The organism is Coleofasciculus sp. LEGE 07092, from assembly GCF_015207375.1.
In the GTDB taxonomy this organism is placed as follows: domain Bacteria; phylum Cyanobacteriota; class Cyanobacteriia; order Cyanobacteriales; family Coleofasciculaceae; genus LEGE-07092.
This window is the reverse complement of record NZ_JADEWY010000025.1, coordinates 1-57,671: the sequence shown is the minus strand read 5'-3', so window position 1 is coordinate 57,671 and position 57,671 is coordinate 1. Positions and strand designations below refer to the sequence as shown.

Here is a 57,671-nt window from a genome sequence, read left to right as displayed (position 1 = left end):
GAGTAATTTCGGCTTTGGCGCTTGGTACGGCTTGCTCACTTTCTCTCGGTGTTGCTGTAGTTCAACCAGCTTTTGCAGTATCTGAGGTTGAACCTAATGACCCTTTTTTTAGCAGACAATTTCTCCCCTCTGATACCAATAGTGTAGAGGGTTTTCTAAACAGCGGTGATGTTGACTTTTTCACCCTCTCAGGTCTTAATGCCGGAAGTCTATTTACCGCAGAAATAACTTCCGGGTCATTTGATTCAATCCTGGGATTTCTAGATGACTTTGGGAATATTCTAGAAACAGACGATGACGGTGGATCTGGACTTCTCTCCCTACTTACTGGAACAGTACCAGCAAGTGGCAATTTGAATTTGGGAGTAACTGGCTTCGCTGATTTTGGTCTCACAGGTAACCACTTCCAATCTGGTTCCTATACACTGTCATTGGAAACCTTTACCGACGTACCTGTATCCAATTACACGGCTATGGAGGTTCCGTTCATCTTCGATGACATTTCAGATATGGGAACCCGCGTACTGGCAGGTGCTGACGACACCACCACCTCGGCGGATTTGGGCTTCACCTTCAACTTCTACGGCAATGATTACAATAGCGTTTCGTGGAGTCCGAACGGACTGATGACGTTCGGAGGCTCCAACAGTCAATTCAGTAATGTCAACCTAACCACAACCGCTCCTTTCAACAATCTTCCGAGTATCGCCGTTTTATGGGATGACTGGCAGTTCTTCTCACCAGGTACGGACGCAAGCTACTTCTACACAACGATGGGTACGGAGGGTAACCGACGCTTTATCACGCAGTGGAATTTTGCCGAGGGATTTTCTGATTCACCAAGCCCCGTCACTTTCCAGTCAGTTCTGTTTGAAGGGAGCAATAATATTTTATTTTCCTATCTGGACGTTAACTCTGGAGATTTCAGAGCTTTTGGTAACAGTGCGACAGTGGGAATTCGTGACGTTAATGGTCATTTGAATGGTAAAAATGTACAGTGGTCTTTCAATTCTCCAACCATTCGGAACCAGCAGTCAATTCTCTTTAAGCCAGCTTCCGTTCCCGAACCTGCTTCTACATTAGGTTTACTAGCCTTTGGTGCTTTCAGTGTCAGTTCTCTACTGAAGCGCAAACAGGAACAGAAAATGTAATATAACAGCCTCAGCAAATCGCAAACTCAATGAGTTCGCAACAGCTCTGTCTTGCATTGGGAGGCAGGGCTGTTTTGCTTGAGGTATGGAACGCCGATTCAGGGCATTTCCAAAATGCGATCGCCTAGCAAAAAATCAAGCAGGATGCTCTTTATTCATGTGAGCATCCCATTTGGATTGTTTCCCACCTTTCTCTCCCCCATCACCGCATCCACCAGCAAATCTGCCCCAAACCGAACTGCATCAGTACAAGGCAACCCCGTTTCTGCCTTGACTTGCTCGATCGCTTGCCGTGCTGCCCCATCATCTAGATGTCCCGTATTCAGGGCAATAGCGACTACCTGCACCGATGCAAACGCTCCCCCAGCACTGGCTACCATTTCATAAAGTCGAATCACATCAGGCAACGGCGGAATCGGTACATAGTCATAATTGCGGATGTGCTTCTGTCCGGCGCGATGTATCAACACCAAACCTGTTGGCTGAGTTCCTCGAATCAGGGGTAGGGTTGCCGTTGAACCCGGATGCAGTAAGGAACCCTGTCCTTCTACAATTAATAAGTCATGGTCGTTACCAAAACCCATGACCATCTGCTCTACAGCACCCGCCGCAAAATCTACCCGAATCGCATCTAAGGGAATACCATCTCCAGCAATCATTAAACCCGCTTGACCTGTGGCTAGGAACTTTGAGCGGATTCCCCTGCGGCAAGCAGCACGATGCAACTCGATACTGGCAGACATCTTACCCACACTCATATCCGTACCAACGGTTAAGATGCGTTTACAAGAGAGCGATCGCCCTTGACCGCTGCCTATAATTCCCAATCCCGATGGTTCCTGACGGATATCCCAAATATGCTGACCCGATTTGAGGAGCGATCGCAATTCCGGGTCAGATGCCATCGGGGTATGCAAACCATTGAACACTGAAAGCCCAGCCGCTACCCCCTGTTTCACCTCCTGCCACCAGGCATCCGGTAATACCCCTCCAGATGGAGCAATTCCAATTGCCAGAACATCCGGTTGATAAGTTAACGCTGACGCTACCGAATCCACAATCGGGGCATTGCAGGGAATTCCCGTTAATTCAGATAAGGATTCCCCAGCACACTGCTGGTCAATCACCGCCACAATCGTTGCTTCCCCATATCGTAAAAGCGTCAGCCCCGTTTTCCCGTGGGAGCCGCGAATTCCTTCATGGAGTAAAATAGCAACGCGCTGGTTATCAGTGAGACGCACGGCACTGCACCCCCAGTCCTGGTAAATTGTTCGGGATTAAACGCCCATCTTGCACCGTTGCCCCAGTAAAGGGGTCGTCTGCCAAGTTCAGGTGGCTGTCTAAATCCAAGTAATCAGCTAACGGTGAGAGTTGTGACGCGGCTGTATTCGCTAAGGTGCTATCGGAATAGCAACCGAACATCACCTGCAACCCACAAGCTCTAGCCGTGTGTACCATCCGCATCGCCTCTGATAGACCTCCTGATTTCATGAGTTTGATGTTAATACCATGAACGCGGTCTGCCAAGGAAAAGATATCGCGGCTGGTGAAGCAGCTTTCATCGACGAAAATAGGTAAAGGCGATCGCTCGTACAGCAACGGTAAATCATCCTCTTGCCCTGCTGCAATAGGCTGTTCTACATACTTTACCCCTTGACTGGCAAGCCAATCACACATCTTCACCGCTTCTTCCAAACTCCAACCCCCATTAGCATCAATGCTCAGTTGCGCTTCGGGTGCTTCTTCTCGAACTGCTAACAGCATTTCTTGATCCGCAGCAATCCCCTCTGGAGAACCCAGTTTAATTTTCAGCACACCCCCCCCTGTAAACGGTAGCCAGTCCCGCACTCGCTGCCTCGCCCCTTCTGGGGAATTAATGCCAATGGTGACAGAAATAGGTACAATCCGGCGGCGGTTCAACCCCCACAAACGCCACAGGGGAAGTCCCACCCGCCGTCCCAACCAGTCATGCAATGCCACATCAATCGATGCCCAAACTGCTGACGGTATTTCGGCATCTGCCAATATCCGCTCAATTTTCTGCCGTTCCCAAGGAGTAAATCGCTCTAGCATTGGCATAACAACTTCTATCGCCTCCCATAACATTTCAGTACTTTGCCGAACTTCACTACTGATGAGCGTTAAGGCGTCTTGCTTGGCGGCTGATTCCCCCTGGACTGCGATCGCAAAAGGAGAGGCTTCTCCCCAACCCTGAATACCTTCATGTTCGATTTGCAACCAGATATTAGTGCTTTGGGAGGTTGTGCCGCGACTTATGGTTAATGGGAATCGCTTGTGTACCGTAAAGGTTTCAACACTAATGCGCATAATTTTTGATGAATTTTGACGGTACTGTTTTACAAATACTTATAATTTTGTTAAATTATACTAGGTTTTTATAACTTCATTAAATATCTTCTAAATCTATTTCAAAAAAAGACCCTAACTCATCTGAATCAGGGATTTAATTTTACATCTAAAATGAAAATCTTATAGTAAATTGGGTGTTTCTACAGACTTCGTTCCCCAACTGACTCATGAGTTCTATCCAACCCTGGAAAACCCTTAGCTCACAGCTTGTCTTTGACAATCAATGGTGTAGAGTCAGACAAGATAAAGTGGAGTTACCGAGTGGTATTCTGATTGATGACTATTTTGTCAATGTCAGACCCGATATCGTTTTAATCCTTGCCGTCACTCCAGAGCGAGAAATTGTTTTCGTGCGTCAATATCGTCATGGGGTTGGTGAAATTTTATTAGAACTGCCAGGGGGTTCGTTTGATCCGCAACTTGAAGATAGTCTGAGCGCAGCGCGTCGAGAATTAGAAGAGGAAACTGGCTATGTTGCTGAGCAGATGATTCCTCTGGCAAGGTTATATGATAATCCTGTAAAAGATACGAACACGATTAATTTAATCCTTGCAGAGAATGCCCACCCCTCTGGCAAGCAACAGTTAGATCTTACAGAAGATGTTGAAATCGTACTGCTTTCAGAAGAAGAGACTTTAGCAAAAATCTCAACGGGTGAAATTTGCGTCTGTGGGACAGTTACAGCTTTATTTTTAGGCTTAAAAGTTCTGTCTCAATGCTAAAAAGGTCTTTCGGAAGTCTAATTTTGACCTTTGAATCGCTCAAGATTCCCTCGGTTCGTAATATCGGCAGTTCTCACAAGGACCCGACGGATTCACAGCACAGCGGATGTAAGCGGAACGGGCATTAAATCGACAGGTAATATCGCCGACTAAATAGCCAACTCCTTCAACATAATACTGGTCTGGAGGCAACTGATTTCTTTGCAAAACTCTAACTATTGGCATTTGCATCGAATCTCTCAGCCTTGCTTGCGCCCGTTCCTTGGCTTTTTGCATCACCCATATAGAAACCACCGGTGGTGTCAAACCTAAGACAAAAACCAATAGTGTCTCTAACACGCTCATTTCCTCCGGGGTGACTCTGTATGCTCGGCAATGGCTAAATTAGCACACCTGTTCTGATTACCAATTTAGGAGCTTCTCACCAAAAAGAGCAAGGTTTTTTGACCTTGCCCTTCATTGATAAATCCTCTCAGTTATCAAAAAAAGCCTTATCCAACCGCCTGATAAACGGCTCCTTCCATTAGTTCCGGAATTTCAACCGTTCTTTCAAAGCCACGGGGGATTTCTCGCATTCTCACCTGCTTGGCTTTCAGCGCTGTTTGTAAAAGCTTCATTGCCTCTTTCGGTTTACCGCTACCGCAGAAGAACAAATCGGCTGCAAAATACCCGTGTTCGGGCCAAGTATGGATAGCAATGTGAGACTCTGCCAGCGTCGCCGTTGCCGTCACTCCATGGGGACTAAACTGGTGTACACATAAATCTATGAGGGTTGCTTCTCCAGCGGAAATCGCATCAATCAAAGCGCGGCGAATTCCCTCAGGGTCATTCAGAAGGTCTTCAGGCGCTTCCCATGCGTCAACGACCAGATGAGTTCCCACTTGTTTCATTCTACTCGATTTACTCCACCCGATAAGATCTCAAAGACTTTATTTATAACACAGATTCAATGGAATTCTCAACCGCTCTGGAATTGGAAACGAATTGGCGATTTGCCAATATCAATATTAGCGATCGCTAGCGGTCAGGATTTCTATCTGTGGGCAGTCCTATTCTGAAGTGTTGATAGTCAACACCTGCGGCGGTGTCGAATCTGGAGGATAGAGGAAGTCTATCCGCACGAGTCGTTTTTATTTATCCGGCTGCCAGATTCAATTCTAACAGATGAGATTGCACGATTTCCTGAGGTGTGGTTTGGGCTACGGCGTGCATCCCTATTGTTTAGGAAGAATGCGAAATGCGATCGCATTCTTGCACTATAGGGACTGTGACACTTCAGGGGGCGGAATAGGGGTTAATGCATTCCCGTCAGAATAGTAGTAGAGTCCACCCAGGCGCTCGCTATCATACCTGTGCCACAAGTGCTATTTAAGAGGAGTAGGGAGCACCACTGCCAACGCTATTATGCTTTCCGAGAAATTTCGTCGCCAGTTGCGCCAAGAAGCAGAACAATGGCACGCTGAGGGATTAATCGATGCTGATGCATACGAACAATTAGCCCAGCGCTATCAATTCAGCGAACTGCAACGCGCTGCCCGCAATCGATTTATCGCCATCTTACTGGTGTTGGGCAGTATCTTCTTAGGTTTGGGAATTATTACCTTTGTAGTCGCCAACTGGCACGTTTGGTCGCGGGAGTTGAGGGTGACGTTGTTGCTGACGATGTTTGTTGGCTTCAACACCGCCGGCTTTTACCTATGGAAATACCCAGCTAAGGGATGGCAGCGCCGCTTGGGGCAGGGATTGCTACTGGTAGGGGCGTTGATGTTAGGGGTAAACATGGCGTTGATGGCGCAAATGTTTCACAAAAGCGGACCAATTTACCAGTTGTATCTGGTGTGGGGAGTGGGTGTCTTAGCTATGGCGTATAGCTTGCGGTTAACGACGTTGGGAATACTTTCTGCCCTCTTGATTGGTATAGGGTATTTGCGAGGACAGGTACAACCCGATTATTTGCTGCTGGGAGAATGGTCTTGGCTGCGGTTAATGGTGCTGTATATGCCCATTTTGGCAGGTGTGATGTTTATTCCCCTTGCTTACTGGTGCCGTTCCCGGTGGATTTTTGGCATTGGTGCGATCGCAGTGATTTACTCGTTAGAAGCAAACTTGCTCAATATCAACCTCTTACTTGCGCCACCTTGGGTTGCTGCGGTTGCCTGTGGCTTACCCCCAGCCTTGTTATGGGGATACAGTGATTCTCTCTGGGTAAAAGATCCATCAACTGCTAAGTCCTTCACTAGCATAGCCCGCACTTTGGCTGTTATTTTTCTGAGCCTTTTATTTTTTTTATTATCATTCTACAGCATCTGGAACAGCTCATTTGTACCATCAGCCAGGGACTCTTTTGACCTATCCTCTCATCTCCTAGTAAATATCTTAATGTTGGGAGGATTAACAATTTGGAAATGGCTACACTTGTTGCGTCACTTAAATTTAACTACCAGCATCATAGCTGTTATGATTGCCACCAGTGCAGTCGTAATCTATTGGCATCTGGCTACGACTAGACTGGAAATAGTTGCTTTATTAAGCTTTAACATCCTTTTATTCATATTAGCAATTGGTCTGATCCGCAAAGGATTAGCTCGAACTCAACGACGTTTATTTTGGGGGGGTATTGTACTGTTAAATTTGCAAATTTTAAGCCGGATGTTAGAGTACAATACCGAGTTATTGTTCAAATCTATTGTCTTACTGGTGTGTGGATTGGGCGTTATTGGGGCTGGACTCTGGTTTGAGCGCTACCTCCGAACCAAAGAAGTCTGAATTGTGGATTTTAAACTAACATGAGTGCTAATTTTAACCTTACCAATCCCATACTCTTGCAGCGATTTTGGATACCTATTTTGTTCCAAACTGCTTTGATTCTTGTCGTCCCAGCTCAAGCTATTTACACTCAAGTTACGGGCAAGAGTATCATTCTTCAAACAGCACCGATAGACTCTTACCAACTCTTGCGGGACTACTCCCAAACCATAAGATATGACATTTCCAGTCAAGACAATCTACGAAGTCTTCCAGGCTGGGAGCAATTGCCCAAGCAACAACCCTACGGCAACGAAGTAACTTTTATCAAATCAGGGACTCACTTTTATGTAATTTTGGCGGCACCAACTTCACCCAACTCCTCCGGCTTGCCACCCGCGTGGAAACCTGTTGCCCTCAGTGCCGAACCTCCTTCTCAACTTTCTAGCGATCGCATTGCTCTCAAAAGTCTTGCCCAAGGAGGTATTATCGAGTACGGATTGGAAACTTACTCTATACCAGCAGACCAATGGGAACAAGTTGACGATAATTTGCGTGCAGCCCAGAAAACGGAGCCAAGCCAACCCCAACAGTTACCCCCAGTCGTTGTGGAAATCAAGGTAGATTCTGAGGGTAACGCCGTGCCAATCAGTCTTTGGGCGCAAGTGGGTGAAGGTTCAGAAGCCCTGATTCGCAATTATCGATTCTAAGCATTCATTGCGGCAAGGAACTGCTCACAAACTGCTCTAACGACTCTACCGCTAGTGCCACCTCCACTAAATCTTGTAAGTGAGTGACATCAAATCCCTCTAAGTCAGTTTCTACCTCCTGCGGTACTTCTCCAAAGCGAACTGTGAGTAAACGTAGCAATTGCTGCAAAGCACCTTGTTGTAAGCCTTGTTGTAAGCCTTGTTGTAAACCTTGTTGTAAACCTTGTTCTTGTGCAGCTTCCTCTGGTAAAGGTATTAAATTGCCCTGATTATCATAAAAGCGCAGCCAGACGGCTTCTTCTCGGTCTATCGTTCCCTGCCAAGTTCCTAACCATAAACCTAACTGCTGGCACCACAGCCAGCCTTGCTCGTTGGGAGTAAGATCTTGATAGCCTTCATCCAAGTCTAAATGCCAGCCTTGTAAGGAGTTGGGGTCAAAAGGGTTGTAGACAAAATAGTTTGGAGTTCTGAATGTGCGCTCGTAGAGATCTTTCTTTGTTGTGATATCTACAGTAGCAGTACTTTCTGACATCAATTCCACAATGACATCTGGGTAGCGACCGGCTTCTTCCCACACAACCCAACCTTGCCGGGGGTAACTGCCATCGATATCTAAAACCACAAAGAAATCGGGTCCTCGAAAGTCTCGGTTCCTGGCTTGGGCGCTGCTGTAGTAGATAAACATATTGCCCCCAGCAAAGAAGTCATTACGGTCGAGGTAGGCTTGATTGACCGACTGAATCAAGGCATTCATGGCAATGCGGTGGCGGTTTGTTTCCAACGGTTCACCATCGTCAAAAATTAAGTCCGTCGGCGGCATGGGCGGTTTCCAGTCCGCAACAGTGCTAGTTGAGATTGTTTCTCCAATTGCTTCGGCTGACATCGCACGACTCCCCCGACTTGGGCGTTGATATTTTCAGGTTAGCGTAGCAGCTTTTACCCCTAACCAATGAAAGTTGCGGCTACACAAACACAGACACGCTAGCGGCAATCAATCTAGAGTGCGATCGCTTGATAAGAAATGTATCGGTAAGTCCTGTCCTAACTATTCCTATAGCGCTGAATTCTCGTTGACAGGTATAGTAATTAAAATGCTCTTGATTCAGTTATGGTTGCTCCAGTCCCAGAAGCCCCTGAAATCGAGCGTCACAGAGCCGCTATTGTCCGTACTGACCTTTCCAAGCCAGTGCGATTGGCAATAGAAAGCGCTACCCTAACTAAAGATACCACATTCTTCGATTACGGTTGTGGTCATGGTGGCGATATCCAGCGCCTTGGCAAACAGGGTTATAGCAGTACAGGTTGGGACCCACACTACCAGCCCGACAATTCCCGAATACCTGCCGATGTTGTCAACTTGGGTTACGTCATTAACGTTATTGAAGACCAAGCTGAACGTCGAGAAGCGTTGCTCAAAGCCTGGGAACTAACTCAGAATGTTCTAATTGTTGCCGCCCAAGTTTTAATTGACGATCGCGCTTCCGGTCAAATTGCCTATGGAGACGGCATCGTTACCCGCCGCAATACCTTTCAGAAATATTACGAACAAGAAGAACTCAAAGCTTATATTGACCAAGTTCTAAGCGTCGATGCCATTCCCGTTGACTTGGGAATTTACTTTGTCTTCCGCGACGAAACCCAAGCTGAAAGCTTCCGAGCATCCCGCTTCCGTTCTCGCACAACTACTCCCAGAATCCGCCTCAGCATCAAGCGGTTTGAGGACTACCAAGAACTCCTCGCTCCTTTAATAACATTCGTAACCGAACGCGGACGCCTCCCTAGCAAAACCGAACTGCCAAATACCCCCGAAATCCTTGAAGAATTCGGCACTCTGCGCCGCGCCTTTCAGGTCATTCTACAAGCTACCAACCAAGAGGAATGGGATGCGATCGCAGAAAAACGCTGCCAAGACCTTCTCGTTTACCTAGCACTGACTAAATTTAGCCACCGCCCCAAATTCAGCTATCTGGGAGAAACGGTGCGAAACGATATCAAAGCCCTTTTCGGCGGCTATCAGCAAGCTTGTGCGGCGGCAGACTTAATGCTGTTGAGTGTGGGAGATACCCGCGTGATTGCCCACTGCTGCCAGCACAGTTCCATCGGCAAACGCCTCCCCAACGCCCTCTACGTCCACATCTCAGCCATTGAAGCCCTCAATCCCCAACTGCGACTTTATGAAGGGTGTGCTAGTCGCACGATTGGTCACATGGAGGGCGCAACCTTAGTTAAATTTCACACTAAGCAGCCGAAAATCTCTTATCTATTCTATCCTGCCTTCGACACCGAACCCCATCCGGCACTGCACACCAGTATGCAAATCGACCTGCGGGACTTACAAGTTACCTACCGCGACTACGATACCGCAGAAAATCCCCCAATTTTGCACCGTAAAGAAACTTTTGTCACTCCAGACTATCCCTTCTATGAAAAGTTTGCCAAACTCACCCGCCAGGAAGAAAACTGGGGACTGCTGGATAATACCCGAACCATCGGCACCCGCAAAGGTTGGCAGCAATGCTTGCTGGAACATTGCGCCGAACTTCAAGGTCATCGCGTTATTTGGCGCAAAGATGCAGATCCTTACCGTATAAAATTATTGCAATCGGCTCGCCGCCAGCGCCGCCATTAGTGATTATTGAGAAATTTCTTCAGCAGATTTGGCTGCTACGGGATAATTATGAATGCGACTTGGTATCAGGTACAATCAAAAGTCCTGAGGAACTCAATCATGTCTTTCCACGAACAAAACATTAAAGCCTTTATTCAGGTTCTGCATAAAAAGCGATCGCTCTTTTCACCGCGAGATCGAGCTAGCCTAGAGCAGCTCGCTGCCAGTCTTCCCGATGATGAAGAGAAAATTTCAGAAGCAATAGCATCTTGGTACGAAAAACGTCCACCAATTCTTGATGCTCAGTTAGATATCCTCAATACCCTGCTGAGTGAGGAATTAAATGCAACGCGCTCCGTTGCAAGTGCTATTGCTAGAACTGAATTTGAAGCCAATCAAGATTACCGTCAAGAACTCCTTAGCGCTGTTGCGATAAATCATAATGCCTAAGGACATCCCGTAGAGACGTTGCAGGCAACGTCTCTACTACAAACCTACGCTTCGACTTTCACGCCTCTCCAGAAGGCAATATACCCCTCAATGTTTTTTGCCTTCTCCTTAGCTTCAGGGTAGTACCACGCTGCACCTTTGTTAACCTGTCCATCTACCTCAATATCGTAGTAGCTGGCAACACCTTTCCAAGGACAGGTGGTATGGGCGCTGCTTTCCTTAAAATACTCCTTGTGGAGCGAGTCGGGGGGAAAGTATTGATTGCCTTCCACGACTTCGCACTTGTCGCTCTCAGCGAGAACTGCACCGTTCCAGATTGCTTTCGGCATTGTTACGTTACTTCATAAACTCTCTAATTATTATTATGGGGTGCGGTAGAAAAAAATTGGACGGTTGGCATCTCATTGACGGTTGTTAAAATAATTCCGTCATCAGCGCTAAAGTATCCATTATGGTTCAGTTGCATTCCCTGGAGGAAGCACTCAAGCACTTCTTCGGTTACGACAGCTTCCGTCTAGGACAGGGGCAGATTATCGAAGAAGCGCTGCAAAATCGGGATTTACTGATTATTATGCCCACTGGGGGCGGTAAATCCCTGTGTTTCCAACTGCCAGCGCTGCTCAAATCGGGTTTAACGGTGGTAGTGTCGCCCCTAATTGCGCTGATGCAAGACCAAGTGGATGCTTTACAAGATAATGGCATTGGGGCAACGTTTCTCAACAGTACCCTGAGTCGGGACGAGGTGCGATCGCGGGAAACGGCCATCCTCAACGGTAAGATTAAACTGCTCTACGTTGCCCCAGAACGCTTGCTGGCAGAACGATTTAGTCCGTTTCTAGAGCAAGTGCGATCGCAAATTGGCATTTCTGCCTTTGCCATTGACGAAGCACACTGCGTCTCTGAATGGGGACACGACTTCCGTCCAGAATACCGACAAATCAAACAACTGCGCCAACGGTATCCAGATGTGCCTATCCTCGCCCTCACCGCCACAGCAACGAAGCGAGTGCAACAAGATATTATCCAACAACTTATACTCAGGCAACCGGGAATTCACGTTGCCAGCTTTAACCGCCCCAACCTTTACTACGATGTTCAGCGTAAAGAGCGTCAAAGCTACAATCAGCTAATCAAAAAAGTCCAATCCTATAAAGGTTCTGGTATTATCTACTGTCTCAGCCGCCGCACCGTCGAAGAAATTGCCTTCCGACTCCAGAAAGATGGGATTTCTGCCCTACCTTACCATGCCGGATTAACTGACGAAGTAAGGACAATTAATCAAAAGCGCTTTATCCGGGATGACGTGCAGGTAATGGTAGCAACGATTGCCTTTGGTATGGGAATTAACAAACCCGATGTCCGCTTTGTCATCCACTACGACTTACCCCGCAACTTAGAGGGTTACTATCAAGAATCGGGACGAGCCGGACGAGATGGGGAACCCGCATCCTGTACACTACTCTACAGTGCGGCTGATATTCCCAGACTTGATTATCTCATTGAGCAAAAACCTGACCCCAAAGAGCAGCGAGTTGCCCGTCAGCAGTTGCGTCAGGTTATCGACTACGCTGAGGGTACAGATTGCCGTCGTAAGATTCAGCTCAGGTATTTTGGTGAACAGTTTAAGGGGAATTGTGACACCTGCGATAACTGCTGCCATCCCAAACCTGTTGAAGATTGGACGATTGAAGCCCAAAAGTTCCTCTCCTGCGTGGCGCGGTGTCGGGAACGCTTCGGGATGATTCATATTATTGATGTGCTGCGGGGTTCGAGAAAGAAGAAGATTGAGCAGTACGGGCATCATCTACTATCGACTTATGGGATTGGCAAAGATAAAAGTATAGACGCTTGGAAAATGCTAGGGCGATCGCTCTTGCACCAGGGGTTAGTAGACGAAACAACCGATGGCTATCGGGTACTGAAGCTAAACAAACTCAGTTGGGAAGTTCTGCGTAAGCAGCGTTCTGTCTCTATTGCCGTAACTCAAACACCTGCGGCGAAGGCATTAGCGGATATTAACCCCAGAGCGGCTGAAATGGAACTGCTATTTGAGAGACTGCGGAAGTTGCGAAAACAGATAGCAGATGCTCAATCGGTTCCGCCTTATGTCGTGTTTGCCGATTCTAGCTTAAAGCTGATGGCGCAGGTACAACCCCAAACCCTAGAAGCCTTTGGAGAAATTTCTGGAGTGGGTGCCCATAAACTGACTCAGTATGGGGAGAGATTTGTTTCTGAAATCCGGGAATTTTGTCAGGAGCAAAAACTGCCAGTTCCCCTGCCTTCCAATACTCAGATGGTGACGCTGCAATTTTACCAGCAAGGGTTGAGCGTTGAGGAGATTGCCCAGAAACGGAGTTTGGCTCCTAGTACAGTCGTCTCTCATCTCAGCGAACTTATCGAGAAGAATCAGCCCGTCGATTTAAACCGACTCGTGCCACCAGAGCGCCAAACATTAATCATAAAAGCGATTCAAGTTGTGGGTGCTGAATCCCTCAAGAGCCTACGGGAACACCTGGGAGAAACTTTTTCCTATGAAGAAATTCGGCTGATGCGCTCACGGTGGCAGCGGGAAAAGATGTAGGGTTATTCTGAAAAGTTCTTTTTATAAGAGTTTCTCCGCCGACGCCGCGAGTGATAGGACGCTCGAAACCGACGAATCAGAGACAATCCTAGGAAGTAACTGCAAACTGCACAAACTAACCCTACCGTAAAGCAGCCGACAAACAGCGTCCCAATAATTTCGGAACCTAGCACTTTGACTTGCTGCCAGGATTGCAAACTCACATCTGTTAAGGTATTGTTATTAAGCAGCAATCGACCGACATGGAAGTTAAAGGCATAAATCGGCACATAAGTCAAGGGATTACTGACCCAAGTTCCAGCAACCGCCATAATTTTGTTTCCCCGCAAGGGAATAGCTAGCAGGACGCCAATAATGGTTTGAATACCAAAGAGAGGAAACAGTCCTGCGAATACACCACAAGCTAAACCCCGTGCGATTACTTCAGGTTTTCCGTGCAGGCGGAGTAAGCGCCAGTAAAAGTATTGCAAGCGGCGTCTGAAACTCTGCTTAGTCCTCCGCTTCTGGGAAGGGTATGAGTCAATAGATTTTGCCTCTGACGGTAAACGTGGGGGGCAAGTTGGCAGGGAATTTCTAGACATACGAGACAAAAAAAATCAGCAATTGCAGCTTACGTGAAGTCGGCTTCTACTAGTACTTACCGACCTAAGTTGCAGTTTTCCGGTTCCTTCTTTCTTTTACTTTACTAAAGAGCTGTTTAGATTGTCATCGGCGAATCGACATAGATGGTTGGTTCGTTCATTTTAAAGGCGATCCCGTAACCCATTAGCTTCTTCGATATTTTGTCGTTTGCCAGTTCCAGCAGCCGCTTGCGCAGTTGAATTGAATTGTCACTCGAACCGAGAATAAAAAATGTGATTCGAGCGCGGGTAGATTTTTCCTCAGGTGAGTTAATCAAAGTAATATTGGTACTTCCCGGATCAATGCCAAACAAGGAATCTGTACTTTCGACAATGATTTGCTGGACTAGAGCTTGTTCCCGTGCTTGAAGTACCTGATAAAAATCCAGGTAGAGGAGTACCATCACCTTTTTGCCACGGGTGACGTTTTCAATTTCCCAATCCGCCATTTTTGAATTGGGGACAATCAGCAGGGTACTTTTAGCGGCTGTGCGAATTTTGGTTGAACGCAAGCCAATGGATTCAACCCGACCAAACGAACCATCAGGCAGGCGAATATACTCACCGGGAATGAAGGGACGGTCTAGGTACAGAACAATTGTACCTAAAAGCTGCTGCAATGTTTGTTGGGCGGCAAAGGCGATCGCAATACCGCCAATTCCAAAACTGGCTAGTAATCCAACTAAGTTAACGTTCTGGCTTTGGGCAAAGGTGACAACAGCAATAAATCCAATGATCACATTGGCAATGGTTTCAAAGACAAGGAGCAATTCATCAACTTCTCGACCGAATCTCCGGATCAAGTCAATCCCGTACACTCGCACAAATTGGCGGAATAAGCGGGATGCTAACCAAGCAACACTTATTGTAACCGCTAAAGTCATAAAGGGACTCAGAAATTCATATAATCCTTGATAATCTTCTAGCCATGCTAGGGAAAAAGAAAGTAAGATTAAGGTGCCAGCAACCTTAAAATCTTTTTGAATGGGATCAATCAAATTGTCATAAATCGTCTTTCCCTGCTGGATTGAAAATCGATGAATGATAAATCGGGTAAGGCTGGGGGTATATCGTCCGATCAAGATAGATAAGAGAGCAAATATCAGGAATAGGACATAGTTGGGGACACTAGAAAAGTACAAGGATTGGTAAGCTTTACTGATTGTGTTGCTTAAATCTGAGGCATTCATCGGCTAAACAGTAATGGGCGAATCGACATTAATAGTTTGTTCTGCAATATCAAAGGCTATGCCATATTCCTTTAGTTGGTTGGTGATATTTTGTTTAGCGATATCCAGCACCTGACGGCGCAATTCCATAGAAAATTCTCCTGAACCCAGAATGAAAAAGTTAATTTGAGCTTGGGTGATGGGTTCAGTACTATCTTGAATGATATCTTTAAAGCTTACTTCTGTACTACGGGCGTCAATCCCGAAAATATCCATAGTACTTTCTACTATAACCTGGCGAATCAAGGATTTTTCTTGATCGGGGATAGCACGGTAAAAGACTAAAGAAATAATGGAAATGACTTTTTTACCGCCAGTAAAATTTTCAATACTGACTTGAGTCAGTTCGCTGTTGGGGACAATCATCAGAGTTCCCTTACCAGATGTGCGAATTTTTGTAGACCGCAATCCAATGGATTCAACTCTGCCGAAGGTGCCATCGGGCAAACCAATGTAATCATCGACAATAAAAGGGCGATCGATATAAATTACAATTCCACCCAATAGCTGTTCTAAAGTTTTTTGAGCAGCAAAGGCAACGGAAAGTCCTCCAATTCCCAAGCTGGCTACTAATCCCAAAATATTGATTTGATGGGTTTGAGCAAAGATAATGACCGTGACAACAATAATCAGTAAATTGACTACTAGTTTTGCCAGAATTAACAGCTCACTATTAACCTTGCGTCCCGCTTGAAGAGTAGCGTTCAATAGATACGCATCAAAAAAACGCTTAAAGAGTTGAGAACCCAGAAAACTAATGGTAATCGCTAAGGATAAACTAATAGGAAGTTCGATTAGCTTGAGGAACTCCGGTCTGGGATAAGCTAAGAGAATGACATCAGAAATAGTCAGAACGATAACCAGTGATAATAAGTTTTTGTCAGGTTCAATGACCTTGTGATAAAAGTCTTTGACTGAGGAAGAAGCAAAACGCTCGAGTAGGACATCCAGGAGTCGGGGCAGAAAAAAGCCGCCTGCGATCGCTAACATCCCAGCTAACCCCCCTAGAATCAAGAACAGCAACCTATTGAGACGCATTGTTTCTGGTAAAGCATCAGGCATCGGGAAACTCCAATTTTAAGACTCAAACATGGCACATTTATCGTATCGTGTAGCGCCCAGAATACCCCATCTGTCGAGATGGGAACTTATTGAGTGATTCATTCGTCCTCTGGAGTGGGGATTCCTATAATGTAGGACAGCGACTAGAATAGAGGCAGGGGTATGCCTGTATATAAGATTGCATCTCAACTTCTGCAAATAGACCTATGGAAATAACGGCAGAATGAGTGTTATGGAATTGAAGTTACCGCAGCTAAGTCAAAAACCCGGGTACAAAAGCTCTACCTTTCGCCTCAATCAAGCACCTGAATTCTGAGCCGGAGGCTAAGGTTAACCCATCTACAAAACAGTGCCTGTTGTCCTGAACCTAATTCATGAGTGCTTATGGAGTCTCCACAATCACAATATATAGAAGAGATAGATTTTCAAAAATATTGGCTCGTCCTGAAGCGGCGCTGGTTAGCTGTAGTGGGGGGAGTTGGTGTTGGCGTCGTCCTGGCTGGCTTAGTTGTGTCGCGGGAAGTCCCTGTCTATAAGGCAGGAGGTACACTTCTATTTAAAATGGATCGCTCAGATTCGCTGACGGGATTGACGAATGACCTAGGAGAGTTTGATAAATTAGCCCAGAAAAGCGATCCAATTGTGACAGAAGCTGAAGTGATTCAGTCCCGCCCCCTTGCTGAAAAGACTGTGGCAGCTCTTAACCTGCGAGATGAGGAAGGGAATCCACTGCCACCGGAGAAAATATTAGGGGGTCTTGACGTCAAACCTCTGCCTGGAACTGATGTCATGCAGATTTCCTATAAGTCTACAGATCCTGAGTTGGCAGCGGCAGTTGTTAACAAATTGATAGACGTTTACCTCGCTAACGACATCCTCATTAATCGAGCGAAAGCAACAGCCGCTCGGGAGTTTATTAGCAAACAACTGCCCCTTGTTAAAGAAAACGTCACGCGAGCGGATGCAGAGCTACGGCAGTTCAAAGAACAGAATAAGGTAGTAGATTTACAGCAGGAAGCTCAACAAACTGTAGAAGTGGCTTCAAGCTTAGAACAAAACATTGCTCAAACTCAAGCTCGACTTGCCGATAGCGCTGCCAGGTCGGAAGCCCTCCGGGACCAGGTTGGGCTCAATTCAGAAGCCGCCGTAGCGTTGAGTTCTCTCAGTCAGTCTGCTGGAGTGCAGCAGGTGCTTACAGAACTGCAGAAAGTTCAAACTCAGTTAGCGGTTGAGCGCAGCCGCTTCCAAGAGGAAGCTCCTACAATTAAGAATCTACGGGAGCAAGAAGAACGGCTCAAGAGTCTCCTGGAAGAGCGGATTGCTCCAACCCTTGGCAGCCAGCAGCAAGTTCCCACTGATAATTTACAGATTGGAAAAATCAGGGAAGACCTAGCTGAGAAGTTTGTATCTTCAGAGGTAGACCGTTCGGGCTTGGAGCAGCAGCTAAGGGTTCTAAGGAAGACTCTGACGGCATATAAACAGCGCTCTACTGTCTTGCCGAGGCTGGAAGAGAGCCAAAAGGAACTCGAACGGCGGGTAACAGCAGCTCAATCGACCTACGAACTGCTATTGCAAAAGTTGGAAGAAGCTCGGTTAGTCGAGAATCAGAATGTGGGGAATGTGCGGGTGATTTCCGAAGCTGTGGTTCCCAAAAAACCTGCTGCCTCAAAGAAAAAACTCATCCTCGCAGCGGGTGGCGTGGCGGGTTTTTTACTGGGTATTGCTGCCGCCTTCTTGCTAGACTTGATCGACACGTCGGTGAAAACGGTCAAAGAAGCGAAGGAACTGTTCGGATATACTCTGCTGGGAGTTATTCCTGCCTTTGGCAAGTCGGGAAGTCGCAGGTTTCCGTTTAGAGACTCAGAACCGACTCTTCCGAGGTTAGTGACTCGAGATTTACCTCGTTCCTCAATGGCTCAGGCGTATCAAATGCTGCGAGCGAATCTGAAATTCCTCAGTTCAGATAAACAAATTAAAGCTATTGTAGTAACAAGTTCGGTGCCTCAGGAAGGCAAGTCGGAAGTCTGTGCGAATTTAGCGATCGCTATGGCTCAAGTGGGACGGCGAGTTTTGCTAGTGGATGCGGATATGCGCTATCCCTCTCAGCACCATTTTTGGAATCTGACCAATGCTTTAGGGTTAAGTAACTTGCTGGTGGGTGAGACGGAATTTAATAGAGCTGTACAGGAGGTTATGCCTGGGTTAGATGTACTAACATCGGGAATCATTCCTCCTAATCCAGTAGCTATTCTTGACTCTAAGCGGATGGCGACACTCATGGAAACCTTCTCGAAGGACTATGATGCTGTAATTGTAGATACGCCGCCCCTGGCAGGAGTAGCGGATGCGCCGATATTGGGCAACATGGCTGATGGTATTTTACTGGTAGTACGACCTGGGGTGGTTGATTCGGCAAGTGCTAAGGCAGGAAAAGATTTTCTGACGCGATCGAGTCAGAATGTATTAGGATTAATAGCGAATGGCGTAATTGTTAAAAATGAGCCTGATAGCTACTTCTACTACACTAAGGATAATTATTACACCAAGTCAGATTCTGTTAAACCAGAATCAGCCAAAGCTGCTAGCTCTGGTAGTAAGAGTGGATGATTCTGAGCCGTTGCTGATGATTGGCTGGAAAGCGAGTAAAGGACTTCTAAGAGGTAAAAGCTCGAAACCCTTAGCTATCAACTAACTCAGTCTTGCGGCTATATTTTTGAACCTTATCTTTACATGGAGAAGTTCCTAAGCTGAAAATAGAACTAGGGACTATGGTGTATAAATTTTCGTTGATTCAGATCTTGCACCACCCCCCTAACCCCCCTTGCTAAGGGGGGAACAAGATTTAAAAGATTGCTTCTCCCCTTGATAAGGGGAGACTGTTAGCGCAGCCTAGTGCGGCGGTAAACGACAATTGAGAACATCAGGTACAATATGTAAGTTGAGTAATTGTGAAGAGTTAGTGAAGATTAAAGCGGTTAATCATAAATATTTCGTAAAAATGATGGAAAAAGCTAGAAATACTTCATAGAGTTATGTACAGTTTGTTTGTAAAGGTTAAGTAAAGACAGAACAGATGAACCTTCGTTAAAATACAACAGATTAAAGCTTTTATATCAACTCTCGTTGCTAAACGATAAAAGTCAATGATTGCCTATCTATCAAAAGTCTTATACGTCCTTACCGAAAGGAAAAAAAATCTTCTTTTACTCCTATTAATGTTCGCCTTGACATCTATCCTGGAAGCTCTAGGTATTGGATTGATAGGTCCATTCCTTAACATAGCGTCTAATCCGGACTCTATCCGTAAAATTGCTTTACTGGATTGGACTTATCAGGAATTAGGCTTGCAAAGTAGTAGGCAGTTAGTTCCTATTGTGGGTGGAGTAATTATTGGTGTATTTTGTGTTAAGTCAATTTTATATTTCTTTTCTAAATCTTATATTTTCAAATTCAGCTTCAACCAGAAAAGAATCCTGATGTCCAGGTTGCTAAATGCCTATTTAATCGTCCCTTATACGTTTCATTTAAGTCGAAATACAGCCACAATCATTAAAAATATTATTAGTGAAACGAATCAGTTTACTCAAAATTGTTTACTACCCCTTCTAAATGCTACGGCTAACTTTGTGGTTGTCGCTGTTCTCTTGATATTGCTGGCTAAGACTAACTTATTACTCCTAGTGCTGATTTTAGGTGTTTTAGTGCCAACATTTTTATTATTTCAGAAATTCGGAAAAAAGTTTTCTAAATGGGGCAAGATAAAATCAGAAACTCAGAAAGAAATGATTCGCGTGATTAATCATGGCTTAGGCGGATTGAAAGAGACGCGGGTTATCGGGTGTGAACCCTACTTTGAGAGTCAGATGGAGCAACAAACTCATAAATATGCCAGAGCCGCAACCTTATTTCAAAGTTCTCAGTTGTTACCCCGTATTCTAATCGAGACAACTCTGATTATATTTTTGGTTGGTTTTATCTCTCTGTCTATAGTATTCTCAGAACAAAACCTAGAGGACTTAACGGCAGTTATGGGGATTTTTGCTGTCGCGGCACTCCGTTTAATTCCAGCATCAAGTCAGTTCATGCAGGCGTTGGGTAGCCTGCGTAACTCTAGCTATGCTCTGGATATGCTTTATTTAGATTTGAAGGAAATAGAAAAAGAGGAGCTAAACAAGCGTTCAGAGTTTGTGTATAGTGCTAAGAGGGAAAAGTCAGTCAACTCTCACTCTGGGAAAAGTCAAGCCATGACTTTTTTTAATCAAATTGACTTGATTGATCTTACTTACCGTTACCCAGGAACTTCAGATCTTGCTCTTGAAGATATTTCTTTGACTATTAAAAAAGGTGAGTCGATTGCCCTTATTGGTAAATCTGGAGCAGGTAAAACAACATTAGTCGATGTAATTTTAGGACTGTTGGAGCCAGAAAGTGGTGACATCCGTGTTGATGAGGTATCTGTCTATAAAAATCTCCGTTACTGGCAGAACCTGATTGGCTACATTCCTCAGTCAATTTTTCTGCTAGATGAAACCATTGAAAGAAATATTGCGTTTGGTGTTCCCAGTAAGCTGATTGACTCGGAAAGATTAGACAAGGCTATCAAAGCCGCTCAACTTGAGGAGCTAGTAGAGCAGTTGCCGGATGGGATTAAAACAGGTGTTGGGGAGCGGGGGGTACGGTTGTCGGGAGGGCAGCGCCAGCGAATAGGAATTGCTCGTGCGATCTATCATGAGAGAGAGATTTTGGTGCTGGATGAGGCGACTTCGGCACTGGATAATGAGACAGAGCGTCTTGTTAGTGAGTCGATTCGCTCTCTGGCTGGGACAAAGACTTTGATTATTATTGCGCATCGTCTTTCTACGGTTGAGCATTGCGATCGGGTTTATTTGATGGAGAAGGGGTGTGTGGTTAAGTGGGGGAGTTATGAAGAGGTAGTTTTAGAAAAATAAAAGGTTTGTTTGTTATTAAGGGGTGATTGGTTTTAAGTAAAGAGATGAGTAGTTTTAACCATTTTGTTTTGACTAGATTTAACGTAAAATCAACAAAAAAAGACAGACCCAATCATTTAAACCTGGACGGTGATTGGCTAGAAAGTAGGCTAAAATTATTTGACAACTTTTGCTATCCATCAGTTCAGGGACAGTCCAATCAAAATTTTAAGTGGATAGTTTTCTTTAACATTGATACCTCTGACGCTTTTAAAGAAAAAATAAAAAAATATTCAAAGTGGAAAAATTTTATTCCTGCTTATATAAGTTGTGTTTTTAACGATATTGAAAAAATACCCGAAGAAGCTCTAGAAATAATCAGAGCTAATATGACAATGGAAAGTGAATATGTGATTACAACTCGCCTGGATACAGATGATGCCTTATGTAAGAACTTTGTGCAGATGGTTCAGGATAATTTTGTTGAACAAGATGGTGTATCTATAAACTTTATCTATGGCTATGTGCTTTACGATAATAAGCTCTACTTAAGAAGATATCCCCAGGGAAACCCTTTCATAAGCTTAATTGAAAAAACTGAGGCATTTAAAGGAGTATTTCGTCTATCCCATCAAAGGTTGTATGAGATCGGTTCAATGAAAAATATTAAGAATAGACAAACACCGGCTTGGCTGCAAATCCTTCATGAGGCTAATATAGCTCAAACTCGAAGTGGCTTCTTGAAAACTACGATGAATCAATCCGTGAGGCAATCTATAAAAAATCTCAGGAGTTCTTTTTTAATAAATGATGCTGGAATCCCCATTCAGGAGAAGAATTTGTTGAAATTTCGGGCAGAACAAGCCTTTTCTATTTTCCGATTTTTAAAAGCTCGGATTAATCTAAGAAGGCGTTTAAGATTTCTTCTAAAACTCTAGTTGGGTTTCATTAAATTAGGTGGCACAGTAGAGAAATGGCTGACTGGCAAATAAAGACTCCCGTTGTATTTATAATTTTTAAACGTCCAGATACTACTGAGAAAGTTTTTGAGGTGATTCGTCAAGCTAAACCTCCCAAGCTTCTAGTAATTGCAGATGGTGCTCGTGCAGATCGAGCAGGTGAAGCAGAAAAGTGTGCTGCGACTCGTGCGATTATTGAGCGTGTAGATTGGGACTGCGAAGTCCTGAAGAATTACTCTGATGTGAATATGGGCTGTAAGCAACGTTTATCAAGTGGATTAAATTGGGTATTTAATACCGTTGAAGAAGCAATTATTCTTGAGGATGACTGCTTGCCGCATCCTAGTTTTTTCAGATTTTGCGAGGAATTATTAGACAAGTATAGAAATGATAAACGTATTATGATGATTAGTGGTTCAAATATACTAGGGGAATGGAAATCCGATATCCAAAGCTATCATTTTGCTTATTACGGCTCCATTTGGGGATGGGCTTCTTGGCAGAGAGCATGGCATTACTACGATGTAAATATGAATCTTTGGTCAAGTGCTGAAGCTAGAAATAGAGTTAGGGATGTAATTTGTGACAAAAAACAGTATTTGAACCGAAGTGACATTTTTGAGAAGACGTACTTGGGTGAAATTGATACTTGGGATTATCAATGGGGATTTGCTCGTTTTTTACAGTCAGGTTTATCAATTATACCTTCTGGAAATTTGATTAGTAACCTTGGTTTTACAAAGGAGGGAACGAATACAAAAAAAGATACGAAGGGAGTTGCTAATTTACCAATCTCTTCAATATCGTTTCCCTTAAAAGAACCTTACGGAGTAGCTGTAGATCGAAATTATGATTATCTTCGTTATCAGAAAACGTGGAAGCAAAGTTTATTGCAACGAATTCGCCGAAAAATTAAAAAAATAATGACTGCTTCTTGACAAAGTGCTTCAATAAATCAAAGTGATTTTACGCATAGTAAAGGTATTAATTCTGTTAGTCAATGACAATATTTATTATTAATTATGAGTTCTAGAGAAATGATGCCTAATTTTTTGATTATTGGCGCAGCAAAATCAGGCACAACTGCATTTTATCAATACTTAAAGCAGCACCCACAAATCTACATGAGTCCTGTAAAAGAACCTCATTTTTTTGCCTTTGAAGGCGAAAATTTAAACTTTCGAGGCCCAAGGGTTACGATTAATCAAACTTCGATTACTAACATAGAAGCTTACCGTGACCTGTTTCAATCTGTTTCAAAGGAAGTAGCCGTTGGTGAGGCATCCGCTTTATATCTGTACCTTCCCAAAGCCCATGAGCGCATCAAGCATTATGTACCCAATGCCAAGCTTATTGCCATCCTTCGCCATCCAGTTGATCGAGCCTATGCAAGTTTTATGCAGTTAATCCGGGATGAGCGTGAACCCATTACTGACTTTGCGCAAGCACTCCAGGCGGAAGAGAAACGAATGCAAGAGAACTGGGGATTTCTTTGGCGTTATCAGGATCTGGGCTTTTACTCCATCCAACTAAAACGCTACTTTGAAGCCTTTGACCAACGTCAGATTAAAGTCTATCTGTATGAAGACTTCAGCACTGATCCAGTGGGCGTTCTACAGAACATTTTCCAGTTTCTTGGGGTAGATGATAAGTTTGTGCCAGATATGTCTATCCGACCCAATGTATCCGGTGTTCCTCAAAACAGACTTCTGCACAACTTCTTAAAAGAACCAAACCCGCTCAAGGATTTATTCAAGCCACTAGTGCCAAATAGACTGCGCAAACGTATTACTACTAATCTGACTATTCAAAATCTTACAAAACCTCAATTGTCTTCAGAGTTACGGAATCAACTACTTCAATTGTTCCGAGAAGACATCTTGAAACTTCAAGACCTCATTCAGCGGGATCTTTCAGCATGGCTATACTAAATTGTCAAGGATGCGTAGGCACAGAGGAAAGTGTATGACCCTGCCAAATTTCCTCATTATCGGCGCGGCTAAGGCTGGAACAACTGCCCTTCATGCTTCTCTGGAGCAGCATCCGCAAATCTACATGACTCCAGTAAAAGAACCCAACTTCTTTGCGTTGGAGGGTGAGAAGCTAGGTTTTCCCGCAGGCACGATTAGTGAGGGCTACCTGGCAAATTGTAAGACTACCCTTGAAGCTTACCGCGAACAATTTCAAGGAGTCGTGAAGGAAATAGCAATTGGTGAAGCCTCTCCTATCTATCTCTATCATCCCAAAGCTCCCGATCGAATCCAGCATTATATTCCTGATGCTAAGCTAATTGCTATCCTCCGTAATCCCGTTGAGAGAGCCTACTCTAACTTCCTACATCATATTCGAGAAGGCTTTGAAATCCATACTGATTTTGCTCGCGCTCTTCAGGAAGAAGAAAATCGTATCCGTGACAACTGGTGGTGGGGCTTCTATTATGTGCAGGGAGGATTTTACTCTACCCAATTGCAACGGTACTTTGACAGGTTTGACCGCAGTCAGATTAAAATCTATCTTTACGAGGACTTAAATACCCACCCTCTTAAAGTACTGCGGGATGCTTTTCAGTTCCTACAGGTGGATGAGACGTTTATCCCAGATACTTCTACTAGATACAATGTTAGTGGTATTCCTAAAAACAAACTATTTTATAGTTTTTTGACAAACCAAAACTTTATTAAAGAACCCTTCAAGCTGCTCGTTCCTTATAAGCTACGAAAGCGCCTTGTTCGCAACCTTACCAATCGAACTCTTGCTAAACCACAGCTATCTTCAGAGGTACGAAGCCAACTAATCCAGGTGTACCGCAACGATATCTTTAAACTTCAGGACTTGATTCACCGGGATCTTTCAACATGGCTGGAGTAAGTGAGAAATGAAGACTTTACTGGTTAGTACTGCGGATTTTCAAGGAGGTGCTGCCCGTGCTGCCTATCGATTACATCAGGGTTTACAGGAAATTGGTGTTGATTCCCAGATGTTAGTGCAGTATAAGTCTACCGACGATTTAACAGTGACTGCTCCTAGGACAAGGCTGGGGGAAAGCGTTGCCAGAACAAGGGTAGCTTTTGATGCTTTGCCCTTAAAATTTTATCCTCAACGGGAGGACACTATCTTTTCTCTTCAGTGGCTTCCAGAGAGAACTCTCCCCAAAATTGCGCAACTTAAGCCAGATATAATCAACCTTCATTGGACTGGCGAAGCCTTCCTCCAAATCGAAACAATTGCCAAATTAAAAACTCCTCTGGTTTGGACTCTCCACGATATGTGGGCGTTTACAGGAGGATGTCATTATAATCAAGACTGCGATCGCTACACTGATGCCTGTGGCAAATGTCCTCAACTTGGCAGCAGCAAAGATCGAGATTTGTCCCGTTGGGTGTGGCAGCGTAAAGCGAAGGCTTGGAGAAATCTTGACTTAACGATTGTGGCGCTTAGCTCATGGCTAGCCAAGTGTGTTAAATCGAGTTCCCTCTTTAAGGAACTGCGAGTCGAGCTAATTCCCAACGGTATTGATACTAACCTGTATAGACCCATCAATCCACAGATAGCAAGAGAATTGCTTAAGTTGCCTCAAGACAAGCACCTTGTTCTTTTTGGCTCTCTTAAAGCAACCAGTAATAATAGAAAGGGATTTCACCTATTGCAACCAGCGCTGCAAGACTTGAGTAAATCGGGATGGCAAGATAGAGTAGAGCTAGTTGTTTTTGGTAGCTCTCAGCCAGAGAATCCCCCGGAGTTTGGCTTGAAAACTCACTACTTAGGTACGTTTAGCGATGACCTCTCGCTAGCCCTGGTCTATTCAGCAGCAGATGTCTTTGTTTTACCCTCAGTTCAGGATAACTTACCCAATACGATCATGGAAGCGATCGCCTGTGGAACCCCCTGCGTTGCCTTCAATATTGGCGGTATGCCCGATATGATTGAACATCAAAAAAATGGTTATTTAGTCGAACCTTATAGAATTGAAGATTTGGCTCGGGGAATTGCCTGGGTGTTAGAGAATAGAGAGCGACATCAAAACCTGTCGCGCCGCGCTCGTGATAAAGTAGAGCAAGAATTTACTAGGGAACTCCAAGCCAGTCGTTACCTATCTCTTTTTACTGAAATTTTAGAGGGAGGCAATCGGTAAAAGAATAAGATTTGAAACTTTTACGTTAAGTTAACCTAATTTCTCTTCTACAACCTCAGGTAAAAAACCTAGCTAAAAACACGTTTAAGCAGCCTCATCTATTTTCAAGCACTAGAGGGTAAACATTGATTAGAGTCGAGCGCTTGAGGAAATTTGAATCAGGAATTGTTATTTTATTGCTTCTGTACTCCTGCGGAGTTGGTTTTCCTCAGCCATGGGGAGCTTTATGGCAAAAGGTGATGAAGCTTGCCGCTTATGCATTTATCCCTCTGTTCAGTATGTTGCAGTGGAAGAAATTTATATCTGTAGCGACAAAAGACATTCCTATACTGCTCCTGACAGCAACTGCTTTGGTATCTGTTTTTTGGTCTGCTTCTCCAGGAGATACCTTAAACTTCGGCAGAGCTTTATTGCGAACAACCCTGTTAGGGGTATACTTGGCTACACGCTATAGCCCTGAAGAGCAGATGCGTTTAATGGCTTGGGTAACAGGCATCAGCACGCTTCTCAGCTTAGGAGTTGCATTCGTCTTTCCATCTTACGGCATTCAGGACTATCATGGTGAACTAGCGTGGAAGGGTGCCTTTATCCAGAAAAACTCTCTAGCTCGCATGATGACTGTCACTATCATACTTTTTCTGCTCATCGCTATCAAAAGCCGTAGGCATCGCCGGACTGCATTGATTATGTCTGGTCTTTCTTTTATGCTTCTTTTGCTTTCTCAGGGAACAACTGCTTTTGTTCTCTTGGTGTTATCTTTGTCATTATTTCCCCTTTTTAATTTCTTAAAGCAGTATTATAAAATCCGGGTGTTTCTTTTAATTATTGCGATACTAACTATAAGTACTTTAGCTATAGTTATTTCAAACAATATAGAAACCATAGTAGTCGATATACTCGGAAAGTCTATGACACTAAGCGGACGTGATGAACTCTGGGCTGCTGTAATTGAGAAGGCTTCAGAGAGACCTTTACTAGGCTATGGGTATGCTGGGTTTTGGAAGGATACTGAGGTACAGTACTTTATCAGCAATCAGACGTGGGCTGATGGAGGAACTCATGCTCATAACGGTTTTCTTGACTTATTTGCCGACTTGGGATGGCTCGGAATTGCTTTGTTTGTAATTAGTTTTCTGACAGTTTATGGTAGAACCCTATATCTGCTGTTCTCACTTCAGGCGATAGAATATTTTTGGTTTTGGCAGTTTTTGACGGTTACAACTCTATTTAATTATAGTATAACGGGTACAATTTTAGACCAGGGTCATTTGTTTTGGATTATTTATATATCAATTGCTTTTTCAACGGCCCTCCAAAAGGAAAGGCTTAGTAAATCAAGCTCATCATTAAGAAATAAAGACATTAAAGCCAGCTCTAAGATGGCAACTTCTTAAAGTGCTTATAAGGTAAGGGAGTAAAGTTGAAGACTAAAAAATTAGAGTTACAGTATGTATAATAACTGGGTTGAAGTTGAAGGAGAATATTTATGAAAGTAGTAGTGACAGGTTCAAGTGGCTTAATCGGCTCTGAAGCGGTTGAATACTACGATCGCGAAGGTCATCAGGTCTTTGGCGTAGACAACAATATGCGAGCTGAGTTCTTTGGCTCTCCAGGGGATACAACATGGAACCGCAGCCGCTTACAGGAAATTACCAGCAATTTTGAACATCACAATATCGATATCCGCGATCGCGAAGGTGTTTTTGAACTCTTCAAAACCAATCCCTTTGATTTAATCATCCACTGCGCCGCTCAACCCTCCCACGATAAAGCTTGTCAAATTCCGCTATTGGACTTTGAAGTCAATGCCTTGGGTACGGTGAATCTCCTGGAAGCAACTCGCCAATTTTGTCCTGATGCCGTTTTCATTCACATGAGTACCAATAAGGTTTATGGTGATGCTCCTAATGAAGTTCCACGAGTTGAGTTAGAAAAACGCTACGACTACGCTAACCCGGAAGACTACAATGGTATTTCTGAAGAATGTCGAATTGACCGTTGCCTCCACTCCCTGTTTGGTGCTTCAAAAACTGCGGCTGATGTCGTGGCACAAGAGTATGGTCGCTACTTTGGTACGAAAGTAGGGATTTTCCGAGGGGGTTGCCTCACTGGACCTTCCCACTCTGGGGTTGAACTGCATGGGTTCCTTTCCTACTTGGTTAAAGTGGCTATCACTGGCGGAACCTACAAAGTTTTTGGTTACAAGGGCAAGCAGGTGCGGGATAATATCCATAGCTATGACGTAATTCAAGCGTTTGAAGCCTTTCGACGGAATCCTCAACCAGGGGAAGTATATAATTTGGGGGGAGGTCGTGAGAACAGTGTGTCTATCCTAGAAGCCTTCGATATCGTCGAAAGTCTGACAGGGAAGAAGATGAACTGGACTTATGTGGACAAAAACCGCATTGGCGATCACATCTGCTATATTTCAGATTTACGCAAGCTGAAAGCCCATTTTCCAGAATGGGGGATTACTCGCAACCTTACCCAGATCGTAGAGGAAATCGTTGCAGTAGAGCAGAAGCGGTACGCTAATGTCTAAGGAGATAAGGAATTAGACAATGCTAATAAAATAGCATCTGAAACTCATCCTCGTAATAACCTTCTACCAAGTGAAGCTATATTATCATGAAAATTCTTTTTCTGAGTAATGCCCCAATGGATGCTGCATGGCAAAAGTGGGAACAAGGTGACTATCCGGGGCATAGGCTGTTTGGAGCAACACATCTTCCTAAGTACGGTATTGATGTTGATGTGCTGCCCCACATAAAATATATGCGGCTGAAAGAAATAAGTGACCGAATTAAAGTTTTAGGAAATTTAGATCAGCAACTTAGAATACTTTTCAGGAATTCTCCTTACGACCTTGTTTATTCAGGAGATGATTTAAATACGTCAGTGCTTACACTTCTGCGGTATATAGGTCTCTATAAAAAACCAATAGCCGTTGTAGTACATCGGGCGTTTAAAAAAAATTTCTGGAATAAAGTTTATATTAATCTCTTTATGAAAGGTAAAGATAAGTTTTTATGTAGAAGTAGCGTAATTAGAGATAATTTGAGAAATGAATTTAGTATACCTGAAGAAAAACTTAGTGTTTTGGAATTAGGTGTAGACTTATCCTTTTATGAATCAAAAAAGAAGGGGGATGCAAGAGGGCAGAAAGACAATCCTACATTCATTTTAAGTTTAGGTAAAACTTATCGAGACTACAATACACTCGTAAAAGCCTTCTCTGAAATTCATTACCCATTAAAAATTTACTGTTCAGCCGACTCTGCTCCTACTGTTGATAACATACCTTCAAACGTCGAAGTTCACTACGATCCAGAGCATCCCAAAGGTTCAACTGTTCTCTCTTTTGAAGAGCTTATAGCCGAGTATGAAAAAGCTTATGCAATTGCTATTCCGTTAGACATTCCACCCGAGAGAAGGGATAGCGTAACTTTAACGGGCAATATGAGTCTGGGAGAAGCTATGGCTATGGGAAAAGCAGTTGTAATGACTAGAAACAAACAATTTAGTGTCGATATCGAGAAGGAGGGAATTGGTATTTATGTCGAACCTGAAGATATAAAGGGGTGGCAAAAAGCAATCTCCTATCTTCTAGAACATCCCCAAGAAACTAAAGAAATGGGAACTCGTGCTCGCAAGTTATGCGAAAGTAAATACAACTTGGAGTACTTTTCATCAAGGTTAGCTGAGGAATTAAAAAGTGTAGTAAAAGAAGGGAGTGTGCAGCAAACAACTCACACTTAGTAGCCGACTAGAGACTTGTTCGCAGCCGTAATTTTTTATATAAAGAAGTAGAGTTGCAACAAAATAACCAAGAGACACCCATGTCTAGCAAAACTAAAGATTTTCGGCTGAATAGCAGTAGAGCTAGTGGCGATCGCAAGCTTCTCTTATTCGATCTCTTTTTTACGGGTCATCACGCTGGCTACATCCTGCATTTAGTCAAATACTGGAGCGAACACAAACTTCCAGGAAGGCTAGATGTTCTCGTAACACCCAAATTTCTGGAGTTGCATCCTGATGTCATTGATATAGCTTTAAAGGATGCAGAGAATAACATTAATTTTGTGGCTATTTCTCCAGAAGAAGAAGCTCTTCTCAAATTTGAAGATTCTAGTTTGAACCGTATTGTCCGTTCCTTTCAAGAGTGGAATTTGTTCTACAAGTACGCTAAACAGCTAGGGTCTACTCAATGCTTGCTCATGTATTTTGATTCTATACTCTTGTCTCTAGCGTTGAGACGAAGACCCCCTTGTCCTTTTTCAGGTATCTATTTCAGACCTATCTTTCACTACAGTGAATTTGCAGAATTTATGCCTTCAGGACATGAACTAATCTTGCAACGAAGGGACAATTTTGTCCTTTCCCGCCTTCTCCGAAATTCCAATTTTCAGACCTTATTCTGTCTCGATCCTTTTGCAGCAGAGCGTATCAGGAAATTCAAGGGTAATGTCAAAGCTATATACTTACCAGACCCAGTTCAAATATACAATACTTCTGAGACTCAATCCCAAAAAATGAGACAAACTTTAGGAATTGATCCAGACAAAAAAGTTTTTTTAATGTTTGGGGTACTCCAGAAGCGGAAAGGGATTTATCAGCTCTTAGATGCTATTGAGCTTTTACCCTCTGAGCTTTGTCAACAACTTTGCCTTTTGTTAGTCGGACCAATAGGTTCTGAACCTCTTATAAAAACTCGAATCACAGAGCTTGCTGAAGCTTTACCTATACAGATTATTAGCCACGACCAATTTGTACCCGATCAAGAAATCCAGCCTTATTTCCAGGTAACAGATGTCATTTTAGCCCCCTACATACATCATATTGGTATGAGTGCAATTCTCGTTCGTGCTGCTGCGGCTCAAAAACCCGTACTAGCTTCAAATTATGGTTTGATGGGACAGATGGTTAAACAGCATAAACTTGGAATTACGGTTGATTCAAGCGTACCCTCAGAAATAGCCAAAGGATTGACTCAGTTTCTGGTTAGCCCTTCCACAGAATTTTGTGATTTTTCTAGTATGAAATCCTTTGCAAAACAAAATTCTGCTGAAAATTATGCTAAGACAATTTTTAAATATATATAGATAAAGCCTATAGCCGAGGTTTAGGGTTGAGGTTGAACTGAAAATTTTTTGTTTATTAGCCTAACAAATTTCACTCTTATGAAGATACTTTTTTTAACAACAATACTGGCTAGAAAGAAACAACTTGGGGGGGAGATTTCTACACAAGCTTTTATCGATGCTCTTACCAAAAGCGGACATGAAGTATCAGTTTTAGGGTATTCTCGAAAAGATGACCTGTCTTTTGAAAAAAGTCCCCAGGAAATAGTTATCGGTCAACGGTATATAGAGTCAAAAAGGACGAAGCTTTATTCAACTATATGGTTAATTTCAAGTCTTCTAAAAAACCTTCCCTACTCGGCTGGGAAATATTATTCTAGAGCTTATATAAATACTGTCAAAGAAAAGCTGTCAAAGGAAAATTATGATGTTGTTATCATAGACCACTCCCGCTTAGAATGGCTTAACCATTTTATTGAATCTAAATATAAAACGGCGTTAATTGCTCACAACATTGAACATGAAATTTATTTAGAAAGCTCCAAGAGCGCAGGCAACTTGGTTTCAAGTTGGATCTACAGACGAGAGGCTCGTTTGGTTAAAGACATGGAAGACAGATTAGCCGCCTCTCTCAATGAACTTTGGGCATACACGCCCCATGACGCTAAGTATTTTTCTAGTCTTGAGAACGTTGGTAAAGTCAGAGTATTTGGCATACCTCCCGGATTAGATAAGTTGAAACCAATCGCTTCAGTAAGCAAACAATGTGATATTGGAATTCTGGGTAGCTGGTCATGGAGGGCAAATGAGGAAGGACTGCAATGGTTTCTTCAATTAGTTTATCCTCACTTACCATCTAGCCTATCGATTCATATTGCTGGTAAGGGTGGAGATTGGCTAGTAGGAAAATACCCTAATATTAATTATCGAGGTTATGTACCAGATGCCCAAGAGTTCATGGCACAAGCGAAAGTGATGGCAATTCCTATCCTTAGCGGTAGTGGTATACAAATCAAAACATTAGATGCGATCGCTTCAGGTTCCTCCATCGTCGCAACTCCCATTGCTCTCCGGGGAATTTCTGACCCTCCCTCAACCGTTAAAATTGCCGAAAACCCAGAGGATTTTGCCAATCTTCTAGTTTCAGCCGTTAATTCTCCAGCTACACAGCAAGCTTCCGAGGAGGCATTAACTTGGGCTCAAACTCGCCAAGACAACTTCATCGCTGATGTAGCCCGCGCAATTAATGAAATGTGAAGGGCTACAGATTTGTTACACCCAAAGCATCATTTGCTTTGTTCATAAACTTTTTGGAGGACTTCAGTGAAAATTAGTATATTTGGTCTTGGATATGTTGGTGCAGTCACCGCCGCCTGCTTTGCTCGCGATGGACATGAGGTAATCGGCGTCGATGTCAGCCCTGAGAAAGTTGCCTTAGTTAATGCGGGTAAATCTCCTATTGTAGAGCCAGGGCTAGGTGAATTATTAACTGAAGGAGTTGCAACGAATCGTATCCGGGCTACCACAGATGCAGAAGAAGCCGTGCTTGCCTCAGACGCTTCCTTAATCAGTGTCGGTACACCCTCAACTGAGAGAGGAGAAACTGATCTCAGTTACGTTTTTGGTGTTTGTAAAGAAATTGGCGCAGCAATTCGTAAAAAGTCGGCACCTCATGGGATTGTGCTGAGGAGTACTGTACCTCCAGGTACTCTGGAGCAATGCCACACTATACTCGAGGATATTGTTGGAGCCGAATCTGTACACCTAGCCTTTAACCCCGAATTTTTACGCGAAGGTTCAGCTATCCGTGATTATGACGCCCCACCGTATACTATTATTGGCACTGAAGACCCAGTAGCAGAAGAGGTGGTGCGGCAGATGTATGCCAAGGTAGATGCGCCCATAATCGTGGCAAAACCCGCAGTGGCAGAAATGGTTAAATTTGTTGCCAACACCTGGCACGCTGCCAAAATATCGTTTGCCAATGAAATTGGACGAATTTCCAAAGGTTTTGGCATCGATGGACGGGATGTGATGAATATTATCGTGCAAGACACAAAACTCAACGTCTCGCCTGTCTATATGCGCCCTGGTTTTGCCTACGGGGGTTCTTGTCTGCCCAAAGACTTGAGAGCATTACTTTATTGTGCAAAGACGATGGATGTTCCAGTTCCCCTGCTGAACACAATCCCCACCACCAATAACCTGCAAATCGATTTAGCGGCAAAAGAGATACTTCGCTCTGGAGTTCGCCGAATAGCAGTCTTCGGTTTAGCGTTCAAATCCGGTACAGACGATCTCCGAGAAAGCCCTGCGGTACTGCTAGTGAAGCGTTTGATTGGAGAAGGCTGCGAGGTAAAAATTTACGACAAGGCAGTTCAGCAGGCTTGGCTTATGGGAACCAACCTAGCTTACATTCAACGTAACATCCCTCACTTTGAGACTCTTCTGGTTGCAGAACCTCAGCAGGCTCTGGAAGGGGCAGAATTGATAGTAGTCACCTATGCTAGCCCTGAGTTTCGTCAGGTGTTACTCGAAGCGCCTAAGGATACTAAGATTTTAGACCTTGCAGGTATTTTTATAGAACCCATTAAAGATTTGGATTACCAAGGTATTGCCTGGTAGAATAATCAAACAGCAATAGTATCCTGGTGAATAGTGTTTGTCAATTGGGAACTTTTTTATGATCATTAGTCATAAACATAGGTATCTTTTTATTCAGCTACCTCGTAGCGGCTCAACCAGCATAGGTAGGGAACTTTGTGAGCAGTATGATGGACAAAAAATATTAAGTAAGCATTCTCCGTATCATGAATTTTTAAAAATTGCTAATTCTGAGGAAAAAAAATACTTTGTTTTTTCATGTATCAGAAACCCCTTAGATGTAGTTGTTAGCCAATACGTGCAAATGAAAGATGATAATTGGGGAGTGTATACTAATCCCAAAAATTGGAAAAGTAATGGAGGATGGATATCAAAATATCAATTATCGCAATTCAATTTTATAAATAATAAAAATGCCGATTTTCCAGCTTTTTTTAAAAAATACTATAAATTTACCTATGATAACTGGAGTTGTTTAGCTCATAAAAAATATGACTTTGTGATTCGCTTTGAATATATACAAAATGATTTTGATCAAGCCCTTAAATTAATAGGAATAGAACAAAAGCGACCATTGCCTAATGTCAATAAGACAAAAAGCAAGGATAAAAACTGCTCTTTTAGTTTTTATACACCCGATATCCAAAATCATGCTAGGGAAGTTTTTAGTCCTTTTATGAAGAAGTGGGGTTATGAATTTCCTGTTGAGTGGGGAAACAACTCTTTCTCATGGTTCCGGCAGCTAGAATATGACTTTTTTAGTATTCCGAGAAAGTTTTATTGGAGGTACTTGAAGAGGTACAAATGATTGACTTGCTTGGGTTTTTGTTCAGAAATCTAGTAAGTCATAAAAAATTTGCAAAGATTATTCAGTAGCGACAACTTAATAACCCTTTAAACTGAACTTTAATTTCATCCTCAAGCTTTAGATTAATTCCTACAATTTTGCTTTTTAATTTTACATACAGTTAATGTAGCTTTGCGGATTAGACGTTCACCCTTAAAGTATTGTATGAAAGTTAATATCTGTGGTATTGACATCGACGGATATGCCTTTGACGAAGTTGTCGAAGCGATCGCACACTACGCACTTTCAGATGGTACACCAGAATATGTGGTAACACCAAATGCACAACACATTCTGACCCTACAGAAAGATGTCCAGTTTCGCGAGATCTATCGCAAAGCTTTTCTAGTAGTCCCAGACGGTGTTTCACTACTCTGGGCTGCCAAGTTTTTGCAAACCCCGCTTCAAGGTCGCGTCAACGGCACTGATCTATTTGAAAGACTCTGCGCGATCGCACCAGAAAAAGGACTAAAAATATTTTTGCTAGGCGGTCGCCCTGGCGCAGCCGAAAAAGTCAAAGAAACTCTCCAAACACGGCATCCAGGACTCCAAATTGTTGGCACTCACTGTCCACCCTATGGATTTGAGTCAAATCCCGAAGAACTAGCACTGATCAACTCCAAAATTAAAACGGCGTCACCCCATATTCTCTTTGTCGGACTGGGTGCTCCTAAACAAGAAAAATGGATCTACGCCAACTATAAAGAATTAGGAGTGCCAATTTCTATCGGGATTGGCGTTAGCTTCGAGCTGGTTGCTGATATGGTGAAGCGAGCACCAATCTGGATGCAGAAAACAGGTCTGGAGTGGTTTTTTCGCCTACTAGTAGAGCCAAACCGCTTGTGGCAGCGTTATATACTAGGCAATCCCCACTTTATTTGGTTGGTGCTGAGGCAGCGACTAGGATCGTCTAAAGTTGATTAGAGATTATTTTAGGGATATTAAGTTCTACTGATAACATCAAGGAGATAATTCTATGACAATGCCTAATTTTCTGGTTATCGGTGCAATGAAGTCTGGGACAACTACACTCCACAACTATCTAGCTCAACATCCACAAGTTTATATGAGTCCCCTAAAGGAACCACATTTTTTTTCCTACAAGGGTCAAGCAAATCGTAAAATCACCAATCTGGACGATTATCATGCCCTCTTTCAAGGAGTCTCTGACGAAATAGCCATTGGAGAATCATCGACTACCTACCTGGCATTTCCAAAAATTGCTTCTGAACGTATACACCATTACATACCCAACGCTAAGTTGATCGCTATTCTACGAAACCCCTCTGAGGCAGCCTATTCGCTTTATTTAATGATTCATCGTAGTAAATTAACAGGTAGTAGTAAACAGCAAATACTCGATGGGTTTGTTCAAACAATTCAAAACCGTTCTGGAAATATTAAAGGTCGATATTACTACGGTCAACTTAAGCAGTATTTTAGATTGTTTGACCGAGATCAGATAAAAATTTATCTTCATGAAGATCTCATAACCGAGCCAGATAGCTTATTACAGGATATTTTTAGATTTTTGGGTGTAGATGAGAAGTTCGTGATTGATAAATCTATTATTTCCAATAAAGGAGGAATTCCTAAAAATAAACTTCTTTATGATTTAATAAAGACTTTAAAAAATAATCGAACTCTCAAAACCCTTATCCCTCAAAGCTTAAGGGAGCCGATTTATCGTACCTATATTAGTATAAGAAACAGCAACTTAGAAAAATATCCCCAACTCCCTCCAGAAATCCGCCAGCAGCTCATTGAACTGTACCGAGAAGACATTTTAAAACTGCAAGATTTGCTCCAGCGAGATCTTTCAAAATGGCTAGATTAACACATCGCTGTGCTGAGTTAAGGATGGGGTAAGCTTGAAACCCCAATCCCCAATCCTCTAATAAGCCCCCTCCTTCCCAAACACCACCTTAACCGTCTGCAACAAAATCTGAAAATCCAGCGACAGCGACCAATTCTGAATATACGCCATATCCAACCGAAACACCTCCTCAGAATCCTCTACATTCGAGCGCCCCGAAATCTGCCATAACCCCGTTATCCCTGGCAACACCTCATGGCGAATCTGATGATGATCCTCAAACCGTTCCACATCTCGCATCGGCAAAGGACGCGGACCCACCAAACTCATTTTCCCCATTAAAACATTAATCAACTGCGGTAACTCATCCAAACTGTACTGCCGCAAAAATCTGCCAATACGGGTAATCCGGGGGTCATCCTTCAACTTAAACAATATCCCCCCCTTCATCTCATTCTTCGCCTCCAGTTCCTTCTGCAACTTATCCGCATTCACCACCATAGTGCGGAACTTCCACACCTTAAAGCGACGCCCCTTCAAACCCACCCGTTCTTGCTTGTAAAAGATAGGACCTGGAGAATCAAACTTGATCAAAATAGTGATCGCCAAAAGCAAAGGACTAATCAACAACACAATCGTCACTGAAGCCACCAAATCAAAGCCACGCTTTATCCAGAAATCACTCCCCACAATCGGCGGTGAGCGAAACCGAATCGTCGTAAACCCATCAATCATCTTAACTTCCGTCCACTGACTCGGCAACTCCAAACTCACCGGCAAAACCCGCAAATCAAGCCCAGCATTCTTCAATTCCCAAAACAGAAAAATTGGATCTTCAATCGAATCCCAGGAGCAAATAAAAACTTCATTAATCCCTGATTTCTGAATACTTTCGAGAGTGCGAGTCCACTCTTTAGAATTACTCCTGACCGCTAAGTCCGCCTCACCTTTAACATCAAACTGGGCAGATTTATCCAATCGCTTCCGGGCTTTCTCGATATCCCCTGGGTTGCCAATCAAAAAAACCGTTTGACGTAAACTTCCTTGTTGACGTAAGTTCACAATCACCGTATGCAGCAGGAACCGTTCTGCAAAGACAAACGCCAGAGACAGCAACCAAGCAATTAAGAAGGTTGAGCGGGCTATAACCAGGTTGGGTTCGTAGAAAAAAACAATATTGAGCAGCACAATCTGCCCCAATGTTAAGGCTTTGAACAGACTCAAGAAACTGCGGCGTCTATCATCCGTGCTGTAAAGTCCTGACGCAGCCAGAATTCCCAGGTAAATCATGACGATGGGTAGCAAAAAGCTCTCTGAGTGTTGAGTCGTACCCCCCAATAGCTGAAAAGAATTAACCGGTGTCCCCAGGGTATCCGCAATTATCCACGCCAAAGACAGCGTCAGGCTGTCCAAGATGACGAGAACTAATACCCGAAGCCAACCTAAACCTAACCCGCGACGAAGTTTAGCAATTAGTGGAGCGCGGAGATCGATCCTACTAACCGAATAATCTTGGGGCATTCCCTTACTCCGATAAGTTCAGTAGAGATTCTGCTGCGTGATGATTTCATTATCTGAATAGTTCTAAAAGGCTCCCATCGTTGATAGTCACAAAACAACGATCAATATGACACTCAGGGTTTTCTGAGCGGTGACGACACGTTGTGCTGCCGTAACAAGACATCCTTGGAGCTGTTTCAACTCTAAAACCTAAATCTGCTCATCAACAGGCATCATTGCTTCTGCCTTTCACCCCATATCCTATAGTAGTTTGTTCCAATTATATCGAATCAAAGATTACAAAAGCCCCTTCCAGCTTGAATTGCTGCCATTCCAGCTAGTAACGGACGTTCTCTTGCAAATTCTTGCTAGGATTCGGATCGAGTTGATTGTAATATTTCTTTATAATTATCCGAAAGAGAGTTATTTTACCTGTCGATATCCCTCTCGAATCACTGTTCTAAGGAGTAGAATTTTGCGATCGCTCCAGCAGAGCCTCAGCATTGTCCGCCCACTCAGCATTACCTTGGGCAGTGTAAAGCTCTCTGGCATATTCTAAAACTTGTTGGGCATCACTCAACCGATTCTGGTGCAAAAATACCAAACCCGCCCCATAGTAAGCATTCGCATAGTCAGAATTACTCTCAGCAGCTTGCCGAAAGGCTTGAAGAGCACCATCCAAATCTCCCTGATGAAATAATATCGAACCCAAACTATAGTAAGCCTCTGGGTACTTGGGGCTAATTTTAATCGCTTGCTGCAACGCCTTTTTTGCCTCATCCATCTTCCCCTGCTGCCAATAAGCCAACCCCAGATGGTAAGCAGGTTCTGGAGCATTCCGGCTTAACTCCATCGCCCGTTTAAACGCCGCGATCGCTTCTTCAAGTTCTCCCGACTGCGAGAGTACCAGACCATAGTTATAATGGGCAACACCCAAGTTAGGGTTGAGTTCAATCGCCTTGAGCAGGTAATTTCGCGCCTGTTGCACATTATTACCCTCCAAGAGAGCCGCACCTAAATTCGCAAAAGCTAGAGCAAAATCAGGATCTATCTGAGTGGCTTGATAAAAAGCATCCGCCGCTTCCTGCAACTGCCCCGCCTGCCGCAACGCTAACCCCAGATTGTAGTGCGCTGGCGCTAGCTTTGGGTTCAGTTGAGCCGCTTCCCGAAAAGCAGCGATCGCTTCAGGCAACTTGTTCTGTTGAATTAAAGCCAGTCCTTGGTTAAGCTTCTCGAGTGCGGCAGGTTGTGTCGGTTTTAGCGGCGGCAGAGACTGGGCAATGTACTCCCTTCTCCCCACTTCCCCTCCTGCACCCTCCTCCACAACACCTACCGATTCAGCCACGGGTGGTACAACGATGCCTCCTAGCATTAGCAAACTTAGCCCGACAGCAACGCCTCCCCATCGGCAGACACAAGTAGACGCGATCAATTGCGTCTTTACAGAATTACCCTGCTCCCCTACCTCCTGACGACGGATTGCCATACTATCAATAAAGGTTAAGCGTACTTGGGGTAATTTTTCCATTTTGCAACGAATTTTGTTCCAAGTATTACTTAAGTTCATAAAAATTTGGAAGTCATTCATTTCCATTAATCTTACTTAACTTTAAATGGATTTTCCCTTACAAGACATTGCAAAGTTTATCTCATTGATATCAGAACGCGCTAAGTTTACAGTAGATAGCTATAGCTGTTGCCGATGGGGAAATCGAGAGGTTGCCTCTTTAGCAAGTGGTGCCAATGGAACACAACCTCACATCAGTACCCCATCACCTCATCACTATTATTGATTCTGGGGGAACGATCATGACCCAAAAAGCCGTTGAAGCCACCCGTAATGTGGCAATTGTTGGTCCCTATTTAAGTGGCAAGACCACCCTATTAGAAAGTTTGCTATTTGTTACCGGAGCCATCACTCGCAAAGGTAATATTAAAGACGGTAACACAGTTGGCGATAGTGCCAACGAAGCCCGCGATCGCCAAATGACCGTCGAAGTTACCGCTGCCAGTACTACATACCAAGGAATTCGCTTCAACTTCATCGACTGCCCTGGTTCTATTGAATTTACCCAAGAAACCTACAACGCCTTAATTGGGGTGGATGCCGCTGTCGTGGTTTGCGAACCCACAAGCGATCGCATCCTCACCCTTGCTCCTTTATTCAAATTCCTCGACGACTGGGAAATCCCGCACTTAATCTTTATCAACAAAGTCGATCGTCTTACCTGTGACGGCGGCACTTGTGGTCAACCCTACCGAGAAATTTTAGACGCCCTAAAAGCGGTTTCCAGCCGCCCCCTAGTCCCTCACCAGTACCCGATTGGCAAACAAGAACAGCTAATCGGGTTTATTGATCTAGTCAGCGAACAAGCCTATCATTACCATGCAGGTGCCCCCGCCGACCCCGTACCCCTACCCGAATCCTTAAAAGACGCTGAACAGGCTGCACGGGAAGAAATGTTAGAGTCCTTAGCTGACTTTGACGACCACTTGCTAGAAGAACTCCTAGAAGAAATCGAGCCGCCTCAAGAAGAAATCATCCAAGACCTGAAAATGGAATTGGGTGCCGACTTGATTGTACCTGTATTCGTGGGTGCTGCCGAACAAGATTATGGTGTCCGCCACCTGATGGATGCCCTATTGCGAGAAGCTCCAGCTCCAGAAATCACTGCCCAACGGCGGGGACTCGAAGGCGAAACAGAAACCCCAGTGGCACAAGTTCTCAAAACCTATTACACCCCTCAAGGTGGTAAACTCTCCCTCGTGCGCCTATGGCAAGGTCAACTAACAGACGGCAGCATTCTCAATGGCGTCCGGGCTAGTGGTTTATACCACCTCCTCGGTCAGCAACAGCAGTCTGTCTCGGAGGTCAATGCAGGTGATATTGTCGCCATTGGACGTTTAGAAGGTATTCAAACCGGCGATACTTTAACGACTGACACCGGAGAAGCCCGACGAGAATTACCAAAAGCGGATTCTCTAACTCCAGTCTATGCCTTAGCGATCGTCGCTGAAAATCGCAAAGACGAAGTGAAGCTCAGTGGTGCTGTTACTAAGCTACTCGAAGAAGACCCCTCTCTGACTTGGGAACAACACGGCGACACCCACGAAATTATCCTTTGGGGACAAGGGGAAATCCACCTACAGATTGCCCTCGACCGACTGCGGCGCAAATACAATTTGCCCATGACTACTCATCTGCCACGAGTTCCCTATAAAGAAACAATCCGCAAATCAGCATCCTCCCACGGGCGTTACAAACACCAAAGTGGCGGTCACGGGCAGTTTGGCGATGTCTACCTTGACATCAAGCCCCTGACTCGTGGCGAAGGTTTTAACTTTTCAGAAACAATAGTCGGTGGTGTTGTACCGAAGCAATATATCCCCGGTGTAGAGACAGGAGTGCGGGAGTATTTGTCACAAGGTCCTTTGGGCTTCCCCGTAGTGGATGTGGCAGTAACGCTGACTAACGGTTCTTACCACTCTGTCGATAGTTCCGAACAGGCATTCAAGCAAGCGGCACGACTAGCAATGACGGAAGGGATGCTCAAGTGTGAACCGACGCTCCTAGAACCGATTATGTCGGTTCAGGTCTGTGCACCCACAGAGTTTACGTCCAAAGTTCTACAACTGATATCTGGACGGCGCGGACAAATTCTCAACTATGAACCGCGTATAGATTGGCAGGGTTGGGACTGTGTTTCTGCCTACCTACCCCAAGCTGAAATGCATGACTTTATTGTCGAGTTGCGATCGCTTACCTTGGGTGTTGGTTTCTTCAACTGGCAGTACGACCATCTCCAAGAAGTCCCCGGTAAGCTCGCTGATCATGTACTGGCAATCAATGGTAATGGTTCTCGCTAACTATAGCGTTTCTCTATCGGGTGAGGTATACCTTGATAAAGGCAGGGAGTAGGGATTATACCTTATGTAAGTGAAAAAGTCAAAGAATGAGGGTAAAGCTTTTGTATACAAGGGTCTTGCCCTCTTTTTTCACAGAACTTTACTCAAACTCAGTGAACCGATTGAGGTTCTGGCAAATTCACTGCACCTTTCTTATTAAACGTCAGAACATTATCGACGCAATCGACAACAATCGTGTCTCCTGCCACAAAGGTATTTTCCAACAGTTTTGTCGCAATCGGATTTTCTAATTCCCGTTGAATTGCCCGTTTTAAAGGACGAGCACCATAAACCGGATCATAACCCACATCCACCAGATAATCCCGAGCCTCCGATGAAAGTTCGATCACAATTTTTTGATCTGCCAACAAACGCTGAATCCGTTGTAGTTGAATCATCACAATTTGACTCAGTTCTGTGCGCGTCAGGGTGTGGAAGATCATGATGTCATCCACCCGATTAACAAATTCTGGGCGAAAATGCGATCGCAACGCCTGAGTCACCCGTTTCCGCATCTCCTCGTACTGCGAATCATCCCCAGCAACACTCAAAATATGATCGCTGCCAATATTGCTAGTCATGACAACGATTGTATTGCGGAAATCCACCGTCCGCCCCTGAGAGTCGGTAATGCGTCCGTCGTCAAGTACCTGCAACAAAATGTTAAATACATCCCGGTGCGCCTTTTCCACTTCATCCAGCAACACCACCGAGTAGGGACGCCGCCGAATTGCTTCTGAGAGTTGCCCTCCCTCTTCGTAACCCACATATCCCGGAGGTGCGCCAACTAACCGCGACACCGCATGCTTCTCCATGTACTCCGACATATCGATCCGGACGATAGCATCCTCACTATCAAACAGAAACTGTGCCAGCGCCCTTGCCAGTTCCGTTTTCCCCACACCCGTTGGACCCAAGAACAAGAAGGAACCAATGGGGCGTCCGGGGTCTTTCATCCCCGCCCTAGCGCGACGAATTGCCGCTGCAACCGCCGCTACCGCTTCTAATTGCCCAATCACCTGCTTGTGCAAATGACCTTCTAGCTGCAATAACTTTTGCCGTTCCGATTCCAGTAGTCGCTTGACGGGAATCCCTGTCCACTTAGCCACAATTTCGGCAATATCGGCTTCCGTGACTTGTTCCCGCAGCAAGGCTGTCCCTTGAGTTTGCAACTCCAACATCATGCTCTCTTTGGCTTCGCGGTCGTGCTGCAAAAGCTCCAGTTGCCCGTATTTGAGCTGGGCTGCCTGATTCAAATCATAGGCGCGTTCTGCCTGCTCAATCTTGACCCGGAGTTGGTCTTCTTCTTTTTTAAGATTGTTGATTTCTTCTAGGAGTTGCTTCTCCGATTGCCACTGATTGTTAAGTTGTTCGTGTTTCCCTTCTAAATTGTCAATTTCTTCTTCAATTCCGGCGAGGCGTTCTTGAGAGGTACGGTAGGTACTGCTAACGGCGGCTACACCCTGGCGCTGGCTTTCTGCTTCTAGGGATAACTTTTCCATCTTGAGCTGCATTAGCCTGCGGTCAATGGCTTCCAATTCCACTGGTTTGGAGGTTATCTCCATTTTCAGCTTTGCTGCCGCCTCATCCACCAAATCAATGGCTTTATCGGGTAGAAATCGGTCTGCTATATAGCGGTTGGATAGCGTTGCTGCTGCTACCAGTGCTGAGTCGGTAATGGTGACGTTGTGGTGAACTTCGTAGCGTTCCTTGAGTCCCCGCAGAATTGAAATAGTATTTTCTACCGTGGGTTGCTGTACCAGAACCGGTTGAAAGCGGCGTTCTAATGCCGCATCTTTTTCGATATGCTTGCGGTACTCGTCTAGGGTTGTGGCACCAATACACCGCAATTCTCCCCGCGCCAGCATCGGTTTGAGCAGGTTACTGGCGTCCATTGTCCCTTGACCGGCACCGGCTCCCACTACTGTATGCAATTCATCAATAAACAGGACAATTTGCCCGTCTGAGTTGGTAACTTCCCGCAATACAGCTCTGAGTCGGTCTTCAAATTCGCCCCGATATTTCGCCCCAGCAATTAAACTTCCCATATCCAAGGAAATTAACTGGCGATTTTTCAGGGATTCGGGAACATCACCGTTAATAATACGCTGTGCCAGTCCTTCGGCGATCGCAGTTTTACCGACTCCGGGTTCGCCGATGAGAACGGGGTTATTCTTTGAGCGCCGCGAGAGTACCTGCACCACGCGGCGGATTTCTTCATCCCGTCCGATTACGGGGTCGAGTTTGCCAGCTTTAGCCTGTTCGGTCAAATCCCGCCCGTATTTCTCAAGGGCATTGTAACGAGCTTCTGGACTTTGATCGGTGACTTTTTGTGAACCCCGGATGGCTTTAATTGCTGCCTCTAGCTTTTCGCTATCCAGGTTTAAGGTTCTGAACAAGCGCCGTCCTACCCGTTCGTCAGCGGCTAAACCTAGCAGTAAATGTTCGACGGCGATGTAGTTGTCCTGTAGGGTAGCTCTGGATGCCTCTGCATTATCCAACATTAGGTCTAAGCCGCGACCGAGGTACAGTTGATCGACGTTGTTAACTTTGGCTTGACGGTTGGCAAAGGCTTCCAATTGCTGCTTGAACGTCGGTACATCAACCGTAACCCGCGATAGAATCAGCGTGGCTAGACCCTCTTGTTCTAACATGGCGATCGCCACATGCTCCACCTCGAGATTTTGGTTTTTGAAGCGACGGGCAACATCTTGGGATTGAGCGATCGCTTTCCAGGCTGTTTCGGTAAACTTGTTCGGGTCGGTGGGCTGCATTTCCTATAATCAGTTCCGATTAATATAGTATCTCCCGTCTGAAGTATAACAATCTACTACCCTAGGCTAGTTATCTGAATGATGCTGTTGATTGCACTTCATTGGGATGCGAGGGCTACGGGGATTGTGTTTTACCCTGTTTCACCTTCAGGAACTGGTCTAAGACGGCAGAGGAATTATCGCACCGCCAAACTGTCATTATCTGTAACGTAAGCATCTGTTCCTAAATTGCTCAATCGATAACTCCCTATCCGCTGAAGATTTTGGACATTGCCGGGAAGTAAAGTAACTCTTACTCCTCATCACTCCTATGTTAAGTATTAAGGGCAGAAAAGCAATAATCCTCAGTACTAACTCAACCTATCGAATCAGGGAGGGAATCTCATGATTAATAAAACTATCAATCGAGTTGCCATTGTTGGTGGTACTCATGGCAATGAATTGACAGGTGTATATTTAGTGAAAAAATTTAAACAATCACCCCATCTGATTCAGCGTTCTACGTTTGAAACTGTTACATTATTAGCTAACCCAAAAGCGGTTAAAGTCGGAAATCGCTACATAGACATGGACTTAAATCGCTGCTTTAAACCTCAAGATTTGCAAAACCCAATGCTCGGCAGTGTTGAACAACGGCGAGCTAAAGAAATTGCTAAACAAATACAAGAATGGAAAGTCGATGTTCTGATCGATATCCACAGCTCAACTGCCAACATGGGGTTAACCCTCATTTTGTTCAATGAACATCCCTTTCTTTGGCGTTTAGCAGCTTATCTGAGTGCTATCAATCCGGCGGTAAAAATTTTGCAAAATAAACAATCTGCTCAAGACAGTCCTTACCTCAGAAGTCTCTGTGAACTGGGCTTTACCCTTGAGGTTGGTTCTATTTCTCAAGGGGTTCTGAATGCAGAATTATTTCAACAAACGGAAGATATTATTACTTTAATTTTGGATTATATAGAGCAGTCTAATCAGGGGAAAATACTCCCGATTCCCAGCACTATTACCGTATACCAATATAGCGGGAGTATTGATTATCCAAGAAATGATGACGGCGAAATTCAGGCGATGATTCACCCTCAGCTTCAGTTTAAGGACTATGAAGCTCTCAATCCAGGAGAGCCAATATTTCTGAGTTTTGATGGCTCTGTGCATTCCTATCAGGGAGAATCAGTCACCTATCCAGTCTTTATCAACGAAGCAGCTTATTACGAGAAGGGTATTGCTATGTATTTAACGACTAAAGAAACGGTAATATTAGATCTATAAAATTGCTCACGGGAAACAGATACCGGAATTCTAGCAAGATGCTTTACTCTGGCAGTAGAAATGAGGGGGGATAATTCAGTTAAAGTCCCCCGTGATATCCAAAGCACAGCAACATCTGACTCCCCTCTTTTTAAGGACAGAAATTGGTTTCTCTTCATCAATTGAATATCTGTCGAATTTTTCTGGAGTAGAAGGATCATCAAGCCTCTTCTCAATCGCTTCCACTATAAGTCCTGTAATCTCCTCTTCTGTGAGATTGCAATGAACTTGTGGCAAGACATCTTGATACCCCCAGGCAAGAAGCTGGTGTGCATCTCGCCGAAACCCATAATCATATGAACTCCGCGCAAATGAGTTAAGATTCTCTGCCCCCATTATCGAACCACCTCATGTAGTTCACGGTTTGCAGACAGTATTTCTGCGATGATGTCATCCGAATCATTTAGAGCTTGTGTTCTAGTCCAGTCGATTAAACGTGGAGACTTACAGATGTAAACTCTTGAATCTTCAAAAATACGCAGGCTTCGTTGCACATACACCCATTGGCTAAAACGTTGTTTTGTCTTCTCCTGAATGTAAGTAAGAAATGAAGATGAGTCTCCCTGCTCCTTCTCAATACTCACATTTATAGGAGCATCTGATTGAACAAATTCTACTGAGCATACAATCAAGTTACTTGAGTATATCAATTTAATTTTATGTCTCAGTCCACTACCTTCTGTAAAATAATCTAGTTCATATCTCAGATATAGACCATAATTTTGAAGATGCTCTTCACTCGGAGATGCAGTTGCAGGAACAACAGATTTACCTTTATTAAGCTGTAATTTAATAGAAATGAATTCTCTAGCAACGATTCCAATATTTTTAGGAATTAATAAAATATATTCCACAACATTATCTAATAAATGCTGAAGAGAATCATCTGGAGTATCTGTAAATTTTTCCAAGTACGCTAGTCTTTTTCCTAGCTCTGCAAGTTCTTTGACTTGTTCTGATGAAAGTTCAGGTAGAGCAATCTGCCTTAAATCTTTAGCATAAAGCTTACTACGCCCTACCCCCCATGAAGAGCTATTAAAAAACAAGAAATATTGAATAACACTTGAATTTAATAAAATTGAAATAGCACGTAAGTAATCTGCAACAGGCTCAGGCGTGTAGACGGCACCAACTTCTTTACCCGTTCCTTGTTCTCGTAGAAACTGCTCATAGATGGATGACAGCGTTTCAACTGGAATGTAGAAGAAGTTATACGCTTCAAAGTCAAGATGTAGCTGCCCTGATGCAGGATCATCCCCCTTGAAAGTAGATGCTACGAGAGCAACGATTTCATTTATACTGGTTACCTCCCTAATGTTTGGGGGTAAGGAAAAAATAGAGCCATTAAAGCGTTGCTCTAGAATCTCGGTTAAATGCAGCAATCCAGCTAAGGTTGCTCTGCGACTGAGTACGCTATCTATCTTTTCTATTCTCTTTACTAAGCCCTTTTTTTCATTTTCCACAGAGAAATCAAACCCTGTGTAGACTCTAATTTCATTAGGAAGGAGAATGACTAGAAAAGGTGCATTTCCTAAATTCCAGAGCCTGCGATGAATCTCCCTAGCCTCATCTGTTGTTTTAGCTTCAGCCACATAGACAGCCGGACGGGGTGGAAGGCGATCGCTTAATCCTGTCCCCCGTTCCCCCAAAACAATCTTTTGGGCAACCGCCACACCTGAAGAACGGGCAGAACGATTAATACAGTGGGTACAAAGCCACAAAGACAGCCCCAATCTGCCAGACGAAGCCTTGCGGCGGGAGAATATTTACTAATGACAAAACCTGCAATGGCTGATTCCTCCGTTGTTATCCCGCCAGGGGTTCAAACCCCTGTCTCATAGCCAAAGTCCACTTAAGTGGACTTGAGCTATTAGCAAGGGACTTGAGTCCCTTGCGGGTACTCCGGTTGTTCTTCAATCAGAGCCACAGGCTGTTTAATCTGCCACGTCTTATCCTGGGAAAGTTCCAGCAAAGACTGATGGTAATTTGCCAACGTAGAGCGATGCCCCACACTCAAAAAAGTAGTGCCTTTCGCCTGCAAATGTTGATATAACCGCTCCTCATTCCCCAAATCTAACGCGCTGGTTGCTTCGTCCAGGATGGCATAGTTCGGTTTGTTCAGCAGCAACCGGGCGAAAGTCAACCGTTGTTGTTCGCCCAAAGACAGGACATCTGCCCAATCCTGTTCGGCATCAAAGCCACCAAATCGTTCATCTAAACCCACTAAATTCACCTGCTCCAAAACCTGCTTCAAATGTTCGTTCTCTACCTCAAGATGACTGTTGGGATAAAGCAGTTGATCGCGGAGAGTACCCAATACCATGTAAGGACGCTGCGGCAAAAATAGAATCTGGTCAGATTCAGGACGAACGATCGCACCCGTGCCAGAATCCCACAATCCTGCGATCGCCCTCAGCAGCGAACTTTTGCCGCAACCACTCGCCCCCATCACCAAAAGTCCCTGCCCAGCAGGTAACTCTATCGACAAATCTTCTACCAACGTCCGCTGATAATTAGGTGTTTGCAGACTCAGGTGTTCCACTGCCAGACGATCTGCCTCAACCGTCTGAATCCGTGGCTGTTGCTCGTCGGATTCCTGGGTTGCCTCTGTCTGTTCTAAAAACTGGGCAAAGGTATAGAGACGATTAATTCCAGCGCCAAACGTGGTTAATTGCTGGAAGCGGGCAACGACAAGATTGAGCGAGAAAAAGACGCGGATAAAAGCTCCCTGCGCTTCAGAAACTTTGCCCACCTCCATTTCTCCTGCAAAAATCGCGGGTGCGACAACCAGAGCTGGCAGGACGAAGGGGATAAACTCATAAGCATTCGTCAGAATATTTAAGTTCAACTCCCAAACTAGCAACCGTTTGACATTCTCAAAGACATCCAAAAACCGATGCTTGACCTGATTCGATTCCTGCTCCTCCCCCCGATAAAAAGCGATCGCTTCTGCATTCTCCCGAATTCGCACCAGGCTGAAACGTAAGTTGGCTTCCCTTTTGAGTTGTTCAAAGTTGAGTCGGACAAGCGGCTTACCAAACACAACCGTTGTCACCAGCGTGCCAATCAGGGCATACAGCACCAGAAAAAACACCAGAGGTTTAGAAATACCCCAGAGTACACTACTAAAAGCAATCACCGACAGCACCGACTCCACCAACACCAACAAAAAGGTGAGAGACTCCTGGGTAAAACTGCGAACATCCTCCGCAATCCGCTGATCCGGGTTATCAATCTCTGTTTCTGAGATATGTAGGTTGTAATAGGCGCGATCGCGAAAGTAGTTATCCACGAATCGATGGGTGAGCCATTTCCGCCATTGCAAACTGAGGCGATCGCGCAGATAAGTATAGCCTGCTAACAGAGGTGCATAAATCACCAACACACCGATGAAAATGATTACGGTTTGCCAGAAACGGGCTTCATCCTGGGCTGAGAGGGATGAAATCAGCACCCCTCGCTTGTTGTTGAGTACCACACTCAACCCCGTATACGCCAGCAGACACAGCACAACTCCCAGCAGTAATCCTCTAGCTTGCCATTTTTCATCCCCTGACCAATAGGATTTGGCGATCGTCCAGAACTGCTGGACTATATTGAAGTTCAATCGATCCATCGGCTTGCTTTCCTTACAACTCGGTCTGCGGTGGAGATCATCGGTGAACCAAGGTAAAATTTGCTCAACGACTGATGCAACCCATCTCTGGACAATTGTTAAATTATGATACAAATTTCTAACAATGTGAGCATTCCAGAGTATGAGATTGAGATGAGTGCAGTGCGCTCTCAAGGAGCAGGAGGGCAAAATGTCAATAAGGTGGCGAGTGCAATTCACCTGCGCTTCGACATCACGGCTTCCTCCCTGCCGGAACGCAACAAAGAGCGGCTGTTGAAGCTTTCCGACCAGCGCATTACCAAGGATGGGGTGATTGTCATCAAGGCTCAAGAACACCGCAGTCAGGAGCAGAACCGGGAAGAGGCATTGCAACGATTACAAGATTTGATTAAAAGCGCGATCATATTACCCAAACGCCGTAAACCCAGCAAGCCAACTCGGAGTTCTCAAAGAAGGCGTTTGGATAGCAAAACTAAGCGAGGTCAGATTAAATCGATGCGAGGAAAGGTTACGGATGAATGAGCTCGTTTACCGATGCTAGTGAAGACAAGGGCAGTTTATGAAGTATCACAAAACTTGACGCAGTTGATGCTGTTCTTGGTTGAACTGCCTTTGTTCAAGGCTTAACAGATCGTAATCGATGGGAGAGCGCATATCCCACTGGACTTCTGCAAATAGAAGCAGACTGACTACCATAACAATACCGGTTGTGAGAAATTGCCAGCCACCTACATACTGTAAGAGAGCAATGCCTAACAGGTGAGTAATACAAGCAAGGATAAAGGCACGCGATCGCATTCCTACGCCGGTGCAGAGGTAGCCAAGGGCACTCAATCCCAACCACATCGGACAAAGACGGATCAAGATTTGTCCCCAACCCAAAAAGATGCTGAGGTCTGTCAGAACCAGACCAGCAACCATGAGAATAACCCAGCCGTAAAGTACCCAACGAAGTCGCTCTATTTTTACCCAAAAGTTAGTGAGTCCCACCATACCCAATGTGCCGATCAGGGTGAGGGCTGACCATAGTCCGGCTTGGATTGTCCAACTAATGGGCAGAAACTGAGCTGTGATGAAAATCGCGGCGCAAATCAGACCCCAGAGGATAAATACTTGGTCAATGCGCGTGTAAAAGTTTGAAATTAGAGTTTTTTGCCCCATTTTCCAATGAAGGTGTAACAGTCCTTGACGATCTTGAAAATCAAGTGCTTCGTGTTTGGTGCGAATAATTGGCTCTGTGGGATTAAAGAAAGTCATTCGGTATCTGCGATTAGAGAGAAGTTGCGGTAACGAAAAATCAGTCTTTGGGGGGAAGTTCACTTATCTTAATAATATTACGAAATGTATCATAAATAAACCCGGCTTATACCAAGTCTTCCCAGATTGGCTACCAGTACTGGTACTACTCCCGCCTTAGTCAGGGGGAGTCAGTTTGTAGCGTATTAAACAAGAAATGGTATTAGTGTTCAGCGAGAGTGACACCGATTGGTCAAAATATAGCTCACAAATTGAAAAATGGATCGTCAATATTAACTGCCAAGGGATAGCAGTTGACTCAAGTAAAAAGCTAACGCTGCACTACCTACGGGAACCGTAAGGTTATCAATACCGAATTTAGAGAACGCTTCTAAAGCTGTGGCAACGAACCCAATCGCTACAGGCACTAACCATGCCTGCCAGACATTACCTTGAACGCTCAAGAGAACCAGACTGCTAACAGCGTAGCTGATTAGAGCCATGGTCAGAGAACCTTCCCAGCTTTTAGTCATGCCCCAGAGTTGATAGGGATGCCGACCGAATTTCTGACCGATTAATCCTGCCAATCCATCCCCCCATGCCATCACTAAAACTCCGATCGCGGCATACTGGAATTGGCGTAGAGTCCAAAACCAGGCAATGAGAACACCGATACTAACAGCGTAGAAAAACGTGCCGAAGCTATTGCGTCCGACACTGTTGATACCGGGCAGCAAAGGGATGTAATAGGACAAAAGCGCGATCGCACTAGCGATAACTGAAGCCGAGATGCCCACCCAAGCAGGTATTTGTAACCACCAAGCTATCAAAATTACATTACCCGTACCGATGTGAACAATCTTACGGGTTAATTCTGAACTTGTAGCGGCACGGCGATGGAGAGTTTCTGCTGAGAGGACGATGGCACCTAGACCGAGTGCCACTATACCGATTTGCCACCACAATGGGGGTATGGATTCTAACCAAGGTATTGAGTAAAGCAAAGACCCACCGATAGAAACTAGCAAAGCCTTTATTCCACTCTATTCGATTTAGGTTCTAAGATGAAGACCTTATTAATTTTGCTGATTCGAGGTTACAGAGCTTTTATTTCCCCTTTATTTCCCCCAACCTGCCGCTTCCACCCGACTTGTTCTACTTACGCCCTGCAAGCGATAGAACGCTTTGGTTTGTGCCGGGGGAGTTGGCTGGCGCTGCGACGCATCCTGCGCTGCCATCCGTTTCATTCAGGCGGCTATGATCCGGTGCCTGAAGTAACTGAACCTTTAGAAAAATAAAGCTCAAAGCAATGAATTAGTTGGTTTCTAATGACCTGTGCTGCGCCCAGTAAATTATTGCAATTACTTGAATTTACTTCACCATCGTTAACGAGTCAATCAGCCAATTTGCGGAGAAAAATTAAGAACTATTGCTGAGGCAGTGACTTAGGGAAGAGACAGATAATGGTATCTAAGCACATACGACCTTATCAGGGCTTACGCAATAGAGTTTATTAGCAGTATCTCCGTGTCTAGGCGTAAGTCCTGTTTATTTGTGTTCCAGGAAACCGAATGACCCCTGAACCACGTCTAGGAATTTATAACAGTTACTTATATTTTAATGTTGAGTGAGCTGTTACAAAATCGACCAGCCGATTTTATTAAAATAAATTTACACTTCTTAACAAAAAAGGAAATTTATCCGTAGTATCCGGGTATTTCAGGACTGTTTCCCAGGTTAATTTCCGAGAATTCACTGATTCGCCATTTTTTGGCAGTCGGATATTTTAAGTGGTGAAAGGAAACACTGTATTCAAACACCCTCTGGTTAATCGCACTGATTGCCAGGGGATTTTTTTCTGGGATGGGCAGGCAAATTAGCGGATAGCAAGAGCAAGGGGAGAGAAATTGTTATCTTTGACTGCAACTTAACTAGAAGCCCTAACTAGATGAAACCCTATCATCAAATTCCCATCCGAGAATGTGGAGAATCCCTGGTACCCATTCCCTTGCCACAGTTTGCCATTGAGTTACCTCACCCGTACCAAAAATTAGGAGCACCTTACGGGAAAATTTCCCCCTACTATCTACGTCAAAGTGTCCTAGAAGCGCTGATTGCTGCTCAAACTCAGCTACAGCAGCAGTCTCCGGGTTGGCGGATCGAGATTTTTGATGCCTATCGACCTATAGCCGTTCAGCAATTTATGGTAGACCATACCTTTTCTGAGGTCGTTCGGGCGCGGAACTTAAACCTATCTACCTTATCTGACAATCAACGCGACGCCCTTTGGCAGGAGGTTTATCAACTTTGGGCATTACCTAGCACCAACCCCATGACGCCACCGCCTCACAGTACGGGTGCGGCTGTGGATATTACCCTGGTAAATGCTACGGGTCAAACATTGGACATGGGTTCTGCCATTGACGAACTCTCACCGCGCTCTCATCCCGACTACTACGCCAACCAGCCAGAAAAGCCCTATCATTACTATCGGCAATTATTGCAGGCTGTCATGGAATCAGTGGGGTTCCGGCGTCATCCTGGGGAGTGGTGGCACTTTTGCCTCGGCGACCAGATGTGGGCGTGGTTGTGCCATCAAGAAAATCCCACTCAGACATTTACTGCCTGTTACGGTCGCATCTCCTTAGAAGATTCAGAAAGGCTAGCCCCTAGCCCCTAGCCCTTACTTCCTACTCCCTACTCCCTAGCTCTTATCAGATATTCTGGGAAAAGACGGTTTTGTTCAATGCAGATCTAATGGTTGCACCGAAACGAGTATTCATTCTCTTATTTAACGCCGGAACAGACAACGAGGGAATTCACACCCTGCAAGTTGGCGATCGCAATGTGGTGTTGATGTTTGAGTCAGAGGACGACGCTACCCGCTTTGGCTTGATGCTGGAAGCCCAGGATTTTCCAGAACCTACGGTGGAAGCGATAGATATCGAGGAAATTGAGGAGTTCTGCCTCAGTACAGGGTATGATTCCCAGCTTATTGAAGAAGGGATGCTGGCAACGCCTCCTGAAAAAAATGTGGAAAAAACCGACTGGCAAATGGATACTGAGCGCGTCCAAGAACCCGAGATATCTGACCTTGACCGCATTCGCCGTCAGTTAGAGGGATTGTTGTAAATTAAAACTTTGGTTTTTTGTCATTTGTCATTCGTCCTTTGTCCTGTCTAATGACTGATGACTAATGACCAGTGACTAATAACCAAACATCAAAGTGAAATCATGAAGGATTTGCAGGAGCGGGGACATCTACTAACGGAGCAGGTTAACCCCAATAGTCAGAATCTCGATCAGCTAACTTCACTAGAGTTAGTGGATTTGTTCAATCAGGAGGACGCCAAAACCCTCAGTGCGATCGCAGGGGCTCGAACCCAGCTAGCCCAAGCCATTGACCTCACGGCTAATGCCCTTAGGCAGGGAGGACGCCTTTTCTATGTCGGTGCTGGCACCAGTGGACGCCTAGGAGTACTCGATGCTGCTGAATGTCCCCCAACTTTTTGCACGCCCCCAGAACTGGTACAAGGAATAATTGCTGGTGGGGCAGGGGCATTGGTGCGGAGTTCGGAAGATTTGGAAGACCGAGAAGAAGATGGGATGGAGGCGATCGCTCATCGTCACATAACCGAACTGGATGTTGTTGTCGGTATCACAGCGGGTGGTACTACTCCCTTTGTGGGTGGTGCTCTGCAAGCTGCACGGCAGCGAGGAGCCACAGCAATTTTACTTGCCTGTGTTCCAGCCGATCAGGTGAGTATGGAGGTTGACGTGGATATTCGGCTGCTCGTGGGACCGGAAGTATTGGCAGGTTCTACTCGCCTGAAAGCCGGTACAGTCACAAAAATGGCATTGAACATCCTTTCCACAGGCGTTATGGTGCAACTAGGTAAAGTTTATGGCAATCGCATGGTGGATGTCGCTGTCACTAACAAAAAACTCCACGATCGCGCCCTACGAATTCTGCAAGACCTTACAGGTTTAAACCGAGAAGCAGCAGGTTTTTTACTAGAGAGCAGTAGACGTCGGGTCAAACTGGCGCTTTTGATGCATTGGACGGGATTGGAACCCCAAAAAGGTGAGGAGCTACTGGCAGAACACCAAGGCAATCTCAGAGCCGCTATTCAAAGTTGTAAAAAGGGCTGAAAAATGTTTAACGGATCAGAGACGACTGCAACAGTTTTAATTTTTTTAGTAGCACTCGGTATTCTGGGTTGGGGTTTCAACCGAGCTCGGTCTTACGGCAAACTCGGCATACTCGCTTGGTTGCAGTCAGTCGTCCTGACGGTTCCCTGGCTAGTGTTTTTCGGTCTGTTTGCTGCCGGAATTTACCTCAATCTCGTCGGCATTCTATTTTTATTAGTGGCTTCAGCCGGGTTGTATATCGTTTTGGGCAAGCGTTTGCGCAAAGCGGGTCAAGAGCAGTTTTTGCAGGAGCGGGCTAAGACACTGCTGAATGAGAAATCCGGTACGAGTGAGGGTGAAAAACCAGAAGAGGCAGAGGGGAAAACGCCAGAAAACCTCACCTCATCTGCAAGTGGCACCAGTCCTGCTACAAGTGAGGTTGTGCCGATTCCCAGCGAAGACCTCAAAAGCATTCAGGGAATTTTTGGCATTGATACATTCTTTGCTACGGAAACGATTCCCTACCAGGAAGGGGTCATTTTTAAGGGCAATCTGCGGGGCAACGATCCGGAGGAAGTCCATTCCCGTTTATCGGCTAGCTTGGAGGAGCGATTGGATGATCGCTATCGGTTATTTTTAGTGGAAGACCCGGAAGGAAAACCCGTAACGATCGTTCTTCCCAGTAGCAATGACCCCCAACCAGCAACTGTACCGCAAAAAATCCTGTCAATTATCTTGCTGATTGCCACAATTGCCACAACCTTGGAAGCGGCAGGATTGCTGCTGAACTTTGATTTCTTCAATACCCCAGAACGATTTCAGGACGCCCTGCCTATCAGTATTGGAATTTGGACGGTTTTCGCCGTTCACGAAATGGGTCATTGGTGGGCGGCACGGCGCTATCAGGTACGTTTGAGTTTGCCGTTTCTGATTCCGAGTTGGCAAATTGGCTCGTTTGGCGCAATTACCCGCTTTGAATCGCTGATACCGAATCGCCAAGCCTTATTTGATATTGCCTTAGCAGGACCGGCGGCGGGTGGCATTGTCTCTCTACTCATGCTTATGGGCGGGTTGCTGCTGTCTCATCAGGGAAGCGCGTTTCAAGTCCCCGTTCAGTTTTTCCAGGGTTCGGTTTTGGTCGGAGGTTTGGCACGGCTGGTTTTGGGAAGTTCTTTGCACAATGCGGTCGTTGATGTTCATCCCCTAACCGTTGTGGGCTGGCTGGGTTTGGTGGTGACAGCACTAAATTTGATGCCTGCCGGACAGTTGGATGGCGGACGGGTTGTGCAAGCGATCTACGGACGCAAGACCGCACGACGTGCCACGATTGCTACGTTGGTGTTGTTGGGAATTGTCGCGTTGGTGAATCCTGCCAATCCGCTGATTTTGTACTGGGCGATTGTGATTCTGTTTTTGCAGAGGTCTTTGGAGCGTCCTAGCCTCAATGAAATTACTGAACCGGATGATACCAGAGCAATTTTAGGTTTGTTGGCGCTATTTTTGATGGTGGCAACCTTGATTCCCTTGACACCTGCTGTAGCAGCGCGTCTGGGAATTGGTACTTAGAAAGGATAAACCTCTTGCAAAAGTCAAACGTTGCTATGAAAAACTTATACTTTCAGGCATTGTTTAGGTAGGGCTTGCAAGAGGTCTAATAATTAGTTAAAAACGAACAGTAGCGCCACCTGACTACAGACGCTCAGAATTTTGGGTTAGCTTATGGGATTGTTTTTACAGGTTGTCTCTCTATCTCTTGTCGTGATTCGCTGAACAGCGATAAGTAGAGAGAGCCTGCCACGATTCCTCCTAAGATCGGTGCTAGCCAGAACAGCCAAACTTGAGAGAGAGCTAAGGAGTGACCTCCGAAAATGGCTACGATCAGTGCAGGACCGAGACTTCGTGCGGGATTGACCGAAACATTAGTCACGGGAATTCCAATTAGATGAATTAGTGTTAGCCCCAAACCAATCGCAACTGGGGCGAAACCCTGAGGCGCACGTCGATCAGTTGCCCCCATGATGATCATTAAGAACTTGACACTCCCCGGTCTAAAGACGCGGGGATTCTGCTGACAAAGTAGATTGTGGCAAAGCCCACAATCTAACTCTCGCTACGGTCGTCAAACACCGTCTACCCAGTCGGTTTAGGTCAATGCCTAACTTTCTGGCTACTTTTCTCAAGATATTAGCGCTGCCGTTAAGGTCTGCGTTAACAATTGAGCCGTCACCACTCTTGAACAACCCACGTTTGATGCGTTTTCCTGATGCTTTCCACCCTTCTGGCTTTTCGCCAAATTTGGGTAGGGAGTCTCCATCAAGATAACTACCTTTGCTGGTGTAGGCTTCTTCTGTCACCTCTAAGCGAATACCGTAAACTTCACACAATTGCTGCAATCGGTCTTTAAGTTTGCCTAAGGGAATCTGAACAAATTTTTGATTGTTCAGCCTCCCCATATTGACATTATCTTTGAATCCTTCGTTCCACCCCAAAACAATCGTGCTTATGCCATATTTTAGGCAGTGGTTGACAATCAACCTTGCCGCCTTGTTGATACCATCCCTCATCCGGTGATTTCGCTTTCTGGT

49 protein-coding genes and 1 pseudogene (1 of these 50 running past the window's edge) are annotated in these 57,671 nt (G+C 44.8%); 31 read left to right on the top strand and 19 right to left on the bottom strand.

Annotated features, from left to right (window positions below; all coding sequences use genetic code 11):
- Nucleotides 1–1,151: the 3' portion of a PEP-CTERM sorting domain-containing protein gene (locus IQ257_RS08640; protein WP_193872986.1), read on the top strand. Its footprint begins 4 nt before the window's first position; the window shows 1,151 of its 1,155 coding nt (coding positions 5–1,155); its start codon lies off the left edge, out of view; its stop codon occupies nt 1,149–1,151.
- A 155-nt stretch (nt 1,152–1,306) separates the two neighbouring features.
- Here IQ257_RS08640 and IQ257_RS08635 read toward each other — a convergent pair whose 3' ends face one another.
- Both IQ257_RS08635 and IQ257_RS08630 read right to left on the bottom strand, forming a co-directional pair.
- Entirely contained in the window at nt 1,307–2,392 is a 1,086-nt protein-coding gene (locus IQ257_RS08635; protein WP_193872985.1) for a DUF1611 domain-containing protein, read from the bottom strand.
- Nucleotides 2,379–3,479, bottom strand: a complete 1,101-nt coding sequence (locus IQ257_RS08630) for a dipeptide epimerase (RefSeq protein WP_193872984.1) — start codon at nt 3,477–3,479, stop codon at nt 2,379–2,381. Before IQ257_RS08630 ends, IQ257_RS08635 begins: the two co-directional genes overlap by 14 nt.
- A 209-nt stretch (nt 3,480–3,688) precedes the next feature.
- On the opposite strand from IQ257_RS08630, the gene IQ257_RS08625 reads away from it, so the two are divergent.
- Nucleotides 3,689–4,243 (top strand): NUDIX hydrolase, encoded by a 555-nt coding sequence (locus IQ257_RS08625; RefSeq protein WP_193872983.1) that lies wholly within the window; start codon nt 3,689–3,691, stop codon nt 4,241–4,243.
- Between the two features lie 39 nt (nt 4,244–4,282).
- Here IQ257_RS08625 and IQ257_RS08620 read toward each other — a convergent pair whose 3' ends face one another.
- From IQ257_RS08620 to IQ257_RS31440, 3 genes are all read right to left on the bottom strand, one after another.
- Nucleotides 4,283–4,582: a DUF6464 family protein gene (locus IQ257_RS08620; protein ID WP_193872982.1), complete on the bottom strand. Its 300-nt coding sequence runs from the start codon at nt 4,580–4,582 to the stop codon at nt 4,283–4,285.
- Between the two features lie 152 nt (nt 4,583–4,734).
- Entirely contained in the window at nt 4,735–5,133 is a 399-nt protein-coding gene (gene speD, locus IQ257_RS08615; RefSeq protein ID WP_193872981.1) for an adenosylmethionine decarboxylase, read from the bottom strand.
- Nucleotides 5,134–5,292: 159 nt separating this feature from the next.
- Nucleotides 5,293–5,364: a DUF3370 family protein gene (locus tag IQ257_RS31440; RefSeq protein WP_369076422.1), complete on the bottom strand. Its 72-nt coding sequence runs from the start codon at nt 5,362–5,364 to the stop codon at nt 5,293–5,295.
- A gap of 283 nt (nt 5,365–5,647) precedes the next feature.
- Between IQ257_RS31440 and IQ257_RS08605 the strand changes: the two genes are divergently transcribed.
- Both IQ257_RS08605 and IQ257_RS08600 read left to right on the top strand, forming a co-directional pair.
- A complete protein-coding gene (locus IQ257_RS08605) occupies nt 5,648–7,009 on the top strand; it encodes a DUF2157 domain-containing protein (RefSeq protein WP_193872980.1) in 1,362 nt (453 codons plus the stop codon).
- Nucleotides 7,010–7,029: 20 nt separating this feature from the next.
- Nucleotides 7,030–7,698 (top strand): GDYXXLXY domain-containing protein, encoded by a 669-nt coding sequence (locus tag IQ257_RS08600; protein ID WP_193872979.1) that lies wholly within the window; start codon nt 7,030–7,032, stop codon nt 7,696–7,698.
- A 4-nt stretch (nt 7,699–7,702) separates the two neighbouring features.
- On the opposite strand, the gene IQ257_RS08595 is transcribed toward IQ257_RS08600, so the two are convergent.
- Nucleotides 7,703–8,581 (bottom strand): Uma2 family endonuclease, encoded by an 879-nt coding sequence (locus IQ257_RS08595; protein WP_193872978.1) that lies wholly within the window; start codon nt 8,579–8,581, stop codon nt 7,703–7,705.
- 225 nt (nt 8,582–8,806) lie between these two features.
- Here IQ257_RS08595 and IQ257_RS08590 point away from each other — a divergent pair, with 225 nt between their 5' ends.
- Together IQ257_RS08590 and IQ257_RS08585 are read left to right on the top strand one after the other, a co-directional pair.
- Entirely contained in the window at nt 8,807–10,327 is a 1,521-nt protein-coding gene (locus tag IQ257_RS08590) for a DNA phosphorothioation-associated putative methyltransferase (RefSeq protein WP_193872977.1), read from the top strand.
- A gap of 99 nt (nt 10,328–10,426) precedes the next feature.
- Nucleotides 10,427–10,756 carry a hypothetical protein gene (locus IQ257_RS08585; RefSeq protein WP_193872976.1) on the top strand — a complete coding sequence of 110 codons (330 nt, stop codon included), beginning with the start codon at nt 10,427–10,429 and terminating at the stop codon, nt 10,754–10,756.
- Between the two features lie 44 nt (nt 10,757–10,800).
- On the opposite strand, the gene IQ257_RS08580 is transcribed toward IQ257_RS08585, so the two are convergent.
- Complete coding sequence (locus tag IQ257_RS08580) at nt 10,801–11,085, bottom strand: DUF427 domain-containing protein (RefSeq protein WP_193872975.1); 285 nt, start codon at nt 11,083–11,085, stop codon at nt 10,801–10,803.
- Between the two features lie 122 nt (nt 11,086–11,207).
- On the opposite strand from IQ257_RS08580, the gene recQ reads away from it, so the two are divergent.
- Nucleotides 11,208–13,337: a DNA helicase RecQ gene (gene recQ, locus IQ257_RS08575; protein ID WP_193872974.1), complete on the top strand. Its 2,130-nt coding sequence runs from the start codon at nt 11,208–11,210 to the stop codon at nt 13,335–13,337.
- Nucleotides 13,338–13,339: 2 nt separating this feature from the next.
- On the opposite strand, the gene IQ257_RS08570 is transcribed toward recQ, so the two are convergent.
- The 3 genes from IQ257_RS08570 to IQ257_RS08560 form a co-directional block, all read right to left on the bottom strand.
- Nucleotides 13,340–13,807: a DUF2062 domain-containing protein gene (locus IQ257_RS08570; RefSeq protein WP_228060538.1), complete on the bottom strand. Its 468-nt coding sequence runs from the start codon at nt 13,805–13,807 to the stop codon at nt 13,340–13,342.
- Between the two features lie 227 nt (nt 13,808–14,034).
- Entirely contained in the window at nt 14,035–15,147 is a 1,113-nt protein-coding gene (locus tag IQ257_RS08565; RefSeq protein ID WP_193872972.1) for a mechanosensitive ion channel family protein, read from the bottom strand.
- 3 nt (nt 15,148–15,150) lie between these two features.
- On the bottom strand, nt 15,151–16,248 hold the full coding sequence (locus IQ257_RS08560) for a mechanosensitive ion channel family protein (protein ID WP_193872971.1): 1,098 nt from the start codon (nt 16,246–16,248) through the stop codon (nt 15,151–15,153).
- Between the two features lie 384 nt (nt 16,249–16,632).
- Here IQ257_RS08560 and IQ257_RS08555 point away from each other — a divergent pair, with 384 nt between their 5' ends.
- The 16 genes from IQ257_RS08555 to IQ257_RS08480 all read left to right on the top strand — a co-directional run bounded on the left by IQ257_RS08555 (nt 16,633) and on the right by IQ257_RS08480 (nt 36,636).
- Nucleotides 16,633–18,855, top strand: coding sequence for a GumC family protein (locus IQ257_RS08555; protein WP_193872970.1), 2,223 nt, complete (start codon nt 16,633–16,635; stop codon nt 18,853–18,855).
- Between the two features lie 536 nt (nt 18,856–19,391).
- Complete coding sequence (locus IQ257_RS08550) at nt 19,392–21,197, top strand: ABC transporter ATP-binding protein (protein WP_193872969.1); 1,806 nt, start codon at nt 19,392–19,394, stop codon at nt 21,195–21,197.
- A gap of 44 nt (nt 21,198–21,241) precedes the next feature.
- Complete coding sequence (locus tag IQ257_RS08545) at nt 21,242–22,114, top strand: glycosyltransferase (protein ID WP_193872968.1); 873 nt, start codon at nt 21,242–21,244, stop codon at nt 22,112–22,114.
- Between the two features lie 35 nt (nt 22,115–22,149).
- A complete protein-coding gene (locus tag IQ257_RS08540; RefSeq protein ID WP_193872967.1) occupies nt 22,150–23,073 on the top strand; it encodes a glycosyltransferase family 2 protein in 924 nt (307 codons plus the stop codon).
- An 84-nt stretch (nt 23,074–23,157) separates the two neighbouring features.
- Nucleotides 23,158–24,066: a sulfotransferase family protein gene (locus IQ257_RS08535; RefSeq protein ID WP_228060537.1), complete on the top strand. Its 909-nt coding sequence runs from the start codon at nt 23,158–23,160 to the stop codon at nt 24,064–24,066.
- 34 nt (nt 24,067–24,100) lie between these two features.
- Nucleotides 24,101–25,003 carry a sulfotransferase gene (locus IQ257_RS08530; protein ID WP_193872966.1) on the top strand — a complete coding sequence of 301 codons (903 nt, stop codon included), beginning with the start codon at nt 24,101–24,103 and terminating at the stop codon, nt 25,001–25,003.
- A gap of 7 nt (nt 25,004–25,010) precedes the next feature.
- A complete protein-coding gene (locus tag IQ257_RS08525) occupies nt 25,011–26,267 on the top strand; it encodes a glycosyltransferase family 4 protein (protein WP_193872965.1) in 1,257 nt (418 codons plus the stop codon).
- Between the two features lie 125 nt (nt 26,268–26,392).
- Entirely contained in the window at nt 26,393–27,661 is a 1,269-nt protein-coding gene (locus tag IQ257_RS08520; protein ID WP_193872964.1) for an O-antigen ligase family protein, read from the top strand.
- A gap of 92 nt (nt 27,662–27,753) precedes the next feature.
- The gene (locus IQ257_RS08515; RefSeq protein WP_193872963.1) at nt 27,754–28,809 is read left to right on the top strand and encodes an NAD-dependent epimerase/dehydratase family protein; all 1,056 of its coding nucleotides are present in this window, start codon (nt 27,754–27,756) and stop codon (nt 28,807–28,809) included.
- An 86-nt stretch (nt 28,810–28,895) separates the two neighbouring features.
- Nucleotides 28,896–30,026 (top strand): glycosyltransferase family 4 protein, encoded by a 1,131-nt coding sequence (locus tag IQ257_RS08510; RefSeq protein WP_193872962.1) that lies wholly within the window; start codon nt 28,896–28,898, stop codon nt 30,024–30,026.
- A gap of 266 nt (nt 30,027–30,292) precedes the next feature.
- Nucleotides 30,293–31,369, top strand: coding sequence for a glycosyltransferase (locus IQ257_RS08505; RefSeq protein ID WP_228060536.1), 1,077 nt, complete (start codon nt 30,293–30,295; stop codon nt 31,367–31,369).
- 48 nt (nt 31,370–31,417) lie between these two features.
- The gene (locus IQ257_RS08500; RefSeq protein WP_228060535.1) at nt 31,418–32,605 is read left to right on the top strand and encodes a glycosyltransferase; all 1,188 of its coding nucleotides are present in this window, start codon (nt 31,418–31,420) and stop codon (nt 32,603–32,605) included.
- Nucleotides 32,606–32,671: 66 nt separating this feature from the next.
- On the top strand, nt 32,672–33,973 hold the full coding sequence (locus IQ257_RS08495; protein ID WP_193872960.1) for a nucleotide sugar dehydrogenase: 1,302 nt from the start codon (nt 32,672–32,674) through the stop codon (nt 33,971–33,973).
- 58 nt (nt 33,974–34,031) lie between these two features.
- Nucleotides 34,032–34,760 carry a sulfotransferase family 2 domain-containing protein gene (locus IQ257_RS08490; RefSeq protein WP_193872959.1) on the top strand — a complete coding sequence of 243 codons (729 nt, stop codon included), beginning with the start codon at nt 34,032–34,034 and terminating at the stop codon, nt 34,758–34,760.
- A 204-nt stretch (nt 34,761–34,964) separates the two neighbouring features.
- Nucleotides 34,965–35,723: a WecB/TagA/CpsF family glycosyltransferase gene (locus tag IQ257_RS08485; protein WP_193872958.1), complete on the top strand. Its 759-nt coding sequence runs from the start codon at nt 34,965–34,967 to the stop codon at nt 35,721–35,723.
- A 52-nt stretch (nt 35,724–35,775) separates the two neighbouring features.
- Nucleotides 35,776–36,636 carry a sulfotransferase family protein gene (locus IQ257_RS08480; RefSeq protein ID WP_193872957.1) on the top strand — a complete coding sequence of 287 codons (861 nt, stop codon included), beginning with the start codon at nt 35,776–35,778 and terminating at the stop codon, nt 36,634–36,636.
- A 57-nt stretch (nt 36,637–36,693) separates the two neighbouring features.
- Here IQ257_RS08480 and IQ257_RS08475 read toward each other — a convergent pair whose 3' ends face one another.
- Together IQ257_RS08475 and IQ257_RS08470 are read right to left on the bottom strand one after the other, a co-directional pair.
- Nucleotides 36,694–38,136, bottom strand: coding sequence for a sugar transferase (locus tag IQ257_RS08475; protein ID WP_193872956.1), 1,443 nt, complete (start codon nt 38,134–38,136; stop codon nt 36,694–36,696).
- Nucleotides 38,137–38,575: 439 nt separating this feature from the next.
- Nucleotides 38,576–39,682 carry a tetratricopeptide repeat protein gene (locus IQ257_RS08470; RefSeq protein ID WP_228060534.1) on the bottom strand — a complete coding sequence of 369 codons (1,107 nt, stop codon included), beginning with the start codon at nt 39,680–39,682 and terminating at the stop codon, nt 38,576–38,578.
- A 242-nt stretch (nt 39,683–39,924) separates the two neighbouring features.
- Between IQ257_RS08470 and IQ257_RS08465 the strand changes: the two genes are divergently transcribed.
- Nucleotides 39,925–41,982, top strand: a complete 2,058-nt coding sequence (locus IQ257_RS08465; RefSeq protein ID WP_193872988.1) for an elongation factor G — start codon at nt 39,925–39,927, stop codon at nt 41,980–41,982.
- Between the two features lie 149 nt (nt 41,983–42,131).
- Here the strand turns inward: IQ257_RS08465 and clpB are convergent, their stop codons facing one another.
- Nucleotides 42,132–44,795 (bottom strand): ATP-dependent chaperone ClpB, encoded by a 2,664-nt coding sequence (gene clpB / locus IQ257_RS08460; RefSeq protein ID WP_193872955.1) that lies wholly within the window; start codon nt 44,793–44,795, stop codon nt 42,132–42,134.
- A 384-nt stretch (nt 44,796–45,179) separates the two neighbouring features.
- Between clpB and IQ257_RS08455 the strand changes: the two genes are divergently transcribed.
- Nucleotides 45,180–46,064 carry an aspartoacylase gene (locus tag IQ257_RS08455; RefSeq protein WP_193872954.1) on the top strand — a complete coding sequence of 295 codons (885 nt, stop codon included), beginning with the start codon at nt 45,180–45,182 and terminating at the stop codon, nt 46,062–46,064.
- 374 nt (nt 46,065–46,438) lie between these two features.
- Here IQ257_RS08455 and IQ257_RS08450 read toward each other — a convergent pair whose 3' ends face one another.
- Both IQ257_RS08450 and IQ257_RS08445 read right to left on the bottom strand, forming a co-directional pair.
- Nucleotides 46,439–47,776: a hypothetical protein gene (locus IQ257_RS08450; protein WP_193872953.1), complete on the bottom strand. Its 1,338-nt coding sequence runs from the start codon at nt 47,774–47,776 to the stop codon at nt 46,439–46,441.
- 197 nt (nt 47,777–47,973) lie between these two features.
- Complete coding sequence (locus IQ257_RS08445) at nt 47,974–49,719, bottom strand: ABC transporter ATP-binding protein/permease (protein ID WP_193872952.1); 1,746 nt, start codon at nt 49,717–49,719, stop codon at nt 47,974–47,976.
- 105 nt (nt 49,720–49,824) lie between these two features.
- Between IQ257_RS08445 and arfB the strand changes: the two genes are divergently transcribed.
- Nucleotides 49,825–50,241, top strand: a complete 417-nt coding sequence (gene arfB / locus IQ257_RS08440) for an alternative ribosome rescue aminoacyl-tRNA hydrolase ArfB (protein ID WP_193872951.1) — start codon at nt 49,825–49,827, stop codon at nt 50,239–50,241.
- Between the two features lie 45 nt (nt 50,242–50,286).
- Here arfB and IQ257_RS08435 read toward each other — a convergent pair whose 3' ends face one another.
- Together IQ257_RS08435 and IQ257_RS08430 are read right to left on the bottom strand one after the other, a co-directional pair.
- Nucleotides 50,287–50,976 (bottom strand): hypothetical protein, encoded by a 690-nt coding sequence (locus tag IQ257_RS08435; protein WP_193872950.1) that lies wholly within the window; start codon nt 50,974–50,976, stop codon nt 50,287–50,289.
- A gap of 272 nt (nt 50,977–51,248) precedes the next feature.
- The gene (locus tag IQ257_RS08430; RefSeq protein WP_322744252.1) at nt 51,249–51,983 is read right to left on the bottom strand and encodes a diacylglycerol/polyprenol kinase family protein; all 735 of its coding nucleotides are present in this window, start codon (nt 51,981–51,983) and stop codon (nt 51,249–51,251) included.
- Between the two features lie 36 nt (nt 51,984–52,019).
- On the opposite strand from IQ257_RS08430, the gene yidD reads away from it, so the two are divergent.
- The 5 genes from yidD (at nt 52,020) to IQ257_RS08405 (ending at nt 56,652) form a co-directional block, all read left to right on the top strand.
- Nucleotides 52,020–52,253, top strand: a complete 234-nt coding sequence (gene yidD / locus IQ257_RS08425) for a membrane protein insertion efficiency factor YidD (RefSeq protein WP_193872949.1) — start codon at nt 52,020–52,022, stop codon at nt 52,251–52,253.
- Nucleotides 52,254–52,903: 650 nt separating this feature from the next.
- Entirely contained in the window at nt 52,904–53,635 is a 732-nt protein-coding gene (locus IQ257_RS08420; protein WP_193872948.1) for a M15 family metallopeptidase, read from the top strand.
- Nucleotides 53,636–53,712: 77 nt separating this feature from the next.
- On the top strand, nt 53,713–54,087 hold the full coding sequence (locus IQ257_RS08415) for a DUF3110 domain-containing protein (protein WP_193872947.1): 375 nt from the start codon (nt 53,713–53,715) through the stop codon (nt 54,085–54,087).
- 102 nt (nt 54,088–54,189) lie between these two features.
- Nucleotides 54,190–55,107, top strand: a complete 918-nt coding sequence (gene murQ, locus IQ257_RS08410) for an N-acetylmuramic acid 6-phosphate etherase (RefSeq protein WP_193872946.1) — start codon at nt 54,190–54,192, stop codon at nt 55,105–55,107.
- A gap of 3 nt (nt 55,108–55,110) precedes the next feature.
- Nucleotides 55,111–56,652: a site-2 protease family protein gene (locus tag IQ257_RS08405; protein WP_193872945.1), complete on the top strand. Its 1,542-nt coding sequence runs from the start codon at nt 55,111–55,113 to the stop codon at nt 56,650–56,652.
- Between the two features lie 151 nt (nt 56,653–56,803).
- On the opposite strand, the pseudogene IQ257_RS08400 reads toward IQ257_RS08405, so the two are convergent.
- Together IQ257_RS08400 and IQ257_RS08395 are read right to left on the bottom strand one after the other, a co-directional pair.
- Nucleotides 56,804–57,118: pseudogene (locus IQ257_RS08400) on the bottom strand (aquaporin); the annotation flags it as partial.
- A 16-nt stretch (nt 57,119–57,134) separates the two neighbouring features.
- The coding region (locus tag IQ257_RS08395) for an IS200/IS605 family accessory protein TnpB-related protein (protein ID WP_193872944.1) at nt 57,135–57,671 on the bottom strand (537 nt) is incomplete at its 5' end.

Coding starts and splice junctions, on each gene's coding strand:
- IQ257_RS08590 (WP_193872977.1), top strand. CDS start 8,807: ATGGTTGCTCCAGTCCCAGAAGCCCCTGAAATCGAGCGTCACAGAGCC.
- IQ257_RS08625 (WP_193872983.1), top strand. CDS start 3,689: ATGAGTTCTATCCAACCCTGGAAAACCCTTAGCTCACAGCTTGTCTTT.
- arfB (WP_193872951.1), top strand. CDS start 49,825: ATGATACAAATTTCTAACAATGTGAGCATTCCAGAGTATGAGATTGAG.
- IQ257_RS08540 (WP_193872967.1), top strand. CDS start 22,150: ATGGCTGACTGGCAAATAAAGACTCCCGTTGTATTTATAATTTTTAAA.
- IQ257_RS08435 (WP_193872950.1), bottom strand. CDS start 50,976: ATGACTTTCTTTAATCCCACAGAGCCAATTATTCGCACCAAACACGAA.
- IQ257_RS08420 (WP_193872948.1), top strand. CDS start 52,904: ATGAAACCCTATCATCAAATTCCCATCCGAGAATGTGGAGAATCCCTG.
- IQ257_RS08455 (WP_193872954.1), top strand. CDS start 45,180: ATGATTAATAAAACTATCAATCGAGTTGCCATTGTTGGTGGTACTCAT.
- IQ257_RS08580 (WP_193872975.1), bottom strand. CDS start 11,085: ATGCCGAAAGCAATCTGGAACGGTGCAGTTCTCGCTGAGAGCGACAAG.
- speD (WP_193872981.1), bottom strand. CDS start 5,133: ATGAAACAAGTGGGAACTCATCTGGTCGTTGACGCATGGGAAGCGCCT.
- IQ257_RS08545 (WP_193872968.1), top strand. CDS start 21,242: ATGAGTAGTTTTAACCATTTTGTTTTGACTAGATTTAACGTAAAATCA.
- IQ257_RS08485 (WP_193872958.1), top strand. CDS start 34,965: ATGAAAGTTAATATCTGTGGTATTGACATCGACGGATATGCCTTTGAC.
- IQ257_RS08475 (WP_193872956.1), bottom strand. CDS start 38,136: ATGCCCCAAGATTATTCGGTTAGTAGGATCGATCTCCGCGCTCCACTA.
- IQ257_RS08565 (WP_193872972.1), bottom strand. CDS start 15,147: ATGAATGCCTCAGATTTAAGCAACACAATCAGTAAAGCTTACCAATCC.
- IQ257_RS08535 (WP_228060537.1), top strand. CDS start 23,158: ATGAGTTCTAGAGAAATGATGCCTAATTTTTTGATTATTGGCGCAGCA.
- IQ257_RS08510 (WP_193872962.1), top strand. CDS start 28,896: ATGAAAATTCTTTTTCTGAGTAATGCCCCAATGGATGCTGCATGGCAA.
- murQ (WP_193872946.1), top strand. CDS start 54,190: ATGAAGGATTTGCAGGAGCGGGGACATCTACTAACGGAGCAGGTTAAC.
- IQ257_RS08470 (WP_228060534.1), bottom strand. CDS start 39,682: ATGAACTTAAGTAATACTTGGAACAAAATTCGTTGCAAAATGGAAAAA.
- IQ257_RS08445 (WP_193872952.1), bottom strand. CDS start 49,719: ATGGATCGATTGAACTTCAATATAGTCCAGCAGTTCTGGACGATCGCC.
- IQ257_RS08405 (WP_193872945.1), top strand. CDS start 55,111: ATGTTTAACGGATCAGAGACGACTGCAACAGTTTTAATTTTTTTAGTA.
- IQ257_RS08630 (WP_193872984.1), bottom strand. CDS start 3,479: ATGCGCATTAGTGTTGAAACCTTTACGGTACACAAGCGATTCCCATTA.
- IQ257_RS08465 (WP_193872988.1), top strand. CDS start 39,925: ATGACCCAAAAAGCCGTTGAAGCCACCCGTAATGTGGCAATTGTTGGT.
- IQ257_RS08480 (WP_193872957.1), top strand. CDS start 35,776: ATGACAATGCCTAATTTTCTGGTTATCGGTGCAATGAAGTCTGGGACA.
- IQ257_RS08550 (WP_193872969.1), top strand. CDS start 19,392: ATGATTGCCTATCTATCAAAAGTCTTATACGTCCTTACCGAAAGGAAA.
- recQ (WP_193872974.1), top strand. CDS start 11,208: ATGGTTCAGTTGCATTCCCTGGAGGAAGCACTCAAGCACTTCTTCGGT.
- IQ257_RS08585 (WP_193872976.1), top strand. CDS start 10,427: ATGTCTTTCCACGAACAAAACATTAAAGCCTTTATTCAGGTTCTGCAT.
- IQ257_RS08560 (WP_193872971.1), bottom strand. CDS start 16,248: ATGCCTGATGCTTTACCAGAAACAATGCGTCTCAATAGGTTGCTGTTC.
- IQ257_RS08600 (WP_193872979.1), top strand. CDS start 7,030: ATGAGTGCTAATTTTAACCTTACCAATCCCATACTCTTGCAGCGATTT.
- IQ257_RS08595 (WP_193872978.1), bottom strand. CDS start 8,581: ATGTCAGCCGAAGCAATTGGAGAAACAATCTCAACTAGCACTGTTGCG.
- yidD (WP_193872949.1), top strand. CDS start 52,020: ATGAAGACCTTATTAATTTTGCTGATTCGAGGTTACAGAGCTTTTATT.
- IQ257_RS08490 (WP_193872959.1), top strand. CDS start 34,032: ATGATCATTAGTCATAAACATAGGTATCTTTTTATTCAGCTACCTCGT.
- clpB (WP_193872955.1), bottom strand. CDS start 44,795: ATGCAGCCCACCGACCCGAACAAGTTTACCGAAACAGCCTGGAAAGCG.
- IQ257_RS08605 (WP_193872980.1), top strand. CDS start 5,648: ATGCTTTCCGAGAAATTTCGTCGCCAGTTGCGCCAAGAAGCAGAACAA.
- IQ257_RS08530 (WP_193872966.1), top strand. CDS start 24,101: ATGACCCTGCCAAATTTCCTCATTATCGGCGCGGCTAAGGCTGGAACA.
- IQ257_RS08555 (WP_193872970.1), top strand. CDS start 16,633: ATGGAGTCTCCACAATCACAATATATAGAAGAGATAGATTTTCAAAAA.
- IQ257_RS08525 (WP_193872965.1), top strand. CDS start 25,011: ATGAAGACTTTACTGGTTAGTACTGCGGATTTTCAAGGAGGTGCTGCC.
- IQ257_RS08415 (WP_193872947.1), top strand. CDS start 53,713: ATGGTTGCACCGAAACGAGTATTCATTCTCTTATTTAACGCCGGAACA.
- IQ257_RS08515 (WP_193872963.1), top strand. CDS start 27,754: ATGAAAGTAGTAGTGACAGGTTCAAGTGGCTTAATCGGCTCTGAAGCG.